A 55,752-nucleotide genomic window follows, 5' to 3' on the forward strand; every position below is an offset into this window, starting at 1 on the left:
TCGACGAGCTAAAGCGCTGATTCGAAGCTCGGCCAAATCCGAGACGACGGCAGCGATCAGCTATGCGCTCAATCGTTGGGCGCCACTCGTCTATTACTGCTCTGACGGCTGCGCGGAGATAGACAACCTGATCGCCGAGCAGGCGCTGTGTGGAGTCGCCGTGGGACGGCGCAACTATACGTTCGTTGGCGCCGACTCCGGCGGCGAGCGCGCCGCTGCGATGTACAGCCTCATCGGCTCGGCACGTCTTAACGGCATCGATCCAGAAGCGTATCTGCATTACGTCATCGAGCGCATTGTCGATCACCCCGTCAACCGTATCGACGAACTGCTGCCCTGGAACGTCGCGCCGCATCTGCCCGCAGCGGCAAAAGCCGCCCCCATTCGGTAAACACTTCCATCGCGTTCGTCAACAACCTCGGCTACGGCCTTGCTTGAGTGCTTACCCCGGGTCTGAACTTGTACGGATTCCGTAAGCGCGGAATCAAGCGCCATGGAAGCTAATGGCCGGCTACGCAGAATATGCCTGCGGGTTTTCACTGAGGCACCCCAACCGCATCCGGGGGGATCGCCTGCCACGCATTGCGAATCAGCGGCGACGCGGGCTCGAACTCGCGAGGCGCTAGGGCCAGCAGGCTGGCCACTGGAAGTCGCGGTGCGCGACTGTATGCCGACTGTCACGGATCATAGGATTCGCACCACCCGCCGGAAAGACTGCGCCTGGTTATACTGAAAACCCGCGATTGTCGCCCTACAGCAGGCCTTGCCGGAAAACATGAAACTGCATCACCTGGAGGCGCTGGTCTCTGTTGCTGACGCCGGAAGCATCCGCGCAGCGGCACGCCTGTTGCAGCTGTCCCAGGCAGCCGTCACCAAGGCGCTGCGCGAGCTGGAAAGCGAGCAACAGCTTGCGTTGCTCATGCGCACTGCCGGCGGCGTGAGCTTCACGGACGCCGGGCACAGGTTGCTGAGCCACGCGCGACTGGTCGTAGGGCAAATGGAGCGCGCCAGCGAAGAGCTGGCAAAACTGCGCGGGGATCAGGCCGGCAAGCTCGCCATTGCTGTCACCCCGCTGGTCATGGTCACCTTTCTTCCAGAGACCGTATCGCTGTTCCGCAAGCAGATGCCGGCGATTCAGCTGGAGATCTTCGAAGGACTGACAGCCGTGGCGTTACCGCGCCTGAGGGAAGGCGCGCTGGATTTCGGCATCCTCGCGCTGGCAGCGGCGATGACGGCCCAGGAATTCGACATCGAACCGCTGTTTGCATACGAGTCGCGCGCAATGGCCCGCCGCGGACATCCTAGCGCCGGGAAGCACTCGTTGCATGAATTGCTCGACCAGGACTGGGCAGTCAACTTTACACCAGCCAGCTACGAGAGCCTGATGCAAGACCTGTTCTGGCAACATGGGGCGATGATTGCCCCCGCCCGACTGCTCGGCACGCATTCATTTTCACTCATGCTTGAACTGGTGCGGTACAGCGATATGCTCACCGTTGCCCCAGAACCCTTGCTGCTCACCGAGTCCATGCGCAATTGGGCGCAGCCGCTAAGACTGGATGAGCAGTTTGGGACCCGCCGTGTCAGCGTGATCAGCTTGCGCAATACGATGCGCAGCCAGGCAGCGATGTGCTTTGTCGACTGCCTGCGCAAGGTCATCCGAACGCGGTCGCGATCTGCGAGTGAGGCGAACCGCATGCTGTTCGACCGGCTGGAGTTACTGTTCTGATGCGACATGCGCGCACGTTGCTGCGCAACGTGACGCGATGAACTGACGCGCCCCATCTGCGCGGCGCCATCCTTCGCGGAAAGGAACTTCATCTCTGACTCAGGGGAGCAAGACACGATACATCTGATTGCTCGCGGGGACCTGCGCAGTGAAATAAATCTCGCCTTGCTCCGAGTGTGCCCGGCCGCGTGTATCGGTTCACTCGCCGTAAATGTCGAATTCAAAGTACTTTTTGGCGATCCGCTCGTAAGTGCCGTCCTTGCGTATATTCCCGATCGCCTGGTTGATCTGCAACACGAGCGAACCGTCTCCCTTGCGGACGCCGATCGCCACGCCGTTGCCTGTGACACGCTTGTCCTTCACTGCGTCACCGGCGAACGCAAAGCCTTTGCCGCGAGGTGTCTTCAGAAAACCGATATCGGCCTGAACTTCAGGTTGAAACGCCGCATCGAGGCGACCCGTCACCAGATCCTCGTAAATCTGGTCCTGATTCTGATACGAGACGACCTCCACCCCCTTGCTGGCCCACTCCTGTCTGGCAAAGCTTTCCTGTGTCGAACCCTGATCGACACCGACACGCCTGCCTCGCAACGCCCCTGCGGTTGGCTGTAACTTTGAGCCGGCACGGGCAACAAGGCGCGAGGGACCGCCATACAGTCGGTCCGTAAAGTCGATCTGCCGTTTGCGTACTTCCGTCGCACTCATCGCAGACAGGATCGCATCGAATTTGCGCGCATTGAGTGCGGGAATGAGTCCGTCAAAGCTTTCCTCGACCCATTCGCACTTCGCGTGAAGGTTGACACAGATGGCATTGCCAAGATCGATATCGAAGCCGGCAAGCGACCCGTCTGGCGCTTTCGATTCGAAGGGTGGGTACGTGGGATCGACGCCGAAGCGGATGACCTGTGTATCTGCGGCCAACGCGGCAAGCGGTAACACAGCGAGTGCGACAAGGCCAGAAAAAAAGATCCTTTTCATGACGCCTCCAGACAAAGACAGGGAGTGCAAATCTGGTGGCGTCGTGCCGACTGGGACCGGGCACTGAAAACACGTTGCGCTTCATATTCGCCAGACATGAAGCGGGTGCGTGCCCCATCGTGCGCGTATCCCACGATTTCCCGGGCATCATACATCAGAGTTCTGCACAACGTTATGTTGTCCTCGCGTGCTGAGCGTTTCCTAGCGTCAGTGTAACCAATTGCCAAGCGCTCGAGGAAGACCTTATCCGGACGGTTTTTGCGCGCGCCCATTCGGTAAACACTCCCATCGCGTTCGTCAACGCCATTGGCTACGGCCTTGCTTGAGTGCTTACCTTGGTGGCACCGCCTCCCGTTCGATGCCGGAAGATGCACAGGTGAGTACCGGGAAGATTGCGGGCAGACAGGATCTCACGACCATCCCACCGCCGCTTCAGCGTCGCCGACGGCCGGCGTAGGTATCGGTGGTATTGGCGGTAGCGGCTTCGGCACCGGTGTGGGTCTAGGGGCGGGGCTGAGTTTCGATATTTCGCGCTTGTTTGGGATGCATCCCGACGAGCCAATACGCGTCTACCGGTACAGTGGGCTATGTCGCATTAAGGCGGTCAGGTAGAATCGGTCGGACCGTCACGCATGACGAGCATGATGGCAAAGAAGAACACACTAGGCAAGACTCTGCCTGCTGGCATTGGCAAGGTACTGAAGCGACTGCACTATCCGCTGGATGTGATCCTGGTGTGTGTGTGCGTGATACGTGGCGTATTCGCTGAGCCTGCGTAACCTCGAAGAGATGATGGCCGAGGTACGAGATCGACCTAGCCCAGTCTCATTTGTTGTGTGTGGCGCTAGTCTCATTATTTTTGTGGTTTTACGGCTCCGGCTATGCCTCCTTCACAACACGAGGTGCGCATATATACGTGCGAAGGTAAATGAAAAGCCCACGTTGGCGGACCTCCCTCTTCCTTGCGTTACTTGTTGCCGGCCTTCCTTCGCAGAACGAGGAACGATCCGAAGCCACGCTTCGCTACCGGCTTGTCTCTGCAACGAGACTGCCCGGTCGCGATAACGACGTCGCGGCCCCGACTGACCTTAAAGCCCCCAATGAAACGTGGATTCGCCTTGGTCGGCCCCGCCAGTACCACTATATGGTCTGGCAGTTCGGATTTGATGGCCTGCGAACCCCAGCCACACGTACGGTCGATGAACGCGTTTATCCGCGCTTCGACGGCCTCGGGCGAGTCGTCGATGCGTCGGCGATCGGGTCGTCGAACGGCGCGTTGGATAGCTTTCATGCTTGATTTCCGATAAGAAGCTGAACAAGGCGCCCGGACTGAGCCAAGCACTGCAAAAACTGCGTGCATTCTTTGCACGCTAATGAATCGCTGCCTGGAATACCTTCTCGACACCGGGATCCTGCATCAGCTGGCGGCTTGTCGAACGACCGAAGTTGGCCTGCACAGTGGAACGCGTGCAGGCCCCGACAAATGTAGTCTTCAACTCGCCTTGGAAGACTGATCAGTCTGCCGCACTTTAGCTCTCCCCACAAAAGTAGTCCTGGTCAAACAATCTTTGGCCATCTCCGATCACCTGGAACTAAAGCGGCCAAGACGATCGTCGGGTGCGCTCAGATATTTGGGACCAGCTTGAACAAGCGTCATGGTCGCCCCGTTAACCGCCGAGCGCGTGGAGTCCACCGCGCGCGATCTCGCGGTACGGGCCCTCATAGGCGACCTGCGCGACGTCACGCTTCGTCACGGTGCGTTCACCGCGTCCTTGAACGCCTTGCCCGCTGTGAACTTGACCGTCTTCGCTGCCGCAATCTGCATTTCGGCGCCCGTGGCCGGATTGCGGCCCGTACGTGCAACTCGCTGCCCCTGCGAAAACGAACCGAAGCCGACCAGTTGCACCGTGCCGCCTTCGGCCACCGCGCGGGTGATGACGTCGAGCACCGCCTGGATCGTTTCGCCGGTCGCTGCCTTGCTCTCGCCAATGTCCGCGGCGACCACGTCGATGAGTTCCTGTTTGTTCATGGATATTCGTGTTCGGTGAGGGAAACCCGCACCCTACCGCATCCCAACCCTGACAGGCAAACCCGGAGCAAACGCGCGAACACCGGTGCTAACACGGCGACCAGGCGGCCGATTCCCTCCATACCGCGCCCGACATGCCCGAAGGGCCACACAAGTTAATAACGCCATTCGCTATGTAAGACAGCCCTCGGTAGACTCTAACCGTCGCCAGGCAAGGCCCTCAGGCCGCGCCACCCGATTCACCAGCTGTCTAAGACTCGCCCTTCAGGTATCCATAGTTGACCGTCGGCACACGCGACCTCGACATGACGTCCAGGAGTACCAGGGCAGGCTTTTCTTGACGCCCCACCCCTCGAAGATCGACCTCGCCTGCTCGACCGAGATGCCGATGGCCTGTGTGCCCGTGACCACCGGCATCGCCTGCCGCGCCGAGTCGTAGCCGAGGCCCTTAAGCGACGAGATCACGCCGATCGCAACGGCGTCATTCGGCGTCCACAACGCGTCGAGGCGAGCGTTGCCGTGTTCCCTCCTTCGGCACAGGGCGCAACCGAAATGAGCCGTAGTACGCGGCAGCAACACCGACGCGCCCGTGCCCCATACGCTCCATCACCCCCTCCTGAACAAGCCTCAAATCATCCGCAGCCATCTGGTCAGCCCGCCCACCCAAAGTCGCTGGCAACATGCCGCCGAGCATCGCGATATTTTCGGCATACTCCGCGCGCATTCCGTGCGCTGTCACCCCGCACTCGGCCTTCGTAATACCGAGTTTCTGCATCAGTTTCTCGAAGCGGTCCGCGTTTGCATGCAGTCGGCCATGTTTGCCGCTCGGCGTCTGTTGCCAGCCGAGGAAGTGGCTCTTTGGGATGCGCTCCTTCACATACTCGAGGACCTCGCGCTGCCAGGGATGTTCGATTGGGATATCTCGTCCCCGGCCAGATTTCGGACCGTCACCGGGAAACACGCGAAGATAGCGCCCCTGATCCGCCTTGTGAATGCGTAAGCAAAGAAGCTCCGCGCGGCGTAAGCCAAACGCCAAACCAAGGCGGATCATCCATCCCAACCGTATGTCTAGCCGGTCGGCCTTCTCGATGGTCTCCAGGACATTCAAGCCCGCCTCGGACCAGGATTTTGACTCGCGAGTCGCTACCTTTACCTTCAGGCGTTCAGGTCCCACCTGCGGGAGATAGGTATGAAGTGGCTTCACCAAGCCCGGCTTGCCGATCCAGTCGGCCCAGTAGCCAAGCTCTGTCCATATCGACTTCATTGTCTTCGGCGCCAAGCCCATTTCAACAATTGCGGCGGCAAGGACCTGAACATGTCGCCCAGCCAGGTTCTCGGCACGCTCGAGCTTGTACCCCCGTTCATACAGTATGTCGACAATGCGAGCCATCACCTGGTGATGAACCTGAATTGTTCTGTAGCTCGCGACGTGTCCATCTCTCTTGCGAACCCCACCCTTTTCGTCGATCAACAGTCGAATTTGGCCCTTTAGCTCTGCACTCATACCTACTCCTTGATTGGTTACTCGATTTGGACCGTTTCTTTCTTCACGGTCGACGCATTTATCGTAGACGTCTCGGAGGCTCGCTCTCCTCGGAAAATCGCGATAAAACGAGTCACATTCGACCCAGAGACAACCTGATCAAGTCGAGCTCTAGCTCATCAAATCTGAACAGCAAATTTTTTGGCGTAGTCAGGCCCCATTGCCGTTCGGCAATGGGGCGACTCAGGAGGGCTGAGATCTTGAAAATGGAGATTCGCTGGGCGGACAGCCACTCCTACCCAACGCCCGGGACCTCACGGTCGCGGATTGCTTGCCCGCTGGCAAGCTCAGGTGCTAAAGGGCACCAGCCTATGCGCGCAATGGTGTGCCGGCTGGCGCAAATGCCGGAGTGCGGGTCATGTTCCCCCTGGAGGGACGCGGTATTCCAGGTACGGTGCGTGGCAGGCGACGCACGCGTGCTCCTGGTCTTCGAAAGGAAGCCGCTATTTTCGACGAACTGATCTTTTTTCGATCTGTAGAGCTTCTGTAGCCGCAGTTAGCGCTGAACCCTACGCGGGATGCGACTGTGCCATGCACTCTGTATTGATCTGTAGTGCGTACCAACCGAGAAAATCACATCCGATTTCCTCTACAACCAACGCATGCACCTTTCGGTTGCAGCGTTGTCCATGGTGAGTCATGCCGGAGTACGGCGATTGGGAAACTTAAAGCAACAGAACCAGAAGAATCCTAGCACCTAGCTAACGCGCTCGCCACGGTTAGTTGGACTTGTAACCCAGTTTCTCAGATAGACCTTGGATCCGGTGATGATCTCGCAAAGTCGAATGAGGCGCGTTTTTGCGCAGCACTCCGCGCTTGCCCCCCTCGAAGTCTAGGGCATCATAAATTCACTCGTCCCACCTGGTCGTAACTGCAGTGCGAATACCATGACTTGGACTGGGAAGTACGAGCTTAGTCGTACATATGTGCGAGATAAATTCCCGCGTCGCTCTTCTTGAGCGCCAAGTACGACATTTCTACAACGTTAGTGCGACATAGTCATACTTTTAAGGAAGAGAGAATGGAACTCGATGTGGTAGGTTTTGATGGGGGTCACGGTCGAATCAAGTGCTGCTATTGCGCGGCCGACGGCTCCATGCGTACTTTTTCATTTCCCTCGGTGGCTCAGCTGCACAGAGACAGTGCCCTTGAGCAGTCGGCGCGAGCATTTGCCGATTCGCCATCGATCAGACGGGTCAATGTGGGCAACAGTAAATTTAATGTCGACACCGACCCTGACGCGTTGCCGCCCGCTACCGTTGGGGAAAGAAATGAAGGCGACGATTTCGCAGAGCGCCGGGAATATACGGCACTGCTCTACGCAGCGCTTTTGAAAATAGGAGCTCGCCGAATCCGGCTGCTCGTCCTAGGACTGCCGGTCCATCTTCTTGGTAAATATGCGGAGAGTCTGAAGGAACGCTTCACAGGAAGCCTTCAATGCAGCGACAACTCTCCACGGATTCTTGTCGATAAAGTGGTCGTGCTGCCTCAACCCATCGGCAGCCTAATGTATCTCAAAGCTTTGCCGTCCCGTCGGATCACTTCTTACTCGACATTAGTGATGGACGCCGGTTGGGGAACGATGGATTGGGTAGTTTCGTCGACCGAGGGGTTCAAGCTCGACCACGAAAGAAGCGGTGGGAGTCCAGGCGCGGGAGCTTTGATTTATCGCCGAATCGCTGATTTGCTTGCTCTTGAGTATGGCGAACGATTTGATGCGCTCGACCACATCGATCGCGCGGTTAGGAGCAATTCGAAGCTTATGGTTCATGGCCTGTCAATTGATCTCAACCCGTTCGTACAGCAAGCTAAGGAGGAAACCACGGTCGAGCTCGTCCGCAAGATTCGCGCGCGTGTGCGATCCACAGAAGATCTCGGGGTGGTGCTAACGGGCGGCTCCTGCTCGCTCTTCGCCGACGCGGCTAGGGAGATTTTCACACGCATCCCTTTGACAACTTTGGATGAGCCCATGATGGCCAATGTCCGGGGCTTTGTTCTTGGTGGCCTGCAATCGTTGAGGTCGAGATGAAGAAAACGAAGTTGACCGTCGTCATTACAGAGGTCGAATTCCCGCACTTGTTTGCACGTCTTGATGGAGTGCCTTCGTGGCGCGGCCGCGCGGCTCTGCTCAAGAGGTTAGGCGAGGATGGGGCACGCATCGCAGGATACGGTGGCCAAGCAGATGGCTCCTTCGTGAAAGCATCAATTGCCAAACCGGGAGGGCCCACAAAATTTGACAACCTGGACATCGGCCAACTAGACGATGATGACGTCAAGGACTGGTTTAAATGAAAGGCAATGAGACAGATTACCAACCGTTGTCGTGTCTCATCGTGAGACGAGGGGGCATTGATTCCTAAGGGTTTTCCGTGCGGGGTGCGCACGATTTGTCGGATTTGCTGTGCGCGCCCGCTCGGACGAGCCACTCTGCGTACTGATTCGTTGTCGGCAATGCCACAGTCGGCAAGGCAACAGAAAGCTTAACCCGCGCCCTCGAGACGCCTTCAGCCAGCCCTTGCGGCGCTTCTGCGCCGCGATAGTCATGAATATCGAACCCGTTGGCGTTTGGCTTGCGGGTTTGCCACTTTCGCGACGGCATCGACTCGACCAGCGGGTGCTTCATCAGCTTACTGCTCTGCCCGTCCAGTTCCTCTAGGCATTACGTGCTCGAAACCGTCAAGGCGCAAAGCCTAGCCATCTAGTTGCGTTTGTACATAGACCTCCGCGATCGGTACAGCACACATCTTCACTGGCAAGCCGACTCACGACGTGCCCCCCTCCGCAAAGCCTGGCCAACGCACGAGTTGGGCCACCTGCGAAAAGTAACTCCAGCTACCGAGCACCCGGCTGCACCGCTGGCAAAAACGAAATCTCGTTGAATCCTGCTCAAAAATCGTCGCGTGATGCCGATCGGCACGAAAGTCGCGCCAAAAAGCGTGTTTATCGGGGCAGAAAGTCGCGCGCAAGCGGCCATACTTGCTTCACCCACAACTTCACAAGGACTTCAAATGATCGATCAGATCGAACTTCATCATTTTGACGACGGAAGCCTCGGTATTGGATTTCTGCTCCCAAGAACAATGATTGTTGTTGTGCCGAGCGTAGTGTCGGACCTTTTGGCTGCCGTGTTGCACAACGTATCCAGTACCTCAGTCTCTCTTGAGAAAATCAAAAATGGATCGCATAAAGGGCGCTGGGACTTGATCATTTTTGGCAACACTTTCCGTATGGACGAGTGTGATGTCTGCGCGTTGAGATCCAAGCTCATGAAACGATATTCACATTAACTGCGGCCTCATATGCCACGGCACCATGACCCCAATCAGCGATCTCTTTCCTGAGGCGAGTTAAATGTTTAGGTTATCTAATCACATTTTCCTTACCCGGGGACAAAGATGATCTTGCAACAGCGCACCAAGCAAAGAGAATTAGATGTCGACAACAACCTCAAACACACGGAAAGCAAATATCCAAAAGGAATATAAATGAACGAACCAACAATTCAGATCGCACCGGCGCCTTACGTGACTGTCAAAATGGCGGCGGCGACAATCGGCCTAAGCGAGAAGGCACTTCGGCGAAAAATCGAGGATGGCAAATTTGTCGAGGGGCGCGAGTATCGACGCTCTCCCGATGGAGGCATCTTCATTTCTCTGAAGGGCTTTGCTGCGTGGCTAGAAACCGCAGCACCTTCAAACACGGCCAGGAAAGGTAAAGCAAATGGCACGCAAGGGTGATGGGGTCGAGATTCGCGAAAAATCCATCCGCCTGAGCTTCATGCTGGATGGGATACCGCAGCGGCAAACGCTGATGGTCAATGGCAGGCCGATGCCGCCGACGCCGGCGAACATTCGCTATGCCTACCGGCTCGCCGGCGAAATTCGCGACCGGATCCGGCACGGCACGTTCAGTATGGCTGAGTATTTTCCGCGCTCGGGGGGCACAACCTCCTCTTCCGTCAAGGAGTGGCTCGACACGTGGCTCGCCGCATTGCGTGTGGAGGCCTCGACACGGGCCGGGTACTGCGCTGCGCTGCGGTTTTGGGAGACGGTCGCTTGCGACAGGCACCAAACGAAGCCGATGGGTGCGACCCCGCTGCGCAGCCTCAAGCATAGTCACATTCTCACCGCGATTGCGAATCGACCTGATCTGAGCGGTAAGACGATCAACAATTACCTGTCGGTGCTGCGTACGGCACTCGACCTCGCCGTGAAGGATAAGCTGATCTTCGAGAATCCGGCGAAAGACATTGCGCCGGCCAAGCATCAGAAAGCACCCCCAGACCCCTTTTCGCGCGTCGAGTCGGACGCGATCCTCGCCGAGCTCGCGCGCGCCTATCCTGACGAGGTCCTGAGTTTGTGCGAATTCTGGTTCTGGACCGGGCTGCGCACCTCGGAAATCTTGGGTTTGGAGTGGGCGAACGTCGATCTGGCGAGCGGCACCGCCTTGATCGCGCAGACCTTCGTCCGTGGACAGCACAAGGCGACGACCAAGACCGCCGTCGCACGCACGATCATTTTTAATAGCCGCGCGATGGCCGCGATCCAGCGTCAGCGTGCGCACACGCAGGTCCGGGGCGGGCGCGTGTTTCAGGACCCGCGATATGGCGAGGGATGGGCCGATGAGGACGCGTTTCGCCGCACCTATTGGGCGCCGACGCTTAAGCGGCTCGGCATCCGCTACCGGCGTCCGTACAACATGCGTCACAGCTACGCGACGGCGATGCTGATGGCCGGCATGACCCCCGCGTTTTGCGCGAAACAACTCGGACATAGCGTCGAGATGTTCCTGACGACGTATTCGAAATGGATCGACGGGGAGCAGAACGAGATGGAGATGGCGCGACTCGAAGCCGCGCTTTCTTCCCCGAATCCTCCCCAGACGGAGCGCAATGCGGGATAACGCGTTGATTTGGCAGGAATAAATTGGCCCGGTGGCAATCGAATAGCGGCGGCAATCCCTTGACAGGCAAGGCGAGGCTCCATTCATGCAAAAGAGTTGCCTCAGGAGTTGCCCCGAGAAAAATTCCCTGCATTTGCACGCGGTGCGATGGTCGAATTTCGTGGTCAGCCTTCCTATCGGACCATTGGACACCGCAAGCATCGATCATCTCAAACCCAAGCTCTTGACATATCCCACTCGATCGTCAATCAGCCGGCTGGAACCTTGTAGACACGGCGTTTTCGCCCTGCCGTCTATCGACGATACCATCATCGATACCGACATCCTGGCCCAGCAAGGTCCAGGCAAATCCCGTCCGTGCCGTGATTGCTGCTCCGAGCCGACTCTGAGAGAACCCGTTTGGAACTGCCGCGCAGACACAATCCCCCCTCGGCGGCGCGGACGACTGAACGCTCGCATCCAGATATCAAAGTCGGAGTGCTACCGCGCAAAACCACGGGCAACGGCGGAGTTAATCCCCACAACGCGTCATTTGGATTCGACGCAGAGCGATGTCGAGGCAAATGCCATGCATATCGCCAATCGCGATTCCAACGCCGCTAACGTCACGATTGCGCGGAAGCAGGCCCGTTTAAGTCCTGATCTCATGGCACCGTAGCGCGCTGCGCCTCGGCCGAAACCCGTCCTCTCCTCTTGCTCCTGGTATTATCCGAAAGGTCGTTTACCGGGGCGCAGCCGTCGTTCACCTCGATTCCCATCCGACAAGTCATCGGCCTTATGCGAAGCTTTCCATAAGGCCGATTACCCGCCAAATATTGTTGGCTGAGAAGAGTCCGCTGTCTGGCGTAGAGCCGCAACGGCATAACGACGTCCCACGGTACGAGGTGGCCGTCTCCACCGCTACGAGCCTCTCCAGCGCCGATCCGGTTAAGCCGGACAAACTTCCGGGCAGCAGCCCCCCGATGGCCCCCCGGGACCCGCATTCAGAGCAATGAAACACGGATTCGGCTTGGTCGGCCCGGCCAGTACCACCATATGATCAGGGAGTTTGGATTTGATGGCCTGCGAACCCCAGCCACGCGTACGGTCGATGAACGCGTTCATCCGCGCTTCGACGGCCTCGGGCGAGTCGTCAATGCTTCGGCGATCGGGCCGTCGAACCGCGCGTTGGATAGCTTTCATGCTTGATTTCCTATAAGAAGCTGAACAAGGCGCCCGAACTGAGCCGAGCACTGCGCAAACTGCGCGCATTCTTTGCAGGCTACGCGAACTCGTGAATTGCTGCCTGCAATACCTTCTCGACATCGGGATCCTGCATCAGTTGGCGGCTTGTCGAACGACCGAAGTTGGCCTGCACTACGGAACGCGTGCCGGCCCCGACAAATGTAGTTTTCAACTCGTCTTGGATGACTGATCGGTCTGCCGCACTTTGGCTCTCCCCACAAACGTAGTCCTGGTCAAGCCACTCGAAACTGTGTCGGGAGGAGAACATGGCACGCAAGGGTGATGGGGTCGAGGTTCGCGAAAAGTCCATCCGACTAAGCTTCATACTGGATGGAATACCGCAGCGGCAAACGCTGATGGTCAATGGCAGGCCGATGCCGCCGACGCCGGCGAACCTTCGCTATGCTCACCGGCTCGCCGGTGAAATTCGCGACCGGATTCGACACGGCACGTTCAGTATGGCTGACTATTTTCCGCGCTCGGGGGGCACAACCTCCTCTTCTGTCAAGGAGTGGCTCGACACGTGGCTCGCCGCATTGCGTGTGGCGGCCTCGACGCGGGCCGGGTACTGCGCCGCGCTGCGTTTTTGGGAGACGGTCGCTTGCGACAGGCACCAAACGAAGCCGATGGGTGCGACCCCGCTGCGCAGCCTCAAGCATAGTCACATTCTCACCGCGATTGCGAATCGACCTGATCTGAGCGGTAAGACGATCAACAATTACCTGTCGGTGCTGCGTACGGCACTCGACCTCGCCGTGAAGGACAAGCTGATCTTCGAGAACCCGGCTAAAGACATTGCGCCGGCCAAGCATCAGAAAGCCCCCCCAGACCCCTTTTCGCGCGTCGAGTCGGACGCCTTCCTCGCCGAGTTCGCACGCGCCTAAGCGGCTCGGCATCCGCTACCGGCGTCCGTACAACATGCGTCACAGCTACGCGACGGCGATGCTGATGGCCGGCATGACCCCCGCGTTTTGCGCGAAACAACTGGGACACAGCGTCGAGATGTTCCTGACGACGTATTCGAAATGGATCGACGGGGAGCAGAACGAGATGGAGATGGCGCGACTCGAATCCGCGCTTTCTTCCCCGAATCTTCCCCAGACGGAGCGCAATGCGGGATAACGCATTGATCTAGCGGGAAGATTTTGGTGGGCCCGGTGGGTTTCGAACCCACGACCAATCGATTATGAGTCGACTGCTCTAACCCCTGAGCTACAGGCCCTACATAAAAACGCACTGCGTTGCGTGAAACCCGAGTAATGCTCTGCATGGGGCCGGAGTAAGTGCTGAAGCACTAACTCCGGCCGACACGCTAAAGCGCCAACTCGGGCCCACACAAAAAAGACCCGGTGTATTAGGCCGGGTCCGGCACTACGATTGACTGCATGATTCGATCATCGGCGCGGATCGGACGCGAAGCTTCGCCTAAAACCGCTTCGCCGTGCGTCGAATCTTGCGCTTCATGCCGCCTTGGATCAATTGCCTTCGAGGAACGACTTGAGCTTGTCCGAGCGGCTCGGGTGACGCAGCTTGCGCAGCGCCTTCGCTTCGATCTGGCGAATCCGCTCACGCGTCACGTCGAACTGCTTGCCGACTTCCTCGAGCGTGTGATCGGTGCTCATCTCGATGCCGAAGCGCATGCGCAGCACCTTCGCTTCACGCGGCGTCAGCGAATCAAGCACGTCCTTCACGACATCGCGCATGCTCGCGTGCAACGCGGCATCCGACGGCGCAACCGTGTTCGTATCCTCGATGAAGTCGCCCAGATGGGAATCGTCGTCGTCGCCGATCGGCGTTTCCATCGAGATCGGCTCCTTCGCGATCTTCATGATCTTGCGGATCTTGTCTTCCGGCATCTCCATCTTTTCGGCGAGCGTTGCCGGATCCGGCTCGAGACCGGTTTCCTGCAGGATCTGACGCGAGATGCGGTTCATCTTGTTGATCGTTTCGATCATGTGAACCGGAATCCGGATCGTGCGCGCCTGGTCCGCGATCGAACGCGTGATGGCCTGACGGATCCACCACGTCGCATACGTCGAGAACTTGTAGCCGCGGCGATATTCGAACTTGTCCACCGCCTTCATCAGACCGATGTTGCCTTCCTGGATCAGATCGAGGAACTGCAGACCGCGGTTCGTGTACTTCTTCGCGATCGAGATCACGAGACGCAGGTTCGCCTCGGTCATCTCGCGCTTCGCCTGACGCGCCTTCAGCTCGCCGGCGGCCATCTGGCGATTGGTTTCCTTCAGGTCCTTGAGCGGCAGCACGACACGCGCCTGCAGATCGAGCAGGCGTTGCTGCTGTTCGCGGATCGCCGGAATGTTGCGCGACAGGATCGCGCTATACGAATGGCTCTCGCCGACGATCTTTTCCGACCAGTCGAGATCCGTTTCGTTGCCCGGGAAACGCGCGATGAATTCCGCACGCGGCATGCCGCACTTGTCGACCACCGTATGCAGGATCTGACGCTCGACCTGACGCACTTCGTCCACTTGCGCGCGCAGCGTATCGCACAGGCGCTCGACGGTACGCGCGGTGAAGCGGATCGACATCAGCTCTTCCTGAATCGTCTCTTGCGCCTTCAGGTAAGCCTTCGACTTGTAGCCTTCCTTCTCGAACGCGCGGCGCATCTTGTCGAACCACTCGCTGATGAGCGCGAACTTCTCGAGCGACGTCCGCTTCAAGGCTTCGAGTTGAGCGGCGTTGGCCGTCGCTTGCGCGGTGCCGTCGTCCTCCTCCTCTTCTTCCTCTTCCTCCTCTTCGGCGTCCTCTGCTTCGCTCTCGATCGCTTCGGCTTCCTGAGCCGAGAAGCCGTCGGTATCTTCGGCGTTCGGATCGATCAGGCCGTCGACGAGTTCATCGATGCGGATTTCCTCGTTCGCAACACGCTCGGCCATCGCAAGGATGTCGGCGATCGTGGTCGGGCACGCGGAGATGGCCATCACCATGTGCTTCAAGCCGTCTTCGATGCGCTTCGCGATTTCGATTTCGCCTTCGCGCGTGAGCAGCTCGACCGTGCCCATTTCACGCATGTACATGCGGACGGGATCGGTGGTGCGGCCGAATTCGGAATCGACCGTCGACAGCGCGACTTCGGCTTCCTCTTCGACTTCATCGTCCGACGACGCGGCGGGCGCGTTGTCGTTCAGGAGCAGCGTTTCGGCATCGGGGGCCTGTTCGTAGACCGCCACGCCCATGTCGTTGAACGTGCTGATGATGCCTTCGATCGCTTCGGTCTCCGCGAAGTTATCGGGGAGGTGGTCGTTGATTTCCGCGTACGTGAGGAACCCGCGCTCCTTGCCGAGCTTGATGAGCGCGCGCAGCTTCGAGCGGCGCTCTTCGAGTTCCTCGGCCGTGCCCGGCTGCGTCGACGCAAAAGCGTCCTTCAGGAGCGCTTTTTCCTTCGCGCGACGATCGCGTGCCTTGGCCTTTTCGCCTTTGCCCGGAGCGGCTTGCTGCTCTTCGCCCTGGGTTGCGTCGTCATCGACGGATACTTCGTTCAGCTTTTTCGTCATGGAGTTCGCCGTACCGGCAATAGTCTCGACTCGCGGCTGCTGGACTTCAGCCGTTTGAACCGTGGATACTGGAGTGTCGCTGGCTGCCGAATCGTCCGGCATGGCAGCCGCGCCCCTTACGCTTTTCAAACTCGCCCGCTTCGCAGAGGGTTTCACCTCCGGCTTCGGGGCCGTCCTCGTTGCTTTGGCGGCCTTGGCCACCGTTGCAGGGGCCGCTCGTGCTGCCGGCGCGGTCGAGGACTTTTTCGTCGCAGGGCTCGCTACGCTGGCAACGGGCGATCTCCTGGCGGAAGAAGTTGCGGACCTGGCCTTTGTGACCTTATTGGTCGGCTCCATTGAGCCCACTGTGCCTTTGTCCGCCGCTTTTTTCCCACCCGCAGTTACGCCTGTCGTCTTTGCCATCGCGAATCTCGCCTTTGCTTAGAAAACAAACCGCTGAAAACCTTTTATTATAGCACGTCGGTTCCAGCCCTTCCCGAGTCACAACCCGAGCTGACGCTTCATGTCAGCCCGCCTCTGGTTCAAATCTGCAAACTCCGCAATCTCTTCGGGGGTGAACTTCGACTGCCGAGACAAGCGCTCGAGCCGCTCGCAGCAGGCGTCGTAGCGCATCTTGAGAATCGCCGCCTGAAACTCTTCCCCCGCGATACGCTCGCGCTCGCGGTGCTGTTCGATGACGGTCTCGTCTTCCGGGTTCTGCAGCAACAGATCCCGTACGTTTTCATCATAGACCAGAATTTCCCGAAAAATTTCTTCGAAAGTGGGCGCATTTGCCGACTCTCGGAGGAGATCTGACAACAGCCGGAACTCGGCCGCATCGCCCAGTGCGCGGGCGTGCACGATCACTTCCTCGAACAATTCGGCATGGCGGGCGCTCGTCAGGAGCGCTTGTTCGCTTTCCTCATCGAGCCCGGCGACGATCCGCGGATGCATCACCAGATTGCGCAACGCGCGCTCCTCGCTGCCGGTCACGCGGCGCCGCTCGCTCTTGGCAGGCGCCTTGCGTGCGGGCGCGGCGATCCGCGTATCGACCTCGCACAACGCCGCCACTTCGTCGAACGGAATATCGAGGCGGTCCGCGAACATGTGCATGATCTGCGCGCGCAGCGCGTTCGGCGGCAGCGCCTGCAAGAGCGGCTTCGCATCGAACAGCGCTTTCGCGCGGCCTTCGGGCGTATCGAGCTCCTTTCCGACCAGCACCTCGTTCAACATGAACTGCGACAGCGGCATCGCGTGCTCGACCTGCTCCGAGAACGCGTCGGCGCCGAACTCGCGCACGTAGCTGTCCGGATCGTGCTCGGACGGCAGGAACAGGAACCGGATCGTGCGGTTATCGGCGGCGTGCGGCAGGCAGGCATCCATCGCGCGACGCGCGGCGCGCCGGCCCGCGGCGTCGCCGTCGAAGCTGAAAATGACCGTGTCCGTCTGGCGCAGCAGTTTCTGCACATGAATCGGCGTGCAAGCCGTGCCGAGCGTCGCCACCGCGTTCGGAAACCCCAGCTGCGCGAGCGCCACGACGTCCATGTAGCCTTCGACCACCAGCACGTAATGCGACTCGCGAATCGCCAGACGCGCTTCGAAAAGCCCGTACAACTCGCTGCCTTTGTTAAATAGTGGCGTTTCCGGCGAATTCAAATATTTCGGCTCGCCGCCGTCGAGCACCCGCCCGCCGAAGCCGATCACCTGCCCCTTTACATTGCGGATCGGGAACATGATCCGCTCGCGGAATCGGTCGTAGCGGCGCGCGACGCCCTGTGCGTCGGTCTTCTCGCTGACGATCACGAGCCCGGATTCGACGAGCGAATCGTCCCGATAGTCGGGAAAGACGGATTCGAGGTTCTGCCAGCCATCGGGCGCATAGCCCAGCCCGAAGCGCGCTGCGATCTCACCTGTGAGACCGCGTTTTTTCAGGTACTGGATCGCATTCGGCGCACCGCGCAACTGCTTGCGGTAGTAGTCGCAAGCCTGCTGCATCACGTCCGAGAGCGCGGTCGTCACGGCTTTCGAGACCGCGGGCACAAAGCCTTCGCCGCCCCCGCCGAACTTTCCGCCGCCACGCATCGGCGACGGCTCTTGCGGGACGGTCAACCCCACGGACTGCGCCAGCTCGTTCACCGCTTCCGGAAACGTGAGCCCGGCGTGCTCCATCAGAAAGCCGATCGCGGTGCCATGCGCGCCGCATCCGAAGCAGTGATAAAACTGCTTAGTCGGGCTAACCGTGAACGACGGGCTCTTCTCGTTGTGAAACGGGCAGAGCCCCATGAAATTCGCGCCACCCTTCTTCAACTGCACATACCGGCCGACCACGTCGACGATATCGACGCGGTTCAGCAGGTCCTGAAGGAATGAATGCGGAATCACGGTTGGCTGGCGAACTTTGAACGAACAGGCTTCGCGACCTCATCGGCAAGCAGGTCGCTTGGGCACGCCGCAAGGCGTGCTGCAAGACGTACCGCACAACGTGCCGGGGGAACGGAGCGATTCAACGTGTGACTGACGCGTGACGATGGCGCGACACCAATGCGTAAACGCGCGAATTACTTCGCGAGCGCCGCTTTGACGAGCGCGGACACCGCTGTCATATCGGCGCGGCCGGCGAGCTTGCCCTTGAGCACGCCCATTACCTTGCCCATGTCCTGCGGACCGGCGGCGCCCGTCTGAGCGACCGCCGCCTGCACTTCCGCCGCGATTTCGGCATCGGAAAGCTGCTCCGGCATATACGCAGCCAGCACGGCGAGCTCCGCGCTTTCCTGACCGACGAGATCGGCCCGGCCCGCCGCTTCGAACTGGGCGATCGAATCCTTGCGTTGCTTGATCATCTTGTCGATGACGGCGGTAACGGCGGCGTCGTCGAGCGTAATCCGCTCATCGACTTCGCGTTGCTTGATCGCCGCGAGCAGCAGCCGGATCGTGCCGAGACGCTCGGTCTCGCGCGCCCGCATGGCTGCTTTCATATCGTCGTTGATGCGATCCTTCAGACTCATCTTTCACCTGGATGCGTTGGTGTGGTTAAGGCCCCGGCGGCCTGGCAGGCATGAACACAAAAACCCGCTTGGGACGTTTCCTCAAGCGGGTTTGCGCGGCATGCCGCACGTGACATGTGGTCAAGGCATGGCGCGGGTTCGCCAGACGCACGCGCCGCCTGAAAATCGGCGGCGCGCAACAAAATCAATAGAACTTCTTCGGCAGCATCTGGCTGCGCAGGCGCTTGAAGTGGCGCTTCACTGCGGCAGCCTTCTTGCGCTTGCGCTCAGCCGTAGGCTTTTCGTAAAACTCGCGCGCACGAAGTTCGGTCAAGAGACCGTTCTTTTCGATCGTGCGCTTGAAGCGGCGCATCGCGACTTCAAAGGGCTCGTTTTCTTTTACGCGGATGATCGTCATTTTTCAATAACGGGAGCTTTCCAAAGGTGGTGGAGTATAGCAGACCTTTGACATAAGTATACGGGCGTTGTCAAGCGCTCCGGACATAATCGGCTGAGGCCTGCCCAGCCGCGACGCCAGACGCCCACGCCCACTGGAAGTTGTAGCCGCCGAGCCAGCCCGTCACGTCGACGGCCTCGCCGATGAAATACAACCCCGGCACGCGCTCGCTCATCATCGTCGCCGACGACAATTCGCGCGTATCGACGCCGCCCTTCGTCACCTCGGCCTTTTTGTAGCCCTCGGTGCCGTTCGGGGTGAGCGTCCAGCGCTTGAGCGCCTCACCGATCCGGCGCAGCGTCTTGTCCGGCAGATCGGCGATGCGCGCCTCGACGGGAACGCCGTGGGTTTCGAGCCAGACGTGCGCCAGGCGCGCCGGCACCCATTCGGCCAGCAAGCTGCCGACCTGGCGCTTGGTGCCTGTCTTCGCCTCGATCAGATCGGCGGTCGCGTCGCGCTCGGGCAGCAGGTCGACGCAAATCGGCTCACCCGGCTTCCAATAGCTCGAAATCTGCAGCACGCCAGGTCCCGACAAGCCGCGATGGGTGAGCAGAAGATCTTCGACGAACTCACCGCCAGTCTTTTTCTGCCCCGTCGCCAAGGCGACCTCGAGCGAGACGCCGGAAAGCGGCACGAACGGCGCCCATTCGTCAGTCGAAAAGGTCAGCGGGACGAGCGCGGGACGCGTGTCGACGAGCTTGTGGCCGAATTGCTTCGCGAGGCGGTAGGCGAAATCGGTGGCGCCGATCTTCGGGATCGACAAGCCGCCCGTGGCGACGACGAGCGCGCGGGCGCCGATCGGCCCCGCGTTGGTGTCGAGTGCGAAGCCGTCGGCGTCTTGGTGGCGCACGGCGTCGACCGCGACCGGCCGGCGCCACGCAATCCGCCCCGTGTCGCACTCGGCTTTGAGCATATCGATGACCGACTCGCTCGAATGGTCGCAGAAGAGCTGCCCGCGATGCTTTTCGTGCCACGTGACGCGATGTCGCTTCAACAAGGCCAGAAAATCGCGCGGCGTATAGCGCGCGAGCGCGGAGCGGCAGAAATGCGGATTGGCCGACAGGTAGTTCGCCGGGCCTGCCTGCAGGTTCGTGAAGTTGCAGCGCCCGCCGCCCGAAATGCGGATTTTCTCGGCGAGCCGCGGCGAATGGTCGATCAGCACGACGCGCCGCCCCAACTGTCCGGCGACCGCCGCGCACATCATGCCGGCCGCGCCGGCGCCAATCACCGCTATATCGAAAGATTCCATGGCGCGCATTGTACCCGCGCCGCCTGCGGGACCCGTGGCCGCACTGGTATACTTTCAGGCTTGCCTAATAGCCCTTCTACGGCTGGCCCAACGTCCCTTCTTGGCGTTTTTCCACGCCGCTCGCAATACAAACCATGCTTGTTCTCGGCATCGAAAGCTCCTGCGACGAAACCGGCCTCGCGCTCTACGACACCGAGCGCGGCCTGCTCGCCCACGCGCTGCACTCGCAGATCGCCATGCACCGCGAATACGGCGGCGTGGTGCCGGAGCTGGCTTCGCGCGACCATATCCGCCGCGCGCTGCCGCTGCTCGAAGAGGTGCTCGCGCGCGCCGATGCGACCCGCTCGGACATCGATGCAATCGCATTCACGCAAGGGCCCGGGCTCGCGGGCGCGCTGCTGGTCGGCGCGAGCATCGCGAACGCGCTCGCCATGGCTTGGGACAAACCCACCATCGGCATCCATCACCTCGAAGGTCACTTGCTGTCGCCGCTGCTCGTCGACGCGCCTCCGCCCTTTCCGTTCGTCGCGCTGCTCGTGTCCGGCGGCCATACGCAGTTGATGCGCGTGACCGACGTCGGTGTCTACGAAACGCTCGGCGAAACGCTCGACGATGCGGCCGGCGAAGCCTTCGACAAGACCGCGAAGCTGCTCGGGCTCGGCTATCCGGGCGGCCCGGAAGTGTCGCGCCTCGCGGAGTTCGGCACGCCGGGCGCGGTCGCGCTGCCGCGTCCGATGCTGCATTCGGGCGACCTCGATTTCAGCTTCAGCGGCCTGAAGACCGCCGTGCTCACGCACATGAAGAAGCTCGGATCGAACGTCTGCGAGCAGGCGAAAGCGGATCTTGCGCGCGGCTTCGTCGATGCGGCCGTCGACGTGCTTGCAGCCAAGTCGCTCGCCGCGCTCAAGAAGACGAAGCTCAAGCGCCTCGTCGTCGCGGGCGGCGTCGGGGCAAACCGGCAATTGCGCGAGGCGCTTTCGGCGGCGTCGAAACAGCGCGGCTTCGACGTGCACTACCCGGATCTCGCGCTTTGCACCGACAACGGCGCAATGATCGCGCTTGCAGGCGCGCTGCGGCTCGCACGCTGGCCCGCCCAGGCAAACCGCGAATATGCGTTCACGGTGAAGCCGCGCTGGGATCTGGCTTCGCTCGCGCGGTAACGCGCGTGAGCCAGTACACACGCGCTAACGGCTGAAACGCGGCGGCCATCCCGAACGCTCGCCGCCCGCCCCCTTAGAACCGATGTTGCACGCCAGCCGTCACGCCTAGCTGCGTGTCGGCGAAACCGGTCATGTCTCGCGACACGCTCACCGCCTGATCGTTGCCCGCTATCGCGTAACCGCCCGCGAGATACAGCGCCGTGCGCTTGGACAACGCATAGTGCGTGCGCAGCGAGAACAGAGTCGGATCGGTATCGTTCGCCCCGTGGATGTTCTGGTGATAGACCGCGCCGATCAACGTGAAGCTCGGCGTGAACGCATACGAACCACCAAGCCAGTACATGTCGCTCAATTGCTTCGGGGCGTTCGTCGTAAATGCGCGCCGATAGTTGCGATAGCCCGCCATCGCTTTGGCCGCGCCGAAGTCGTAGCTGAGGCCCGCGTGGATGCCCCGGATGGAGTCGGTCGTATCGGCGGGCGACAGGCTCTTGCCCGCGCCGCGTTGCAGGTCGAACGTCGCGACCGCCGCGAATGGCCCGCTGCCGTACCCGATGCCGACGTCGTACTTCGAATTCGCTCTGAAATCGCCGGCGACGTTGCCAAACCCGAACGTGCCGCCAAACTTGAAACCGCCGAACTCGCCGTCATACCGCACAGCGTTCGACGAGCGCGTGAACATCGCATCCTTACGGCCGCCCGTCGCCGTCGACGAGGTCGCCCACGAATAGTTTTGCGCGTAGCCCATCGGGTCGAACGGCAGCAGATAGTCGTAGGTCGTCGTGTACATCCGGCCTAGCGTCAGTTGGCCGAAGCGGCTTGCCAAACCTACCGTCGCACGGCGGCCGAAGATCGCGTCGGCGCCGTCGTCAAGCCTGCCGTCCCCGACATTGAACCCGTTTTCGAGCTGGAATATGGCTTTGAGCCCGCCCCCCAGATCCTCGACGCCGCGCAGCCCCCAACGCGACGTGTTCTTCGCGCCCGAAACGAAGCGCGTCAAGCCGCCGTCGACGCTCGCGTGGTTCACGTATTCGATGCCCGCATCGACGATGCCGTAAAGCGTCACACTCGATTGCGCACTGGCGAAGCCTGCGCATGAAAACCCGGCAATCGCCAGCGTCGTTTTATAAGCTTTCATATATGTACTCCTCATTAATATGGATACGACGCGCAGCGCTCGATGGCGCTGCGACAACCTCAACAGGCCATTTCCTCCACGGCAAACGCCCAGCAGTCCTCGGCGGGCAATTCGATCCAATGAGGCTCCAGCGCCTTCTGCCGGTTTCCGAACGCGCGGAAGCGCAGCTCCCCGCAATGAAACAGATACTCCCAGCGATCGCCGAGATAGACGGCTGCAACGAGGTCCGCCATCACGCGATTGGCTCCCGGGCCGTCGGCCAGCTTCACACGCTCGAGCCGGATAACCGCTTGCGCGGCCTGCCCCGTCTGCAGCGGCGTGTGTGCGCGCGCTTCCAACTGCCAGCCGTCGCCGACGAGCGTGACGCGCTTGCCCGCGATGGAAGCCACGACGCCGTCGATGCAGTTGTTGCTCCCCATGAATTCCGCCGCATAGAGCGAACGCGGCGCGCCGTACAGCTCAGCGGGTGTGCCCTCCTGCTCGATACGTCCGTTGCGCAAGAGCAGGATGCGGTCGGACATCGCCATCGCCTCGGTCTGATCATGTGTGACGCACAACGCCGCGAGCTCCAGCGACACGATCAGCTCGCGCAGCCACGCTCTCGCCTCTTCGCGCAGCTTCGCATCGAGATTCGAAAGCGGTTCGTCGAGCAGAATCACCGGCGGGTTGTAGACGAGTGCGCGCGCAATCGCCACGCGCTGCTGCTGCCCGCCCGAAAGCTGATACGGATACCGCTCGGCCAGATGCGCGAGACCGAGTTGTTCGAGCGCGCGCATGACGCGGCGCTCCTGCTCGTCGCGTGCGACATGGCGCAGCGCGAGACCGTAGCCGACGTTCGCCGCGACGGTGCGGTGGGGCCACAGCGCATACGACTGAAACACGAGCCCGAGCGAGCGCTGCTCGACTGGCAGATCGATGCCCGAAGCGCCGTCGAAAAACACGGTGTCGTCGAGCCGGATGCGCCCGCTCGACGGCTGTTCGAGCCCCGCGACCGAACGCAGCACCGTGGTCTTGCCGCTGCCGGATGCGCCGAGCAGCGATACCACCTCGCCCGCCTTCAATTCGAACGACACCCCGTTGAGGATCGGATTCGCGCCATAGGAGAGGCAGAGGTTTTCGACAGAGAGCTTATCCATTCAACTTGACTCCGAAACGCAAGGCGACGCCGAGGCCGGCTGCGACCATCGCGATATTGACAACGGAAAGGGCAGCGACCTGATCGACCGCGCCGGTCGCCCACAGCGACACGAGCAGCGAGCCGATCACCTCGGTGCCGGGCGAGAGCAGGTAGACGGCCGTCGAGTACTCGCGCTCGAAGATCATGAAGATCAAGAGCCACGCGGCGAGCAACCCGAAGCGCACGAGCGGCAGCGTGACATCGAGGCTCGTGCGGCTTCTCGACGCGCCGACGCTGCGCGCCGCTTCTTCAAGATCCGGGCCGACTTGCAGCAGCGCGCTTTGAATGAGCCGCATGCCGTAGGCGAGCCAGACGACCGAATACGCGATCCAGATGCTCCACATCGAGTTCTTGAGCTCCTTCAAAAACGGCACGAACAGAAAGAGCCACAGGAATGCAAGACCGGCGAGAAGGCCGGGCACGGCGCGCGGCAGCAGCACGATGTAGTCGATCAGCTTGGCGCCCCAATCGCCGCGGCGGTGCCCCGCGAACGCCACGAGCGCATAGAAACCGACCGCAAGCGCGCCGCCGATCACGCCGATGCCAAGCGTGTTCACGATGGCCCGCACGAGGTTGTCCTGCTCGAACAGCTCGACGAAGTTCGAGAGCGTCAGCGCTTCGGCAAGCGACACACCCATGCCCCAGTGCTTGACGACGGAACGCAAAACGATGCCCGAGATCGGCACGATCACGGTCAAGAACAGCCAGCACGCGACGATCGCGAGCGCAACCCAGCGCCAGACACCGAGCGGCAGCACCGTCTGCCGTCCGGCCTTGCCCTTGACGGTCACAAACTTGTTCGCGCTTTTGAGCAGATGCCGTTGCAGCAGCACGAGCGGGAACGTCACGGCGACGATGCACATCGCGACGGCCGCCATCAGGTGATACGACGGCACGCCGAGCTTGTTCGTGAGCTTGTACAAATAAGTCGCGAGCACGAAGTGCCCTTCCGGATCGCCAAGCACGAGCGGCAAGCCGAACACTTCGAAGCCGAGAAAGAACACGAGCACGCCGGAAAAGAGCAGCGACGGCATCGTCATCGGCAGGCTGACATCGAGCGCCACGCGGAACGGCCGCGCGCCGGCCACGCGCGCCGCTTCCTCGACGTCGGAGCCCAGATTGCGCAGCGCCGCCGCCGAATACAGGTAGACGTGCGGCACATGCGTGAGCCCGACGATGACCGTAATCGCGAACACCGAATACACCGTCCACGGCGCCTCTGGTACGCCGAACCACTCCTGCCACCAGACCGAAAAGAAGCCGACCGGGCCCGCAGCGATCACATATCCGAACGCAAGCACCATCGGCGACACGAAGACCGGCGTGAGCAGCAGCGGCTCGAGCCAGCGGCAGCCAGGCAGATCCGTGCGCGTCATCAGGAACGCGAGGACGCCGCCGAGCGGAATCGAAATGAGCAGCATGCCGCTCGCGATGATCAGCGAGTTCCTCGCGGCCTCCCAGAAGTCGGGATCGCTGAAGATGAAGCGATAGCCGTCGATGCCGAAGGTTTTGTTCGCGTCGAAGAACGGCGCGGACAGCACGCTCTGCAGCACGATGAACGACAGCGGCAACAGCACGGCCGTGGCCAACACGGCGATGACGAGCCAGCGAAACAGCACCGCGAGACCGCGCCACGCGGGATCGGGCAGGCGCTGCACGGAATGGCTGCGGACAGCCTGGCCCGCTTGCGCGAGCGAGCGCAAGAGCGGCGGTTTGCTGTCCGCCTTGGTTGAAAGCATGAGTGTCTCCCTACGTCCCGGCGGGGACGTTTGTCGATTGCTGAAAATGGGAAGCGAATGATCGGGCGGCGAGGGTTCAGCCGCCCGATGGAATTGGCCGCGCTTGACTCGGCGCTAAACCCGCAGGCCGTCACGTAGCACGTCAAACAGCGCCCGAGCGGCCCGCCTTCAACCGCGGATGGACTGCCGCCACTGCTTCAGAAACTCGAGACGCTTCTGCTGATCGAGGTAGACAAGCAAGCCCGTGCCGATCGGGATCGGCTTCAGCGAATCGCCGAGCTGTTTTTGCAGCGCGCTCATCGAGTTCTCGCCGCCGACGTCCTCGCGAATCGGAAACAGGTTGGCTTGTTCCGCAAGCAGCGTCTGCCCGCGCTTCGACAACAAGTAGTCGACCCACAGACGCGCCGCATTCGGGTTCGCCGACGACTTCGAAATCGTGACGAGACGGCTCGCGACCTGGGTGTAGTCCTTCGGATAGAGGTAGCCCATCGACGGATCTTTCTTGGCCTTGGCGGACGCATACGAGGCGAAGATGTTGTAGCCGATCAGGTTCTCGCCCGACGAAATCCGCTCCATCATCGCGCCCGCGCTCGACTGCAGCTTCGGGTGGCTTGCGCCCATGGCGCGCACCAGATCCCAGGTGACTTGCGGATTGATGCGGACATCCTGCGTCAGATAGTTGAAACCGGCCCCGGACTTTTCGATGTCGTACATCGTGACCTTGCCCTTGAACTTCTGCGGCTGCGACTGCAACAGCTTGATGAATTCGGCCCGCGTTTGCGGCACTTCGCCGGGCGGCAGCAGGCGCTTGTTGTAGACGATCGCCACAGGCTCGTAGTTCGTGCTGTAGACCTGCTTCTGGTATTGCGCCCACTGGGGCAGGGCGCCCGCTTCAGGTGACGCATAGCTCGCCATCAGGCCATCGTTGACGAGCTTCACCTGGAGATCCATCGCCGTGCTCCACAGCACGTCGCCGCTTTTACTTTTGGCGGCCGTCTCGCTGATGAAGCGGTTGTAGATCTCGGTGCTGTTCATGTTGCTGTACTCGACCTTGACGCCGTAGAGCGCTTCGAAGTCCTTGATAAGACCGCGCACAAGCACGGTATCCGTCGTCGAGTAGACGATCAGTTGACCTTCCTTTTTCGCAGCGTCGATGGTTTCCTGATAGGCGGCCGGATATCGGGCAGGCACTTGCGCCTGCACGGGGACGGCCAAAAGCAGCGCGCTCGCCGCCACGAGCGGCGCCAAGCGGGCGCGTGCGTTGAACGGCGCCTTCGAATTCATCTTGGCTTGCATCATCTCCCTCCAGAAATTGTTATCTCGTACAAGGGAAATCATGATACTTTCCGATAGCTTTCTATTCGCTTTCCAAATTATTTAGAGATCGAGGAAAGCCCTTGTTTTCGCTAAGTAATTTCCCTTAGGACGGGTCCATGCGCGTTTTGCTTGTCGAAGACAATCCCGTTCTTGCTCGCGCGCTTGACGACGCGCTCGCCAATGCGCGCTTCGCGGTCGACTGCATGTCCGACGGCGAGGCCGCCGATCACGTGCTCCGCACCCAGGACTACGCGCTCGTCATCCTCGACATCGGACTGCCGAAGCTGGACGGCCTCGAAGTGCTGAGACGGCTGCGGCAGCGGCGCAACCCCGTGCCGGTGCTGATCCTCACCGCGCACGATGCGGTCGAAGACCGCGTGCGCGGCCTCGATCTCGGCGCGGACGACTATCTCGGCAAGCCCGTCGAGCTCGTCGAACTCGAAGCGCGCGCCCGAGCGCTGATCCGGCGCAGCCACGGGCACGACAGCGCGCACATCCGCGTGGGGCCGCTCGAATTCGACAGCGTCGCGCGCACGTTCACGCTCGCGGGCGAGCCACTCGCGCTGACACCGCGCGAGCGCGCCGTGCTCGAAGTGCTGACCCTGCGCAACGGGCGTGCGATCAACAAAGAGGCGCTATCGGAAAAGATTTACGGGCTCGCCGAGTCGGTCAATCCCGACGTGATCGAGCTCTACGTCCACCGCCTGCGCAAGAAGCTCGAAGGCAGCCGCGCGGCGATCACGACGCTGCGCGGGCTCGGCTATCTGCTCGAAGCCAAGGAAGACGGCCCGCGCGGACGCGATTGCCGACGCGCCGAAGGAAATCCGCCCGGGCGATGAAGAAGCTCAATCTGCGCGCGCAGGTGACACTGTGGCTGCTGCTGCCGCTCCTCGCGCTGCTCGTGTTCGACGCGTGGCTCACCTATCAGCGGGCAATGAGCGCCGCCCATGCCGCGTTCGACCGCACGCTCGACGTCTCGCTGCGCGCGATCCGCGACGGCATCCGGCTGCGCGATGGCGAGATCGAGGTCGATCTGCCCTATCTCGCGCTCGAAATGTTCGAGTCGGATGCGGGCGGCAAGATCTACTACGTGATTCGCGACGAAACGGGGCTCGCGGTGACCGGCTATCAGGACTTGCCGCTGCCTGCCGAGCGCGACGCCACGGGACACGGCCCGCGCTTTTTCAACGCGACCTACCGCGAGCAGTCGTTGCGCATGGCCGTGCTGAGGGTGGCGGTGCACGACGTGCCGAGCGCGCAGACGCGTTTCGTCTGGGTGCTCGTCGGCGAAACGATCGAGCCGCGCGAGGCGCTCGCGCGCGACATCCTGATCGGCTCACTGGTGCAGGAAGTGCTCTTGACCGCGCTTGCCATCGCCATTGTGTGGCTCGGCGTGGGCCTCGGGCTGCGTCCGCTCAAGCGCTTCTCGGCCACGGTCTCGAGCCGCTCGGACGGCGACCCGGCACCGCTCGACAACACCGATTTGCCGAGCGAAGTCGCGCCGCTCGTCGAGTCGATCAATCAATACATCGGGCGCATGCAGCAGATGCAGACCGCGCGCCGCCGCTTCTTCGCCGATGCCGCCCATCAGCTGAAGACGCCGCTCGCCGTCATTCAGGCCGAATCCGAGCTGGCCATGTGCGAATCCGCGCCGCCCGGCGTCGAACGGCACTTGCGCCGCCTGAACGGCGCCGTGCGGCACGCGGGCAAGGCCGTGCAGCAATTGCTGTCGCTCTCGCGGCTCGATACCGATTGCGCCTACGTCGCGACGCTCGCCGGCGTGCCGCTGCACCAGGTCGCGCGCAGCGCGACGCTCGATTGGTCGCCGGTGGCGCGCGCCCGCGGCATCGATTTGGGTTTGGAACAGGAGGTGAAGGTCCACGTGCTCGGGCGCGCCGATCTGCTCGTCGAGTTGATCGGCAATCTGATCGACAACGCCATCCGCTACGCCGGCGACGGCTCGGTGATCACGGTACGTGTCGGCTGCGATATCGCCGGGCGGCCGTCGCTCGCGGTCATCGACGACGGTCCCGGCATCTCGCCCGCGGAGCGCGACGCGGTGTTCGAGCGTTTCTATCGCGGCACGGCTTCGCAAGCGGCGGACGGCAATGGGCTCGGGCTCTCGATCGTGCGTGAGATTGCACGCGTGCATCGCGCACAGGCCTCGATCGACACGACGCCAGGCGGCGGGGCCACGGTTATCGTGACGTTTCCTTCGATGACCGAAGGCGGCGAGCCGGCTTGACGCGCCGTCCAGACGCACGAAGGGGCGCCTTCCAGGCGCCCCTTCGTCACTGCTGCTGCCGAGCCGTCAAAGCAACGGCGATACAGGCCGTCGACTCACACTCCATCGACCGCATCGCGCTTGTCATGCTCGATGACCGCATACGCGCTGTGATTGTGGATCGATTCGAAGTTCTCGGCTTCGAGCACATACGCGACGACGCGCCCGTCCTGATTCAGACGCTGCGCCACATCGCGCACGAGATCTTCGACGAACTTAGGATTCTCGTAGGCGCGCTCCGTCACGAACTTCTCGTCTGGGCGCTTCAACAGCCCCCATAGCTCGCACGACGCCTCTTCCTCAGCGATCCGAATCAGTTCCTCGACCGGCAGATCGCCCGCCAGCTCAGCGTTGATCGTCACGTGCGAGCGCTGATTGTGCGCGCCGTATTGCGAGATCTTCTTCGAGCACGGGCACAGGCTCGTCACCGGCACGAGCACGCGCAAGAACAGGCGCGTCGCACCGTTGCGCGTGTCGCCCGTGAGCGTGACTTCGTAATCGAGCAGGCTCTTCACGCCCGACACCGGCGCGATCTTGTTCACGAAGTACGGAAACGTCACTTCGATGCGGCCGGCCTTCGCCTCGAGCTTCTCGAGCATCGACGCGAGCATCGCGCGGAACGTCGCCGGTTCGAGCGGCGCCTTGTTTTCCTCGAGCAGCGCGACGAAGCGCGACATGTGCGTGCCCTTTTGCTCGGCCGGCAGATGCACGTCGAGATTCCACGTGCCGACCGTCGGCTGGATCTCACCGTCGGCCGCCCTCACGGTGAGCGGATGGCGCACCGCCTTGACGCCGACCCGCTGAATCGCGATCTGGCGAGTGTCGACCGTGCTTTGCACATCGGGCATCACAAAGGCGGGGTTCATCTGATTCATCTTGTTCTGTCCTGTACTGTCATTCACGAACGCGCTTAAAAGGCCGCGCGCCGGCTGGCATCCGCGATGCCAGTAACGAAACATGGGCCCGCAGGCCCATGTCATTCAAACCAACCGGGAGAGGCACGGCCGCGACCGCAGCCGCACCGTCAAGCGACGCGCTTTGCGAGCTTGGTGGCCTCGCCTTCGGCCGCCTGCTTCAGAAAGCGCTCGCGGATCGATTTCGCGATGCCCGCACCGTCGAGCCCACAGCCCGCGAGCAGCTTGGCCGGCTCGCCGTGGTCGATGAAGGCATCGGGAAGGCCCAATTGTAGTACGGGTCGGATAACCCCATCGGCAAGGAGGGATTCGACGCAGGCTGAGCCCGCGCCGCCCATGATGCAACCTTCTTCGACCGTCACGAGCGCGTCGTGCGTCTCGGCGAGCTCGCGCAGAAGCGCGGCATCGACCGGCTTGACGAAGCGCATGTTGGCGACCGTCGCATCGAGTTCCTCGGCGGCGGCGAGCGCCGGCGCGACCATCGTGCCGAACGCGAGAATCGCGATGCGGCTGCCCTTCGGCGCAGACGACTGACGGCGGACTTCGCCCTTGCCAAGCGGAATCGCGGTCATCTGCTTGACGGTCGCCACCCCCGTGCCCGCGCCGCGCGGATAGCGCACCGCAGTCGGGTTCGGCTGCTGCAGCGCCGTGTAGAGCATCTGGCGGCATTCGTTTTCGTCCGACGCGGCCATCACGGTCATGTTCGGGATGCAGCGCAGGAACGCGAGGTCATACGCGCCCGCGTGCGTCGCGCCGTCCGCGCCGACGAGGCCCGCGCGATCGATCGCGAAAACCACCGGCAGGTTTTGCAGCGCGACGTCGTGGATCAGCTGGTCGTACGCACGTTGCAGGAACGTCGAATAGATCGCGACGACCGGCTTCAACCCTTCGGTCGCGAGACCGCCCGCGAACGTCACCGCATGCTGCTCCGCGATGCCCACGTCGTAGTAACGGTCCTTGAAGCGCTTTTCGAACTCGACCATGCCCGAGCCTTCGCGCATCGCGGGCGTGATGCCGACCACGCGCGAATCGAGCTCGGCCGCATCGCACAGCCATTCGCCGAACACTTGCGTGTAGGTCTTCTTGGAAGGCGCCGTCGACGGCTTGATGCCCTCGACCGGATTGAACTTGCCCGGACCGTGATAGAGCACCGGATCGGCCTCGGCGAGCTTGTAGCCTTGGCCCTTCTTCGTCACGACGTGCAGGAATTGCGGGCCGCGCAATTCGCGGATGTTCTCGAGCGTCGGGATCAGCGAATCGAGATCGTGGCCGTCGATCGGCCCGATGTAGTTGAAGCCGAACTCTTCGAAGAGCGTGGCCGGCACGACCATGCCCTTCGCGTGCTCTTCGAGCTTGCGGGCCAGCTCGAGCATCGGCGGCGCCACGCGCAGCACGCGCTCGACGCCGGCGCGCGCCGCTGCGTAGAAGCGGCCCGACATCAGGCGCGCGAGATGGCGATTCAGCGCGCCCACCGGCGGCGAAATCGACATGTCGTTGTCGTTCAGGATCACCAGCAGCGGGACATCGTCGCAGACGCCCGCGTTGTTCATCGCTTCGAACGCCATGCCGGCCGTCATCGCGCCGTCGCCGATCACCGCGATCGAGAAGCGGTCTTCGCCCTTCAGCTTGCTCCCGATCGCCATGCCGAGCGCAGCCGAAATCGACGTGCTCGAGTGCGCAGTGCCGAACGTGTCGTACTCGGATTCCGCGCGGCGCGGGAAGCCCGAGATGCCGCCGAACTGGCGCAACGAGTGCATCTGGTCGCGGCGGCCCGTCAGAATCTTGTGCGGATACGTTTGGTGTCCGACGTCCCAGACGATGCGATCGTTCGGTGTGTTGAACACATAGTGCAGCGCGATCGTCAGTTCGACCGTACCGAGATTGGACGACAAATGGCCGCCCGTCTGCGACACGCTGTCGAGCACGTAGGCACGCAACTCGTCGGCGAGCGGCTGCAGTTGGCGGCGATCGAGGCGGCGCAGGTCCGCTGGGTCGTCGATAGTTTTCAGCAAGTCGTACATCGTCGTTCCATTGTAGGAAAACTTACGCGCCCGCACTTGTCTCGCGCACACCCGGAATGTTTCGTGCGCGGCGGCGGGCTTATAGCGTTAACTTCTTCCGCGTTCAACTCACCCGGTTCACAACCAGGTCAGCCAATTCGGCCAGGCGCTGCGCGCGCGCGCCGAACGGCACGAGCGCCTCGTGCGCCTCGCTGCGCAGCTGCGCAGCCAGTGCACGCGACGCATCGAGCCCAATGATCGACACGTAGGTCGGCTTACCGTCCTTCGCATCTTTGCCGGCGGTCTTGCCGAGCGTCGCGGAATCGGTCGTGACGTCGAGGATGTCGTCGACGACCTGGAACGCGAGGCCGACCGCGGCCGAATACGCGTCGAGCGAGCGCAGGGCCTCGTCGCCCGGCGCCTCGCCTGCCAGCGCACCCATGCGCACGGCTGCACGCAAGAGCGCACCGGTTTTCATCCGATGCATCGTTTCGAGCTGAGGCCGCGTCAGCGCGAGGCCCACGCTCGCCAGATCGATCGCCTGGCCGCCGGCCATGCCGATCGAGCCGCTCGCGAGCGCCAGCTCGCGCACGAGCGCGGCTTGCGCCGCGGGCGCGAGCGCCGCACTGTCGGTCAGCGCGACGAACGCCTGCGATTGCAGCGCATCGCCGACGAGCAAGGCCGTCGGCTCGTCATACTTGACGTGCACCGTGGGCTTGCCGCGGCGCAGTTCGTCGTCGTCCATGCACGGCATGTCGTCGTGCACGAGCGAATAGACGTGAATCATTTCCAGTGCCGCCGACGCCGCTTCGAGCGCCTTCGCGCCAGCGCCGGTCAACTCGCCGGCCGCATGGCACAGCAACGGCCGCACCCGCTTGCCGCCGCCCAGCGCGGCATAGCGCATCGCTTCGTGCAGTTGGGCAGGCGCAGTGTCCGGCCCCGGCAAATAGTGTTCGAGTGCAGTCTCGACACGTGCGAGCACCGAACGCATCCATTCTTCAAATGTCATAGATCATCTCCGCTATCCGCGGGAGCTGCGTTGGAGGGAAGCGGCTTCAGCATCTCGCCGTCGAGAACGCGGACCTGCTGCTCCACCTTTTCCAATTGTTGTTGACAGAACGCCACAAGTGCGGCGCCGCGCCGGTACGCGGCAAGCGATTCCTCAAGGCTCAGCGTGCCGCCTTCCATTCGCGCGACCAGCTCCTCGAGTTCCGCCACGGCTGCTTCATAGTTCTCCGGCAATGGCGCGCCATCGCCGCCTGGCGCGGCACGAGCGGGGTCCTGAGCTGCGGTCTTCGCCATGAGCAGAGTCGGAATTTAAAAACAAGTCGGACATTCTACGGCAAAAGAGACAAACCCGACCTGTCCGACACAATCCTCAGACCGAAGGCATCCACCATTTCCCTGACGGATTCGAGTGAAAAACTGTGAACTCTGGGGGCAATTTTGACCCAAATCAGACACTTATGCACCCCAAGGAGGGGGAAAAGGGTATAATCGCGGGCTCCCCAAATCGAAACTTATCGATGGTTGGGTTGTTCACTGCTTTCACGTCTTCATCGGGAGTGGGAATGTCCAATCTGAGCAATGCTTTGCAGCTGAAGGCTATCTCCAGCCAGCTGCCAGTCACAGCTTATTTTGACCCAGCGCTTCTTACGCGCGAAATCGAAACACTTTTCAAGCAAGGTCCTCGTTACGTCGGGCACGAGTTGATGGCCCCCGAAGCGGGGAGTTATTTTGCGCTGCCGAGCGAAAGCGAAGGGCGCGTGCTCGTGCGCAACCAGCAGTCGCAAGTCGAGCTGCTGTCCAACGTGTGCCGCCACCGGCAAGCCATCATGCTCAACGGCCGCGGCCAGACGGAGAACATCGTCTGTCCGCTCCATCGCTGGACGTACGACCTGAACGGCAACCTGCTCGGCGCGCCGCACTTCGCCGACAACCCGTGCCTGAACCTCGGCGCCACGCCGTTGCAGAACTGGCAGGGCCTGTTGTTCGAAGCCCAGGGCCGCAACGTCGCGGAAGATCTCGCACGCCTCGGCACGAAGCATCACTTCGACTTTTCGGGCTTCCTGTTCGATCACGTCGAAGTGCACGAGTGCAACTACAACTGGAAGACCTTCATCGAGGTCTATCTGGAGGACTACCACGTCGTGCCGTTCCACCCGGGCCTCGGCAGCTTCGTGTCGTGCGACGACCTCAAGTGGGAATTCGGCGACTGGTACAGCGTCCAGACGGTCGGCGTACACAACAAGCTCGCGAAACCGGGCAGCCCCACGTACCGCAAGTGGCACGACGAAGTGTTGCGCTTCCGCGGCGGCGAGCCGCCTGAATTCGGCGCGATCTGGATGGTGTACTACCCCGGTCTCATGATCGAGTGGTATCCGCACGTGCTGGTCGTGTCGTGGCTGATTCCGCGCAGCCCGACTCAGACGACGAACGTCGTCGAGTTCTACTACCCCGAGGAAATCGCGTTGTTCGAGCGCGAGTTCGTCGAAGCCGAGCGTGCCGCCTACATGGAAACCGCCCGCGAAGACGACGAAATCGGCGAACGCATGGACGCCGGACGTCTCGCCCTGATGAACCGCGGCGAGTCGCAGGTCGGGCCGTACCAGAGCCCGATGGAAGACGGCATGCAGCACTTCCACGAGTTCCTGCGGCGCGAACTCGGGCCGATCTGAGCGCGATTCGAGCGGTTAGGCCACAGCGATCTGCTAGATGAAAAGACGGGCAAGTCGGGTTTGAAACCCTTCTTGCCCGTCTTTTTGTTTAGACTAACAACAGCCTTCCAGCAAGAGCCGGACGCGTGTCTATCAGGAGCTGTCATGCCGCATACCCACTACACCACTCTCATTTCAGCCGCCAATCTCGCAGAACGCATCGCCAACGCACCGGGCAGCGTGCTTGTCTTCGATTGCAGCTTCAGTCTCGCGGATACCGGCGCAGGCGAGCAAGCCTATGCGGCAGGCCATATCCCCGGCGCGCACTACCTGCATCTCGATCGCGACCTGTCGGGCGCGAAGACCGGCACGAACGGACGGCACCCCCTGCCGGACCGCGCCGCGCTGGTCGCGGCGCTGGCCGCGCAGGGCCTGAACCAGAATCAGCAGATCGTCGCGTACGACGCACAGGGCGGCGGTTATGCGGCGCGCCTTTGGTGGCTGCTGCGCTGGCTCGGCCACGACTCGGCAGCGGTGCTCGATGGCGGTTTGCAGGCATGGCAGGCCGCCGGGTTCGCGCTCGATACGCAGACGCCCGCCAAGGCGGCAGGCAATTTCAAGGCAGCCGCCCCGCTCGTCGCAACCGTCGATGCCCAAGCCGTGCTGCGCAACCTGTCGGCACCCGATCGCGTCGTGGTCGACGCGCGCTCGCCGGATCGCTATCGCGGCGAGAACGAGACGATCGACCCTGTCGGCGGCCACATTCCGGGGGCCCGGAACCGCTATTACATGGACAACCTCACGGGGGACGGGCGCTTCAAGTCCGCACACTCGCTGCGCGAAGACTTCAGCGCCGTATTGAGCGGAAAGTTGCCCGAGCAGGTGATGCTGCAATGCGGGTCGGGCGTGACGGCGTGCCACAACGCGCTGGCGATGGAGATCGCCGGATTGCACGGCGCCGCGCTGTATCCAGGATCGTGGAGCGAATGGTGCGCGGACCCGTCGCGTCCTGTTGCGACGGGCGCGAATCCGTAGGCAACGCATGCGCGTTCGTACGGCAGGCCCGCGCGGCGCCTGCTGGCACGACATCGCGTCAGGCGACCCCGTGCTCCTTGAGCCACGCTAGGGCACGGCGCCAGCTATCTTCGGCGTCCGCCTTGCGGTAGCTCGGCCGATAGTCCGCAAAGAACGCGTGCCCCGCGTCGCCGTAGACGACGAACTGCGAGCCGCGCGCCACCATCGGGCCTTGCGCGATCAGCGCCTTCATTTGCTCGAGCGTGTCCTGCGGGATGCTCTTGTCCTGCTCGCCATAGAAGCCGAGCACCGGCGCATGCAGGTCCGCCACCCGATCGATCGGGTTCACCGGAGTCATCGGGCCATGCTCGCCGGCCACGCGCCCGTACCATGCGACCACCGCCTTCAGGCGCGGGTTGTGTTCCGCGAAGAGCCACGCCTGGCGACCGCCCCAGCAGTAACCGACCGCGCCCAGCCGATGCAAATCTCCGCCGTGCTCGCCGGCCCATTGAACGGCCGCATCGAGATCGGCCATGACCGTTGCATCGGAGACCTTGCTGACCACCTCTTCGTCGAGTTGCTGGATCGTCGGATAAGCAGACGGATCGCCTTCGCGCGAATAAAGGTTCGGCGCGATCGCGAGATAGCCGAGCTTGGCAAAGCGCCGGCAGACGTCGGCGATATGCTCGTGCACGGCGAAAATCTCGTGGATCACGATGATCACCGGCAGATGCGTCTTGCCCGCCGGCTGCGCGCGATACGCGGGAATGAGATCGCCGCCCGAATGGAAGCCGATCTCGTCCGCTTCGAGCCCGACGCTATCGGTATGGATGGTCTGCGCGGAGACCGGCAGCACGCACGCTGCAAAGCCGCTGCCGAGCGCGGCTTTGATGAACGTGCGGCGGTCGAACGGAACATGCGGGATCAGGCTGTCGATTTCGGGCTTCAGCATACGGCGCTCCTTGTTTTGGCCGCTGCCTGAGCTGAGCACAACGGCGGGCGGAATTCGACCGGAACGGCACGGGCCGCACGATGGCGGCCCCGCCGGGACACGCAGCCGTTGCTGCGTTCGATCGATTCTAGCGACGCATGGCTTCATCTACCTTGCTGCGCCCTTTGCAGGAGCCTTTCCCGCCTTTCGAGCCTTCGGTCAGGTCAATGCAGCTTCACGCGCGGCAGCGTGGTACGCCGCAGCCAATGCGCGAACGTATCGAGCATCATTCGCGGATAGCCGTGCAGCGCCGCAATATGCAGCCGGTACAGGGACATGTACATGAAGCGCGCAAAGAGACCTTCGATCAGCATGTTTCCGCCGATCAGCCCGCCCATCAAATTGCCGACCGCGCTCCAATGCCCGAGCGACACGAGCGAGCCGAAGTCGCGATACGTGAACTCCGCAAGCGGCCGGCCCTCCATCCGGTTCACAAGCGACTTCAACAGAAAGCTCGCCTGCTGATGCGCCGCTTGCGCGCGCGGCGGCACGTTGCGCTCATTGCCGGGCCATTGGCAGGCGGCGCAATCGCCGAGCGCGAAGATGTCGTCGTCGTTGACGGTCTGCAGCGTACGGCGGACTTCGAGCTGCCCCAGCCGGTTCACCGTGAGCCCGTCGAGCTTTGACAGCACCGGCGGCGCCTTGATGCCCGCCGCCCAGACCGTCAGGTCGGCGCGCACCGTCTTGCCGCTCGCGGTCCGCACCAGACCGGGCGCGACTTCGGCGACCGTCTCGCCGAGCATGAGCTTCACGCCGAGCTTGGTCAGCAGCTCGGCCGTCGCGCCGGAGACGCGCTCCGTCAGCGCGGGAAGAATGCGCTGCCCCGCCTCGATCAGCACGATGCCGACGTCGTGCCGCGGATCGAGCTTGTGCAGCCCATAGGCCGACAGCACCTGCGCGGTGTTGCGCAATTCCGCAGACAATTCGACCCCCGTCGCGCCGCCGCCGACGATCGCCACCTGAATGCGCGCTTCGTTATCGGGCGACATGCCGTCGCCGCACTCGACGCGCGCGTACTCCTGATGTTCGGCGCGCATGCAGGCCGCGATCAGACGCTTGCGGAAACGCTCGGCCTGATGGACCGTATCGAGCGCGATCGAATGTTCCGGCGCGCCTTGCACGCCGAAGAAATGCGTCGTACTGCCGATCGCGATCACGAGCGTGTCGTAGGCGAGTTCGCGCTCGGGCAGCAATTCGGCGCCGTCGTCGTCGAGGACCGGCGCGAGCCTGATCTTTTTAGCCTTGCGATCGAGCCCGGCCAGCCCGCCCTGCTGAAACTCGAAGCCGTGCCAGCGCGCCTGCGCCGCGTATTCGAGCTCCTGCGTGAAGGGGTCCATGCTGCCGGCCGCGACCTCGTGCAGCAAGGGCTTCCAGATATGCGTCGGATAGCGGTCGACGAGCGTCACCAAGGCGCGGGCCTCGCCATTCTTCTTTTTGCCGTAGCGATCGCCAAGCCGCGTCGCCAGCTCAAGTCCCCCAGCGCCTCCCCCAACGACGATGAAACGATGCATTGACACTCTCCGTGGTTGCCATTCGGTTGTGCGAATTTAACAGGCCGAAAAAACGTACGGCCCGGATAGGCCATTGTCAGGGTGGGATCGTTTCCAGAACAAGTCGCCGCGCCACATGTGTGTCATGCGCGCGACGCTATAGACTTGTTCGAGCGTGAACACCGCGTCGAAACACTAACATTCATTTCTGTCCAGATTTCCTGCAGCAGATCACGGCACCGCAGGGCTCGGCGCGCCAGTCGTCGAGCGTGTCGGCCGCGCGCATTGCATGCCGCCGGCGGCCGTTCGCCGAATCGGTTGCTGAAAACGCGCAATTCGACGGAATCGGCTGTGCTCGACGCCGAAATCGACGTCAACGGCCATTTTGACTTCCGATAATGGTTTGGAACGCAACGGCGACCGCATGGCCTGTCATGCCGGTCGCGACCCAACACCATGGAGGAGTCCAGATGCAATTCACGCAAGCGATCGTTCGCCGTCCTAGCGCATCGTGCGCCGCGGGCCTGACCACCGCACAGCTCGGCGCGCCGGAATACGACAAGACGCTGACGCAGTTTCACACGTACTGCGAGACGCTCTGCAAGCTCGGTGTCGAGCTGACCGAGCTGCCGCCGCTCGATGCTTTCCCGGATTCGCACTTCGTCGAGGATGTCGCGGTCGTGACGCCGGAATTCGCGGTTATCACGCGTCCCGGCGCGCCCGCACGGCGCGGTGAAACCGCGGCGATCGAAGCGCCGCTCGCCGCGCATCGCGAGCTGCTGCCGATGCGCGACGGCCGTCTCGACGGCGGCGACGTGATGCAGGTCGGCAAACGCTTCTTCATCGGCGTGACTAGCCGCACCGACGTCGACGGCATCGCGGCATTCGAAGCGCTCGTGTCGCCGTACGGGTACTCGGTGGTCGCCGTACCGGTCGGCGAGGGCCTGCACCTGAAATCGGTCGTCAACTATCTCGGCGACGACACGCTGCTCGTGAACGAAGCGCTGGCCGCGCATGCCGCATTCGCCGCGTTTCGCCGGATCGCAATCGAGCCGGCCGACGAATATGCGGGCAACACGCTGCGCGTCAACGATGCGTTCATCACGCCCGCCGGCTATCCGCGCGTGCACGAACGCGTCGACATGCTCGGCCTGCCGCTGCACGTGATCGATACCAGCGAGTTCCGCAAAATGGACGGCGGGCTGACCTGTCTATCGCTGCGCTTCTAGACGGCTGACACGCGGTTCGCATCGATCGGATAATGTGGCGCGCACGGCGGAATCGACGGCATTTCGCGCGCACTGGCGATGACCCGACGGGAGCGAACGCGGATGGCGGACAAGAAGATGCAACTCGACAAGATCGATCTCAAGATTCTCGACGTCTTGCGCAACGACGGACGGATTTCGTACCGGCAGCTGTCGGAACGCGTGAACCTGACGCCGCGGCCGTGTCAGGCGCGCGTCGAGCGGCTCGAGGCGCTGGGTGTCATCGCCGGCTATCGGGCGGTGATCCGGCCGCCGCGCGAGAAACAATCGATCGTCGTGCTTGCGCAGATCGTGCTTGCCGACCACGGCCGCTCGCAGGCGCCGTTCGAGGAGGAGATGCGCGCGAGCCCCGCGGTGCTCGATTGCTGGCTCGTCAGCGGCACGTTCGATTTTCTCGTGCGGCTCGCGTGCGAGGATCTCGACGAGTATCGCCGCATCGCGAACGCATGGCTCGAGAGTCCGCGTTTCAAGATCGAGAAGATCGTGACGACGGCCGAATTGCAGACAATCAAGCGCAGCGTCGTATGACGCCGGCGGTGCGTCTGCCGTCCTGATTGGCGGAATGCGGCCGCGCGCGAAGCGTCGGCTCGACGGGCCGCGCAATGTATCGCGCCGTCCGTTGACGTGCCTGTTTCGACGAGAGAGATCGCCTCGATAGATTTGCATAACGAATTAAATTGACGGGATCGAAAATCCCTGCGCCAAGGTAAAAAACATGGATGCTTTGCAAACGATGAAGCAGTCTGAGCCGTCAACCACGACGACGCTGAAGCGTCGCCTCCAGAGCCGGCACATCGCGATGATTGCGATCGGCGGATCGATCGGCACCGGCCTCTTCGTGGCATCCGGCGCGTCGGTCGCGCAGGCGGGGCCAGGCGGTGCGATCGCCGCGTACATCGTGATCGGCCTGATGGTCTATTTCGTCGTGACGGGGCTGGGCGAAATGGCGGCGTTGATGCCGGTGTCGGGATCGTTTGCGATCTACGGCGAGAAATACGTTGACGAAGGATTCGGCGTCGCGCTCGGCTGGACGTACTGGTATAGCTGGGCGGTGACGATCGCGGTTGAGCTCGTCGCCGCGCAGCTTGTGATGCATTACTGGTTTCCCGGCGTGCCGGGTGTCTGGTGGGGTGCGGCGTTTCTCGTCCTGATCTTCCTGCTGAATACGCTGTCCGTGCGCGGGTTCGGCGAATCGGAGTACTGGTTCTCGCTGATCAAGGTCGTCACCGTGATCGCGTTCGTCGTAACGGGATTGCTGATCGCGGCCGGCGCACTGAGGGGCGCGACGGCGGTCGGGTGGCGGAACTTCACGATCGGCGATGCGCCGTTCGTCGGCGGTCTGCATGCCATGATGAGCGTCGCGTTGATCGCCGGCTTCTCGTTCCTGGGCACCGAACTGGTCGGAATCACCGCGGGCGAGTCCGAACATCCGCGCACAACGATTCCGAAGGCCGTCCGGCAGATCTTCTGGCGCATCATGCTTTTCTACGTGCTGGCGATTTTCGTGATCGGCCTGCTGATTCCGTACACCGATCCGAACCTGCTGAAGAGCGACGTGACGGACATCGGCATGAGCCCGTTCACGCTCGTGTTCCGTCACGCCGGACTGTCGCTCGCCGCAGACGCGATGAACATCGTGATCCTGACGGCCGTTCTGTCGGCGGGCAACTCCGGTACATACGCGGCGACGCGGATGCTGTACAACCTGGCGACGGAAGGGCGCGCGCCGCGCATGTTCGCAACGCTGTCGCCGGGCGGTGTGCCGCGTAACGCGCTGTACGTGACGATGGCGGTCGGCGGGTTGTGTTTCCTGACATCGCTGACCAACAATCAGGGGATCTATCTCTGGCTGCTGAACACGGTGGGGATCACGGGCTTCATTGCGTGGCTCGGTATCGCCGTCTGTCATTACCGGTTTCGCAGGGGCTTCCTAAAGCAGGGATACCGGCTCGAACAACTGCCGTACCGCGCGAAATGGTTTCCGTTCGGCCCGATCTTCGCGTTCGTGCTGTGTCTTGTGATCTCGCTCGGGCAGGACTATCAGGCATTCTTTGCGAGCCGGATCGACTGGATGGAGGTGCTGTCGATCTATGTGTGGATTCCGCTGTTCGTCGCGATCTGGTGGGGCTATCGGCGTCGCCGCAAGAGCCGTCTGGTGCGCTATGAGGACATGGAGATCAATGTGTGGCTGGACCGGTCGGACAAAGGCGCGCGATCGCCCGCGGACATGCACGGGTGATCGCGTGGAACGTGACGTGAGCGTTCGACGGATGCGCAAACGGCGACGCTCAGTGCGCCCTCAGTGCGCTTCCTCCCAGCTCGCGCCCGCCCCGACCTCCGCGACGAGCGGCACCTTCAGCGCGGCGACGCCGCACATCAGCTCGGGCAGCCGCTTGCGAACGAGCGGCAGCTCCTCCTCCGGCACTTCGAGGATCAATTCGTCGTGGACCTGCATGATCATGCGCGTGCCGCCCTTCTGCTCGTCGAGCCAGTTCTGCACGGCGATCATCGACAGCTTGATGAGATCGGCCGCGGTGCCCTGCATCGGCGCGTTGATCGCCGCGCGCTCGGCCGCCTGACGGCGCGGACCGTTGCCGCCGTTGATCTCGGGCAGCCAGAGGCGCCGCCCGAACACCGTCTCGACGTAGCCCTTCTCTTTCGCGCTCGCGCGCGTCTCGTCCATGTAGCGCGCGACGCCCGGATAGCGTGCGAAATAGCGGTCGATATAGAGCTTCGCGGCATCGCGCGTGATGCCGAGGTTCGATGCGAGTCCGAACGAACTCATCCCGTAGATCAAGCCGAAGTTGATGACCTTCGCGATGCGCCGCTGGTCGCTCGAGACCTCGAGCGGCGTCACGCTGAAGACTTCGGCGGCCGTGGCGCGATGGATGTCCTCGCCGTTGGCGAACGCGCGCAGGAGCGACTCGTCGCCGGAGATGTGCGCCATGATGCGCAACTCGATCTGCGAGTAATCCGCCGACACCAGCTTGCAGCCGGGCGGCGCGATGAATGCCTCGCGGATGCGGCGGCCTTCGGCGGTGCGCACGGGGATGTTCTGCAGGTTCGGATCGTTCGAGGCGAGCCGCCCCGTCACGGCGACGGCTTGCGCATAGTTCGTATGGACGCGCCCGGTCTGCGCGTTGACCATGAGCGGAAGCTTGTCCGTGTAAGTGGACTTGAGCTTCGACAAGCCGCGGTGCTCGAGCAACAGCTTCGGCAGCGGGTAATCCTCGGCGAGCTTCTGCAACACCTCTTCGTCGGTCGACGGCGCGCCGCTCGGCGTCTTCTTCACCACGGGCAACTGCATGCGCTCGAAGAAGATCTGCCCGATCTGCTTCGGCGACCCCATGTTGAACTCGCCGCCGGCCAGCGCGTAAGCCTCCCCTTCGAGCTCGATGAGCCGCGTCGCGATTTCGCTGCTTTGCTTGCGCAGCCGTTCGGTATCGATCAGCACACCGTTGCGCTCCATGCGCCGCAAGACGCGCGACGTCGGAATCTCGATGTCGCGATAGACGCGCAGCAAGCCCGCTTCGGGTTCGATCTGCGGATAGAGCGCTTGATGGAGCTGCAGCGTGATGTCGGCATCTTCGGCGGCGTACTCCGCCGCCTTCTCCAGCGGCACCTCATCGAAGCCGATCTGCTGCGCGCCTTTGCCCGCTACGTCTTCGTACTTGATCGTCTTGATGCCGAGGTGGCGCAGCGCGAGGCTGTCCATGTCGTGGGAGCGGTGCGATTCGAGCACGTACGATTGCAAGAGCGTGTCGTGCTCGATGCCGTTCAGCTCGATGCCGTAGTTCGCGAGCACCTGCTCGTCGTACTTCAAATGCTGGCCGACTTTCTTCTTCCCGGCGTTTTCGAGCCACGGCTTGAGCTTGGTCAGCACCGCGTCGCGCGGCAACTGCTCCGGCGCATCGGGACCGCGATGCGCGAGCGGCACGTAAGCGGCGTACCCCGGCTCCACCGAAAGCGACAAGCCGACGATCTGCGCGACCATCGGATCGAGCGAGGTCGTCTCGGTATCGAAAGAGGTCAACGCGGCCGCATCGATCTTCGCGAACCACGCGTCGAACTGCTCCCAGGTCTGCACGGTGTCGTAGTGGCGCGGCGCTTCGAGCGCCAAAGCGGGTTGAGCCTCGGCGGCTTCGGCCACGCCTGCCGCGCCATTCTCCGCCCCGACCCTTGCCTGAACCTGTGTCTGCGCCGTCTCGACTTCGCGCAGCCAGGTCTTGAAGCCATGCCGCAGGAAGATGTCGCGCAACTCTCCGAGCGCCTCGGGACGCGTCGCAAGCGTCGCGTCGATCGACTCGACGTGCCCATCCAGATTGCACGCGCGCTCGACCGTGACGAGCTTTTGCGCCATCGGCAGAAAATCGAGCGCGCGGCGCAGATTGTCCCCTACCGCACCTTTGATCTCGTCCGAATGTGCGACGATGCCTTCGAGCGTCTCGTATTGCGTGAGCCATTTGACGGCGGTCTTCGGGCCGCACTTGTCGACGCCCGGCACGTTGTCGACGGTATCGCCGATCAGCGAGAGGTAATCGATGATGCGCTCGGGCGGCACGCCGAACTTCGCGATGACCGCGTCACGATCGAGCGTCTCGTTCGTCATCGTATTGATGAGGGTGACATGATCGCTAACCAGTTGCGCCAAGTCCTTGTCGCCGGTCGAGACGATCACGTTCATGCCGTGCGCCTCGGCCTGCGTGGCGAGCGTGCCGATCACGTCGTCGGCCTCGACGCCGTCGACCATCAAGAGCGGCCACCCCAATGCACGCACCGCGACGTGGATCGGCTCGATCTGCCGCGCGAGGTCCTCGGGCATCGACGGACGATTCGCCTTGTACTCGGGATACCAGTCGTCGCGAAACGTCTTGCCCTTCGCATCGAACACGCACGCGCTATACTCTGCCGTGACTTCCTTGCGCATGCGCCGCAACATGTTGATGATTCCATACAGCGCACCCGTCGGTCCGCCATCCGGGCCACGCAAATCAGGCATCGCATGGTAGGCCCGATAGAGATAGCTCGAACCGTCGACCAATAGCAGGGTCTTACCTTTCAGGTTTCGTTCTTCAGGCATTATGAACAAGAGAAAATTGATTCCGAGTCTGCGATCGCTCGCAGATCAAGAGCGCGCGACGGCCAAGAAGGCCCGCGCATCGTGGCAGATGTTCACGATTATGGCAGAGTTTATCGAGGCGACCGAGTACCTCTCGGAGATCCGCCCGGCCGTCAGCATCTATGGTTCGGCGCGTCTGAAACCGACCTCGCCGCACTACAAGCTCGCCACCGTCATCGCGCGAAAACTCTCCGATGCCGGCTTCGCCGTGATCTCCGGCGGCGGCCCCGGCATCATGGAAGCGGCCAACAAGGGCGCCCATGCGGGCAAGGCGCCGTCGGTCGGCTTGAACATCGAACTGCCGCACGAGCAATCGGGCAATCAATGGCAGGACATCTCGCTGCGCTTCCGGCATTTCTTCACGCGCAAGGTCACGTTCGTCAAGAACTCGGATGCCGTGATCGTGATGCCCGGCGGCTTCGGCACGCTCGATGAACTCGCCGAAGTGCTCACGCTCATTCAGACGAAGAAGTCGCGCCACGTGCCGATCATTCTCGTGGGCGCGGAGTTCTGGAAGGGCTTGCTCAGCTGGTTCGAATCGGCGCTCGTGCCGATGGGCCTCATCAATCCCGAAGACATGAAGCTGATGCAAGTGATCGACGATCCCGACCAGGTGCTCGAAGCGGTGCTCGCGTTCTATGAAGACCGCGAGGAAGCCGAGCCGCACGCGGCGAAGTCGGACGAAGACCGGATGTTCTATCTGTAATCAAGCGGCGCGCTCACCCTCGAGCGCACCGCGCTTCTTACCGGCCCTTACCAGCCCTTCCTACTGGAACGCAACTTCCGCGAAGCTGCGCAGCTTGCGGCTGTGCAAGCGGTCGAGCCCGTTCATCCGCAGCAATTCCATCGCCTTGACGCCGATCTGCAAGTGCTGGTCGACTTGCGCGCGATAGAACTGATCGGCCATGCCGGGCAGCTTCAGTTCGCCGTGCAGCGGCTTGTCGGACACGCACAGCAACGTGCCGTACGGCACGCGGAAGCGAAAGCCGTTTGCGGCGATCGTCGCGCTCTCCATGTCGAGCGCGATCGCGCGGCTTTGCGACAGCCGCTGCACCGGCTCGCGATAGTCGCGCAATTCCCAGTTGCGGTTGTCGACGCTTGCCACCGTCCCCGTGCGCATCACGCGCTTCAACTCCGCGCCTTCGAGCAGCGTCACTTGCGCGACTGCGCGCTCCAGCGCCAACTGCACTTCCGCGAGCGCGGGAATCGGCACCCATAGCGGCAGGTCCGCGTCGAGCACGTGGTCTTCGCGCACGTAGCCGTGCGCAAGCACGTAGTCGCCGAGACGCTGCGTATTGCGCAGCCCCGCGCAGTGGCCGAGCATGACCCACGCATGCGGACGCAGCACGGCGATGTGATCGGTGATCGTCTTCGCGTTCGACGGCCCCACGCCGATGTTGACCATCGTGATGCCGCTGCCGTCGGCGCGTTTCAAGTGATACGCGGGCATCTGCGGCAGGCGCGCCGGCGCCGTGCCCGTTCCCGCTTCCGGCTGCTCGTCGAGATTGGCGTTGTACATGATCACGTCGCCCGGCTCGACGAACGACGTGTATTCGCCGCGATACGCGCGCAGCTCGTCATCGTCGGTATGGGCCATCAGCTCGCGGCCGAGCTTCACGAATTCGTCGATGTAGAACTGATAGTTCGTGTAGAGCACGTAGTTCTGGAAGTGCGTCGGCGAGGTGGCCGTGTAGTGCTTCAGCCGATGCAGCGAGAAGTCGACCCGCGGCGCCGTGAAAAGCGCGAGCGGATGCGGCTCGCCGGGACCCGGCTCGTAGGTGCCGTTCACGATGCGGTCATCGAGCTGCGCCAGGTCCGGCGTATCGAACACGTCGCGCATCATCGTGAGCTTCTCGCGGCCGAGATCGCCCTCGAGGTGGATGCCTTCCGCAAACGCGAAGTGAATCGGAATCGGCTTGTCGGACACGCCGACTTCGATCAGCACATGATGGTTCTTCGCGAGCAGGCGCAACTGCTCGCGATAGTAGTTGCCGAAGAGGTCCGGACGCGTCACCGTCGTCTCGAAGACGCCCGGGCCGGCAACGAAGCCGTACGAGCGGCGCGAATCGATGTTCGTATTGACCTCGGTGCGAATGCGCACGAACGGATAGCACGCGCGCACATGATGATTGAACGCTTCGTTGCGCCGATAGCGCGCGAACGCATCGCGCAGATAAGCCGTGTTCGATTCGTAGATGGCGGACAAGCGAGCGACGGCGTCCGCTGGATCAGTAAAGGCTTCAGTGGGAAAGGCGGCGGGCAGCCCGGCCCGCCCGTTGTGCGTTAGATCGTTCTTCATCTTCATTCGCCTCGCTTAATTGAGACGACATTACCACGGAACCGTCACGTCCTGACGACGCGCCGTGCGCCAGCGCACCCGCGCCGCGCAAGGCCGCGAGCGTGTGCAGCGGAGCACGCAAGCGCGCAAAATAACTGCATGGTCCACACCGGGGACGGATACGTATTTGCTAGAATTCGCCTACCCTCTTGGAGAATCACCATGAAGCCGTACCTCCCTGTCGCCGTAGCCGCGATGCTTGCCTTCGGCGGGGTCGCCATGGCGGCTCAGCCTGCCGACGACGCGCAAGCCCACGCCCAGGCGCGCGCCGCCAACGAAGCGGCGGGCCTGCCCGATTTGGACGCGATCAATCGCCCGGCAGCGGAAGTCTCGTCGAAAGTCGACATCAACGTGCCGCGCACGCCGAGCTACTACGAGAAGACGCCGAACGGCACCGTCATCACCGAATACCGCGATAAAGGCAAGCCCGTCGAGATCGACGTGCGGTCGAACTTCGGCACGCACTATCAAATGAGCGCACCCGCCGATACGTCGCCGCAAGTGCGTGACAACGGGCAGCCCAGCACGCGCCTGCCCTCGATCAACTTGCATTATTGACGCAAGGCGCGTGCCGCCTCGTCACGGGCGGCACCACGGCTGGCTCTGAGCGGGGCCGGCAACCCACTCCCGCACCGGCCGCAAGCGCCGGTCCGACCAACCTGAATCCGAAGTTTCCTGCATGGCCGTATTCACCGCTGTCACCGAACACGAACTCGCGCAATGGATGCGCCATTACGATCTCGGCGATGTCGTCGATTTTCGCGGCATTGCGTCCGGTATCGAAAACAGCAATTTCTTTCTGACCACGACGCGCGGCGAATACGTTCTCACGATCTTCGAAAAGCTGACCTCCGCGCAACTGCCGTTCTATCTGGACCTGATGCGCCACCTCGCGTCGCATCGCGTGCCCGTGCCCGACCCGATTCCGCGCGACGACGGCGCCCTCTTCGGCATGCTGCACGGCAAGCCCACCGCGATCGTCACGAAGCTCGAAGGCGCGGCGCAGCTCGCGCCGACCACCGAGCACTGCGCCGAAGTCGGCCACATGCTCGCGCGCATGCACCTCGCCGGACGCGATTTCCCGCATCATCAGCCGAACCTGCGCAGCCTGCCGTGGTGGCAGGAGACGGTGCCGTCCGTGCTGCCGTTCTTGAGCGAGGCCGAGCGCGAATTGCTGTCGAGCGAGCTTGCGCATCAGCACGCGTTTTTCGGCTCGAGCGATTACGCGGCACTGCCCGAAGGTCCGTGCCACTGCGACCTGTTCCGTGACAACGTGCTGTTCGCGCACGCCGATCCGGCCACTGGCCACGAAGTGCGTCTCGGCGGTTTCTTCGATTTCTACTTCGCCGGCTGCGACAAGTGGCTGTTCGATGTCGCCGTCACGGTCAACGACTGGTGCAGCGACCTCGCGACCGGCCACCTCGATGCCGCGCGTGTCGAAGCGCTATTGCGTGCGTACCAGACCGTGCGTCCGTTCACCCAAGAGGAGCGCCGCCACTGGAGCGACATGCTGCGCGCCGGCGCGTATCGCTTCTGGGTTTCGCGCCTGTATGATTTCCATATGCCGCGCGCGGCCGAAATGCTCAAGCCGCACGACCCCACCCATTTCGAGCGCATCTTGCGCGAACGCCTGAACGGCAGCGCACTCCCTGGCGTCCCAACATGCAACTGATCGAAGTCCCCGCAAAAACCGGCTATGTGTGGTTCCGGCAAGGCATCTGGCTGTTCCGCAAAAACCCGCTGGCGTTCCTGACGCTTTTCTTCACCTATCTCGTCGCGATGACGTTGGTCTCCCGGATTCCGGTCGTCGGCACGGTGCTGCCGCTCGCCTTCATTCCGGGGATCGCGGTCGGCTTCATGGCCGCGTGTCGTGACACCGTCGCCGGCAAGCCCGTGTTTCCGACGATTCTCGTCGACGGGTTCCGCTCGTATGGCGGTGTGGTCGCGCGACGGCTGGTCGTGCTCGGCGTGTTGTACGTCGTGGCAATGGCGCTCGTGTTCGCGGGCTCCGCGCTCGCTGACGGCGGCGTGCTGTTCAAGGTGATGATGGGCAGCGCCGAAGTCGAACAGGCAGAGTTCGCCAACAGCGCGATTCCGCTCGCCGTGCTGGTCGCGCTGGGGTGCTATGTCCCCGTCTCGATGCTGTTCTGGTTCGCGCCGGTTCTGGCCGCATGGCACGACGTGCCGCCGGCGAAAGCCATGTTCTTCAGCGTCGTGAGCTGCTGGCGCAATCGCGGCGCGTTCATCGTCTATGCGGCGCTGTGGTTCGCGTCGGCCATCACGGTGTCGCTCGGGCTGTCGGCGTTGCTCCAGGCGCTCGGCGCGGCCGACTACGCGCTCGCCGTGTTGATGCCCGCATCGGTCATCCTGACGACGATGCTCTACTGCTCGTTCTACGCGACCTATCGCGGCTGCTTCGGCGTGCAAACGCCCGAGAAGCCGGAGGCACCCAGCACGCCGGCGCTCTGATGCACGCGGCCGATCGGTAAGGAAGGGGTCAGGAAGGTCTTGGCCTTGCGTCGAAAAGCAAAATGCCGGCCCGTGGGGCCGGCATTTTGACGTGCAACTTCTGCCGCTAGTCGGCGCTGCTTAGCGCTGCACCATCCACGACGGATAGGCAACGGCCGCTTCGCGGTCGAGTTTGCGCATGCGGAATTCGAGATCGTACAGATCGCTCGCTTCGGCCAGATAGGCGTCGCTGCGCTCTTTCAGGCGTTGCTCGGTGGACTGCGTCAGGAACAGGAACAGGCGGCTCAGCAGGTACATGGTGGACTCCAGAATTTGGCTAAGCGTTAACGCCTAGGTGATAACCCGTATTATAGGGATAACCCTAGTGGAACGCCAGTCTCAAATTTAGAGCTGTCGCTCAGCGGACACGGCCTGTGTCGAATGAGTTCAGGCCCCTGCGGCGGGGCTTGCGGCGGCCCGTTCGGCTTGCGGGCGGCGCTGCTTTTGAAAAAAGTCCCAGATCAGCTCGCTCGCGTCCGGTCCCTTCGAAGAATGGAAAGGTACGGCGTCGTCGCCGCCGGCCCATTCATGACCGAGCCCCGCGACGCGGCAGAGCCTCACCACGCGCCGGCCGCCCTTCATATAGTCGCGCGTGAGCACCCCGTCTTTGCGTTTCTCGCGAACGTCCCCGGCCACGCTGGCGCCCTCCGCATCGACGAGCCCATTGAGCCGCGCAAACTCCACGGCGAGTTGGTCGGCGTTTTTCGGCGCGACGACCCGGTCCGCGTCGCCGTGGATGACGACGGCGGGCATCCCCGGGTACGCGGCGACATCGGTCGCCTGGTCGACGAGCGCCGCCGGATCCTGATGGCTGCCGCGCCGCATTACGTCCATGGCGGCCATGCCGGAGTGGGCGTCGCCGAACACTGGCCCGGAATGCAGCGCGACCGCGGCAAACCGCTCGGGATAATGGAGCGCGAGCAGCGACGTCAGGCCCGCTCCCGCGGACAACCCCGCGACATAAACGCTTTCGGCGTCGAATCCATATTCGGCGACAAGCGCATCGACGAGCGACGCCACCGCCCTGGCCTCGCCGAGTCCCGCGTGCTCGCGGTCGTCGTACCAATGCCAGCAGCGGTGCGCGTGACTATGCTTCGACTGCTCGGGATAGACGACCGCGAAGCCGAACTTGTCGGCGAGCAAATTCATCCGCGTGCCTTCGGCGAACTCGTCGATGGTTTGCTTGCAGCCGTGGAGCATCACGACCAGCGGTAGCGATTCGGCCTGCGAGGCGCCCGCCGGAAGATAGAGCCCGTAAGACAAGTGATTGACAAGACGTCCGGGTGCAGGCGGCGCTGAGTGGAACGAGCGCGTCCAACTGCCGCCGGCCCAGGCCGCCGCCCGCGGTCGCACGCGCGATTCGCGTGCCGCCGGCGGCGGCACCACTGCTTCGGCGGCGCTCCTGCGGGCTTTTTTGCTCGGCTTCCCGACGGGACGTTTCGCCTTGAGTCCCGCGCGCTTGGCGCGCTTTTGCGCATGTTCCGCTTGAATCGCCAGGAGGCGCTTCAAGCCTCCCAGCCAGATTTTCGTCAGACTTTTGGTCATCGAGTCGGCTCGCTAAAAATAGGGGCAGTTCTAATCGAGCGAACTACAACTATGGTGCAATGCACCATAACACTATTTTTGAGAGACTGCTGACCGCTTTGGCGGTTCGTTGCCGCGCTGCCGGCCCAAGCGTGGCGTAGGCATCACTGATGCGCTCCGGCACCCCAGCCGTCACCGCTATACTTATATTTGTGCGCTGCTATTCGTTGTAGTCGCTTTGATCGCATGGCGCGTTAAGAATTTATCCCTCCGACTGGCCCGTGCGCTGTGCACCCCTGGTTTCATGCCTGACTTGCCCACTCACCTCTGGCTTTCGATCACGCGTTTTGGCGGCGCGGGTCTGACGCTGCCCCTCGCCATCGCGATCGCGCTCTGGCTTGCGCTCGGCTACACGTGGCGGCTCGCGGCCGCGTGGCTCGGGCTCTTGGGCGTGGCGGTCGGCGTTGTCGCGTTGACCAAGATCGCGTTTCTGGGCTGGGGCGTCGGCGTGCGCGAGGTCGATTTCACCGGCGTGAGCGGCCACGCGATGCTCTCGACCGCCGTCTATCCCGTCGCGCTCTTTCTGATGCTGCTGCCCACGCGGCGGCCGGTTCGCCTCGCGGGCGTCGTCATCGGTCTCGCGGCGGGGCTTGCGGTCGGGCTCTCGCGCGTCGTGCTCGACGCGCATTCGCCGTCCGAAGCGGTGGCGGGGTGCGTGGTCGGTGCGTTGGCCGCCGTGGTGTTCGTCTGGTGGTCGTGGGATGCGAAGCCGGGGCAACTGCACGCGGTGCCGGTCGCGTTGAGTCTGCTGATGCTGACGGTGGCGCTGCACGATGTGCGGGTGCCGACCCAGCGCTGGATCACCCACATCGCGCTTCACTTATCGGGCCATGAGCGCCCGTTCATCCGGGCCCGCTGGAAAGCGGGCCGCGATAATCCGCGTCCGGCCGCGATCGAGCAGAATACGCGGCCGATTGCGCAACCCCCTTCCGATACCTGACGCCGCCGACGCTTAGCCGCTCATTTAGCCGCTCATTTAGCCGTTCACGCCCAAAATCACGCTGGACGCCTTGAACGCGGCCACCGCCTCCCCGCCGGCGGCAAGCGCGAGCGTGTCGACGCTTTCGTTCGTGATGATCGCGGTCACCACGGTGCCGCCGCCGAGCTCCAGCGAGACCTCGGAATTGACCGCCCCGCGGGTGACCTTCGAGACGGTGCCGCGCAGCTGATTGCGTGCGGAGATCTTGATCGGCGCGCCGCCCGCGTCGTCGACCAGGATCAGCACCGACGACGCCTTGATCAACGCAAACGCCGCCCCGCCTTCGGCGAGCCCGAGCGACTCGGTGCTCTCGTGCGTGACGACCGCCACGATGGTCTGGCCGCCCGGCAAGCCGAGCGAGATTTCGTCGTTGACGGCACCGTACTTGATCGACGTGATCGTGCCGGACAGTTGATTGCGCGCGCTCATTTTCATGCCGATTCTCCCAATCAGATCCCAGTCGCCGGCGAAGCCTTCAATGGCCGCGCTGGCGCGTTCAATGAACTTGCGATGTTCGTGCTCGACCGCGCGAAACGTCTCGATCAGCCGGATCGCGCGCGGCGTCAGCTTAGTGCCGCCACCGCCCTTGCCGCCTGCCGCGCGCGTGACGAGCGGCTCGCCGGCGAGGTTGTTCATGGTATCGATGGCGTCCCAGGCGGCCTTGTAGCTCATCTCGACGGCTTTCGCGGCGCCGGTGATCGAGCCGGTTGCGCCGATCGCCTCGAGCAGCGCAATGCGCGCCGCCCCGCCGAGCGTTTCGTGACCCGCGCGCAGCCAGACGGAGCCGCCGAGTTCGAGCGCTTCGCTGCTCGATCCGGACGATGGCGATGACGAGGCAGAGGGACGGGTCATGAGTCTAAAAAGATCGAATGATCAATCAATTATATCGACGCGGCCGCTACGCGCCGTGCTTGATGCGCGGCGCGTCGAGCGCGTGCAGCAAACGCTCGCCCTCCTGCGCCGCGCAGTGATTGACGGCTTGGCTCCAGCCGCGCGCGAAGCCTTGCTGATACGGCGTGATGTCGAGCTGTTCGAGAAAGCCCAACGCGACCACGGCGTCGTTGCCGTCGCCGAGCACGCTCTGAATCCGCTGCAACGTCCGCGCGACGTCGCGGCGCGTGCGCCCCGATGCGATCGATTCGAAGAACTCCAGCATGTAGCGCAGACGCTTCGCCTCGATACGATGGCGATGGCGCGCTTCGGCGTCGAGTTCCGAGAGCTTGGACGTGTCCGTGAGCCGCTTGTAATGCTTGCGCACGCGCTTGCCCACGAACTCGCGCAACGTGAAATCGGCGGCCGCTTCCGGTGCGCTGCGCAAGGGCAATTCGGCAAGCCATGCGAGCCACGCCAGCGACAGTTGCGCATACCGGCGCGATCGCATCGCCGCCTGCAGGCGCGCACGTGCTTCGAACCGTCGCGCATCGGCTTCGGCCAGCACCGCGGACCACGTGGACGCGTCGACATCCGCGGCCGCCAGCGCGGGCAGCGTCGAATCGGTGAACACATCGAGATCGCGCGCTTCGCCGAGCCGCTCGCCGAGCCAGCGCAACTCGGGCTCGACGCGCGTCGTCCAGTCCTCATCGGCCCAACCTGAGAAGATCCTGAGCGCGGTGCGCAGACGCCGCTGCGCGATACGCATCTGATGCACGAACTCGATGGTCGCGGTTTCGCGCACGCCGCGTTCATTGCCGAACCATTGCTGCGCAATGTTGGCTCCGATGGCGATCAGCGCGGCATGCGGCGTTTGAATGTCGATGAGATCGACCGGTATCGCGCGCGCCGGCTCTTCATCGGCTGGATCGTGCGGCGGGCGTTCGAGGAAGCCGTGCAGGACCGGGAAAACGGGCAGCCCGGCGACGAGCGCCTGCGCCGCCGCGTAAAGCGTGCGGATCGCGCGCGTCAGCGAGTCCGGGTGTTCGTCTTTGAGATCGGGCTGTTCGCCTTTCGGGTCCGGCTGTTCGCTTTCGGGGGCTGGCTGCTCGCCATCGGAGCCTTCGGATGGGGTATCCGCTTCGCCAGCGTCGCATTGCGTCGACACCAGCAATTCGCAAAAGCGCGGCTGCGCTTGCGGCATCGCGTTCGGGGGCACATCCAATGCGTCATTCATGACGACGTCAACGGGACGGCCGTCTTGCGGAGTCCAGCGCCATACCGTGCGCTGCAATTGAAGCACCGAATCCAGCGACGCCAGCGCGCCGGCCGCGTCCAGCGCCTGCCGCAGTTCGGACGGCAAGCCGCTCACCTGTTCTGCGAGCGGGACGCCGGATTCGAGCCGCGCGTCGTAGACGACCTCGCGAACCGTCACGGCCGGTGAATGGAAATCGCGGCGCGAGACAACGAGCCGCCGCCCCTCGGCCGACGCCTCCACCAAAGCGCGCCATCCGGCCTCGGCCAGCTTGCGGCTCAGCGCCAGCGGATAGATCGTCAGCGGCGTGCGGGCGGAAACCGGCGATAACTGCGGAGAAAACTCGGCGACATGATTCAGCGCTTCGGCCATCGCTTCGCCGACCCCGCCTACGCTCGCATGTCGCTTCGCCCGCGCAGAGGCGGTTTTCCTTGCAGCCGGTTCCTCGACGGTCTGCTGCATCCACTCGCGCGCGACCAGCGCGGGCGCATCCAGCGACATTTCGACGACACGAGACATGTGCGCTCCCCCGAGCAGTTCGAGTCGATGCCGCCCGCGTCCATCGATACCAAAGCTCAAAAAAAGGGCCGACAGCGTTTCGTCATGTTACACGGCGCGCCATGCCAAACAAGCCCGGAGGCACATCGCTTGCGACGAATGAGATGGAAAAGTGACAACAAGGAGAGCTCAAATGACCATCGGAACCCTCTTGCTGATTCTATTGATCCTGATGCTCATCGGCGCGTTCCCGACCTGGCCGCATAGCCGCACGTGGGGCTACTACCCTTCCGGCATCGTTGGGATCGTCGTGGTGCTCGTGATCGTGCTGCTGCTGTTCGGCGCGGTATGACGGGGGTGCATATCGCGCCGGGCCTGACCCGCGTGGAGGTCAGGCGTCCCGGTGTTCGTGTCCGGCGCGGATCTCTCCGCCATTGCCGACACGAACCCGAAGTCGTCAAGCGTACTGGGCAACTCCCAGGCCAAAAGACCAGTTTTCCCTAGCCACTTCGACGATGTTCACAAATACATCCTCGCCCCGTACACCGGGGCTTTCCGCCAGATTAGCGGCGATCGCCGCATAGAGTTTCTTCTTCTCCGTCACGCCTCTCGTGGCATTCGCCGCGATTTGGATGATCACGAGATCGTCGCTGCGCGCGATGTTCAGGTAGCTCCGGTTGAACACGAAGTTGTCGGCGTCGTATTCGTTGATGACCATGAAGTAATCGTCTTCGGGCACGTTGAAGGTTTCGATCAGCGCACGCTGAATACCGTTGATCAGCGCCTTCTTGTACTCGGCGGACTTGCCCGGGCGGACTGCAATGCGAGTGAACGGCATGTGACTCTCCTGTTCGTGATGGGGTGCT

General features: G+C 62.6%; 51 protein-coding genes, 1 tRNA gene and 1 pseudogene (1 of these 53 cut by a window edge). 25 read left to right on the forward strand and 28 right to left on the reverse strand.

All coding sequences use genetic code 11. The features are described 5' to 3' along the window. From FAZ95_RS40985 to FAZ95_RS37280, 3 genes are all read left to right on the forward strand, one after another. On the forward strand, positions 1–20 hold the 3' portion of the coding sequence (locus tag FAZ95_RS40985) for an IS66 family transposase (protein WP_437437769.1). It extends 289 nt beyond the left edge of the window; 20 of the gene's 309 nt are visible here — the last part of the coding sequence; its start codon lies beyond the left edge, outside the window; its stop codon occupies positions 18–20. Next, positions 17–391, forward strand: a complete 375-nt coding sequence (locus FAZ95_RS40990) for a transposase domain-containing protein (protein ID WP_437437804.1) — start codon at positions 17–19, stop codon at positions 389–391. The genes FAZ95_RS40985 and FAZ95_RS40990 overlap by 4 nt, the downstream gene beginning before the upstream one ends. A 384-nt stretch (positions 392–775) precedes the next feature. After that, positions 776–1,729 carry a LysR substrate-binding domain-containing protein gene (locus FAZ95_RS37280; RefSeq protein ID WP_137337296.1) on the forward strand — a complete coding sequence of 318 codons (954 nt, stop codon included), beginning with the start codon at positions 776–778 and terminating at the stop codon, positions 1,727–1,729. Between the two features lie 198 nt (positions 1,730–1,927). Here the strand turns inward: FAZ95_RS37280 and FAZ95_RS37285 are convergent, their stop codons facing one another. Next, complete coding sequence (locus FAZ95_RS37285; RefSeq protein ID WP_137337297.1) at positions 1,928–2,707, reverse strand: ABC transporter substrate-binding protein; 780 nt, start codon at positions 2,705–2,707, stop codon at positions 1,928–1,930. 632 nt (positions 2,708–3,339) lie between these two features. Here FAZ95_RS37285 and FAZ95_RS37290 point away from each other — a divergent pair. After that, positions 3,340–3,508 (forward strand): annotated as a pseudogene (locus tag FAZ95_RS37290) (IS6 family transposase); the annotation flags it as partial. 166 nt (positions 3,509–3,674) lie between these two features. On the opposite strand, the gene FAZ95_RS37295 reads toward FAZ95_RS37290, so the two are convergent. The 3 genes from FAZ95_RS37295 to FAZ95_RS37305 all read right to left on the reverse strand — a co-directional run bounded on the left by FAZ95_RS37295 (position 3,675) and on the right by FAZ95_RS37305 (position 6,240). After that, the gene (locus tag FAZ95_RS37295) at positions 3,675–3,998 is read right to left on the reverse strand and encodes a hypothetical protein (protein ID WP_137337298.1); all 324 of its coding nucleotides are present in this window, start codon (positions 3,996–3,998) and stop codon (positions 3,675–3,677) included. Between the two features lie 459 nt (positions 3,999–4,457). Continuing rightward, entirely contained in the window at positions 4,458–4,736 is a 279-nt protein-coding gene (locus FAZ95_RS37300; protein ID WP_137337299.1) for an HU family DNA-binding protein, read from the reverse strand. 481 nt (positions 4,737–5,217) lie between these two features. Further along, positions 5,218–6,240, reverse strand: coding sequence for a site-specific integrase (locus FAZ95_RS37305; RefSeq protein WP_137337300.1), 1,023 nt, complete (start codon positions 6,238–6,240; stop codon positions 5,218–5,220). A 1,060-nt stretch (positions 6,241–7,300) separates the two neighbouring features. On the opposite strand from FAZ95_RS37305, the gene FAZ95_RS37310 reads away from it, so the two are divergent. Continuing rightward, positions 7,301–8,308 (forward strand): ParM/StbA family protein, encoded by a 1,008-nt coding sequence (locus tag FAZ95_RS37310; RefSeq protein WP_137337301.1) that lies wholly within the window; start codon positions 7,301–7,303, stop codon positions 8,306–8,308. Further along, a complete protein-coding gene (locus tag FAZ95_RS37315) occupies positions 8,305–8,571 on the forward strand; it encodes a hypothetical protein (RefSeq protein ID WP_137337302.1) in 267 nt (88 codons plus the stop codon). Before FAZ95_RS37310 ends, FAZ95_RS37315 begins: the two co-directional genes overlap by 4 nt. Positions 8,572–8,635: 64 nt before the next feature. Here FAZ95_RS37315 and FAZ95_RS37320 read toward each other — a convergent pair whose 3' ends face one another. Next, the gene (locus tag FAZ95_RS37320; RefSeq protein WP_137337303.1) at positions 8,636–8,902 is read right to left on the reverse strand and encodes a hypothetical protein; all 267 of its coding nucleotides are present in this window, start codon (positions 8,900–8,902) and stop codon (positions 8,636–8,638) included. Between the two features lie 277 nt (positions 8,903–9,179). On the opposite strand from FAZ95_RS37320, the gene FAZ95_RS37325 reads away from it, so the two are divergent. The 5 genes from FAZ95_RS37325 (at position 9,180) to FAZ95_RS40830 (ending at position 13,527) form a co-directional block, all read left to right on the forward strand. Next, positions 9,180–9,566, forward strand: a complete 387-nt coding sequence (locus FAZ95_RS37325) for a hypothetical protein (RefSeq protein ID WP_137337304.1) — start codon at positions 9,180–9,182, stop codon at positions 9,564–9,566. Positions 9,567–9,764: 198 nt separating this feature from the next. Then, entirely contained in the window at positions 9,765–10,016 is a 252-nt protein-coding gene (gene xisR, locus FAZ95_RS37330; RefSeq protein WP_137337305.1) for an excisionase family protein, read from the forward strand. Next, positions 10,000–11,181: an Arm DNA-binding domain-containing protein gene (locus FAZ95_RS37335; RefSeq protein WP_137337306.1), complete on the forward strand. Its 1,182-nt coding sequence runs from the start codon at positions 10,000–10,002 to the stop codon at positions 11,179–11,181. Before xisR ends, FAZ95_RS37335 begins: the two co-directional genes overlap by 17 nt. Before the next feature lie 1,490 nt (positions 11,182–12,671). Next, complete coding sequence (locus tag FAZ95_RS37340) at positions 12,672–13,289, forward strand: Arm DNA-binding domain-containing protein (RefSeq protein ID WP_137337307.1); 618 nt, start codon at positions 12,672–12,674, stop codon at positions 13,287–13,289. Positions 13,290–13,323: 34 nt separating this feature from the next. Continuing rightward, positions 13,324–13,527, forward strand: a complete 204-nt coding sequence (locus tag FAZ95_RS40830; RefSeq protein WP_367873062.1) for a site-specific integrase — start codon at positions 13,324–13,326, stop codon at positions 13,525–13,527. 24 nt (positions 13,528–13,551) lie between these two features. On the opposite strand, the gene FAZ95_RS37350 is transcribed toward FAZ95_RS40830, so the two are convergent. From FAZ95_RS37350 to FAZ95_RS37375, 6 genes are all read right to left on the reverse strand, one after another. Then, positions 13,552–13,627: transfer RNA gene (locus FAZ95_RS37350), tRNA-Ile, on the reverse strand. 253 nt (positions 13,628–13,880) lie between these two features. Next, a complete protein-coding gene (rpoD, locus tag FAZ95_RS37355) occupies positions 13,881–16,322 on the reverse strand; it encodes an RNA polymerase sigma factor RpoD (RefSeq protein WP_137337309.1) in 2,442 nt (813 codons plus the stop codon). Positions 16,323–16,400: 78 nt separating this feature from the next. Next, entirely contained in the window at positions 16,401–18,281 is a 1,881-nt protein-coding gene (dnaG, locus tag FAZ95_RS37360; protein WP_137337310.1) for a DNA primase, read from the reverse strand. 176 nt (positions 18,282–18,457) lie between these two features. After that, entirely contained in the window at positions 18,458–18,904 is a 447-nt protein-coding gene (locus FAZ95_RS37365) for a GatB/YqeY domain-containing protein (protein ID WP_137337311.1), read from the reverse strand. Between the two features lie 184 nt (positions 18,905–19,088). Continuing rightward, on the reverse strand, positions 19,089–19,301 hold the full coding sequence (gene rpsU, locus FAZ95_RS37370; protein ID WP_018439737.1) for a 30S ribosomal protein S21: 213 nt from the start codon (positions 19,299–19,301) through the stop codon (positions 19,089–19,091). 70 nt (positions 19,302–19,371) lie between these two features. Next, the gene (locus FAZ95_RS37375) at positions 19,372–20,589 is read right to left on the reverse strand and encodes a BaiN/RdsA family NAD(P)/FAD-dependent oxidoreductase (RefSeq protein ID WP_254700197.1); all 1,218 of its coding nucleotides are present in this window, start codon (positions 20,587–20,589) and stop codon (positions 19,372–19,374) included. 134 nt (positions 20,590–20,723) lie between these two features. On the opposite strand from FAZ95_RS37375, the gene tsaD reads away from it, so the two are divergent. Next, on the forward strand, positions 20,724–21,749 hold the full coding sequence (gene tsaD, locus FAZ95_RS37380; RefSeq protein WP_137337313.1) for a tRNA (adenosine(37)-N6)-threonylcarbamoyltransferase complex transferase subunit TsaD: 1,026 nt from the start codon (positions 20,724–20,726) through the stop codon (positions 21,747–21,749). A 73-nt stretch (positions 21,750–21,822) separates the two neighbouring features. Here tsaD and FAZ95_RS37385 read toward each other — a convergent pair whose 3' ends face one another. The 4 genes from FAZ95_RS37385 to FAZ95_RS37400 all read right to left on the reverse strand — a co-directional run bounded on the left by FAZ95_RS37385 (position 21,823) and on the right by FAZ95_RS37400 (position 27,084). Then, positions 21,823–22,884, reverse strand: a complete 1,062-nt coding sequence (locus FAZ95_RS37385; RefSeq protein WP_437437770.1) for a porin — start codon at positions 22,882–22,884, stop codon at positions 21,823–21,825. 59 nt (positions 22,885–22,943) lie between these two features. Next, a complete protein-coding gene (locus tag FAZ95_RS37390; RefSeq protein WP_137337315.1) occupies positions 22,944–24,020 on the reverse strand; it encodes an ABC transporter ATP-binding protein in 1,077 nt (358 codons plus the stop codon). Continuing rightward, entirely contained in the window at positions 24,013–25,800 is a 1,788-nt protein-coding gene (locus tag FAZ95_RS37395; RefSeq protein ID WP_137337316.1) for an ABC transporter permease, read from the reverse strand. Before FAZ95_RS37395 ends, FAZ95_RS37390 begins: the two co-directional genes overlap by 8 nt. A gap of 168 nt (positions 25,801–25,968) precedes the next feature. Next, positions 25,969–27,084, reverse strand: a complete 1,116-nt coding sequence (locus FAZ95_RS37400) for an ABC transporter substrate-binding protein (protein WP_137337798.1) — start codon at positions 27,082–27,084, stop codon at positions 25,969–25,971. A 149-nt stretch (positions 27,085–27,233) separates the two neighbouring features. On the opposite strand from FAZ95_RS37400, the gene FAZ95_RS37405 reads away from it, so the two are divergent. Beyond that, positions 27,234–27,956 (forward strand): response regulator, encoded by a 723-nt coding sequence (locus tag FAZ95_RS37405; RefSeq protein WP_137337317.1) that lies wholly within the window; start codon positions 27,234–27,236, stop codon positions 27,954–27,956. Next, on the forward strand, positions 27,953–29,362 hold the full coding sequence (locus FAZ95_RS37410; protein ID WP_137337318.1) for a sensor histidine kinase: 1,410 nt from the start codon (positions 27,953–27,955) through the stop codon (positions 29,360–29,362). Before FAZ95_RS37405 ends, FAZ95_RS37410 begins: the two co-directional genes overlap by 4 nt. 95 nt (positions 29,363–29,457) lie before the next feature. Here FAZ95_RS37410 and folE2 read toward each other — a convergent pair whose 3' ends face one another. The 4 genes from folE2 to FAZ95_RS37430 all read right to left on the reverse strand — a co-directional run bounded on the left by folE2 (position 29,458) and on the right by FAZ95_RS37430 (position 33,617). Beyond that, the gene (gene folE2, locus FAZ95_RS37415; RefSeq protein ID WP_137337319.1) at positions 29,458–30,276 is read right to left on the reverse strand and encodes a GTP cyclohydrolase FolE2; all 819 of its coding nucleotides are present in this window, start codon (positions 30,274–30,276) and stop codon (positions 29,458–29,460) included. A gap of 149 nt (positions 30,277–30,425) precedes the next feature. Further along, positions 30,426–32,336, reverse strand: a complete 1,911-nt coding sequence (gene dxs / locus FAZ95_RS37420) for a 1-deoxy-D-xylulose-5-phosphate synthase (RefSeq protein ID WP_137337320.1) — start codon at positions 32,334–32,336, stop codon at positions 30,426–30,428. A gap of 103 nt (positions 32,337–32,439) precedes the next feature. Further along, positions 32,440–33,324, reverse strand: a complete 885-nt coding sequence (locus FAZ95_RS37425; RefSeq protein ID WP_137337321.1) for a polyprenyl synthetase family protein — start codon at positions 33,322–33,324, stop codon at positions 32,440–32,442. After that, the gene (locus FAZ95_RS37430) at positions 33,321–33,617 is read right to left on the reverse strand and encodes an exodeoxyribonuclease VII small subunit (protein WP_137337322.1); all 297 of its coding nucleotides are present in this window, start codon (positions 33,615–33,617) and stop codon (positions 33,321–33,323) included. The genes FAZ95_RS37425 and FAZ95_RS37430 overlap by 4 nt, the downstream gene beginning before the upstream one ends. A 269-nt stretch (positions 33,618–33,886) precedes the next feature. Here FAZ95_RS37430 and FAZ95_RS37435 point away from each other — a divergent pair, with 269 nt between their 5' ends. Then, a complete protein-coding gene (locus FAZ95_RS37435; RefSeq protein ID WP_137337323.1) occupies positions 33,887–34,993 on the forward strand; it encodes an aromatic ring-hydroxylating oxygenase subunit alpha in 1,107 nt (368 codons plus the stop codon). 144 nt (positions 34,994–35,137) lie between these two features. After that, positions 35,138–36,007: a sulfurtransferase gene (locus tag FAZ95_RS37440; protein WP_137337324.1), complete on the forward strand. Its 870-nt coding sequence runs from the start codon at positions 35,138–35,140 to the stop codon at positions 36,005–36,007. A gap of 58 nt (positions 36,008–36,065) precedes the next feature. Here FAZ95_RS37440 and FAZ95_RS37445 read toward each other — a convergent pair whose 3' ends face one another. Both FAZ95_RS37445 and FAZ95_RS37450 read right to left on the reverse strand, forming a co-directional pair. Then, entirely contained in the window at positions 36,066–36,938 is an 873-nt protein-coding gene (locus FAZ95_RS37445; protein ID WP_137337325.1) for a dienelactone hydrolase family protein, read from the reverse strand. A 203-nt stretch (positions 36,939–37,141) separates the two neighbouring features. Further along, on the reverse strand, positions 37,142–38,488 hold the full coding sequence (locus FAZ95_RS37450) for an NAD(P)/FAD-dependent oxidoreductase (protein ID WP_137337326.1): 1,347 nt from the start codon (positions 38,486–38,488) through the stop codon (positions 37,142–37,144). 449 nt (positions 38,489–38,937) lie between these two features. Between FAZ95_RS37450 and FAZ95_RS37455 the strand changes: the two genes are divergently transcribed. The 3 genes from FAZ95_RS37455 (at position 38,938) to FAZ95_RS37465 (ending at position 41,974) form a co-directional block, all read left to right on the forward strand. Further along, on the forward strand, positions 38,938–39,696 hold the full coding sequence (locus FAZ95_RS37455) for an amidinotransferase (RefSeq protein ID WP_137337327.1): 759 nt from the start codon (positions 38,938–38,940) through the stop codon (positions 39,694–39,696). A gap of 102 nt (positions 39,697–39,798) precedes the next feature. After that, positions 39,799–40,263, forward strand: a complete 465-nt coding sequence (locus FAZ95_RS37460; protein ID WP_137337328.1) for an Lrp/AsnC family transcriptional regulator — start codon at positions 39,799–39,801, stop codon at positions 40,261–40,263. Between the two features lie 187 nt (positions 40,264–40,450). Beyond that, entirely contained in the window at positions 40,451–41,974 is a 1,524-nt protein-coding gene (locus FAZ95_RS37465; protein WP_137337329.1) for an amino acid permease, read from the forward strand. 60 nt (positions 41,975–42,034) lie between these two features. On the opposite strand, the gene polA is transcribed toward FAZ95_RS37465, so the two are convergent. Then, positions 42,035–44,815, reverse strand: a complete 2,781-nt coding sequence (polA, locus tag FAZ95_RS37470) for a DNA polymerase I (protein ID WP_137337330.1) — start codon at positions 44,813–44,815, stop codon at positions 42,035–42,037. Position 44,816: 1 nt separating this feature from the next. Between polA and FAZ95_RS37475 the strand changes: the two genes are divergently transcribed. Beyond that, the gene (locus tag FAZ95_RS37475; RefSeq protein WP_137337331.1) at positions 44,817–45,560 is read left to right on the forward strand and encodes an LOG family protein; all 744 of its coding nucleotides are present in this window, start codon (positions 44,817–44,819) and stop codon (positions 45,558–45,560) included. A 60-nt stretch (positions 45,561–45,620) separates the two neighbouring features. Here FAZ95_RS37475 and FAZ95_RS37480 read toward each other — a convergent pair whose 3' ends face one another. Continuing rightward, positions 45,621–47,153 (reverse strand): AMP nucleosidase, encoded by a 1,533-nt coding sequence (locus tag FAZ95_RS37480; protein WP_137337332.1) that lies wholly within the window; start codon positions 47,151–47,153, stop codon positions 45,621–45,623. Between the two features lie 201 nt (positions 47,154–47,354). Between FAZ95_RS37480 and FAZ95_RS37485 the strand changes: the two genes are divergently transcribed. The 3 genes from FAZ95_RS37485 (at position 47,355) to FAZ95_RS37495 (ending at position 49,661) form a co-directional block, all read left to right on the forward strand. Beyond that, positions 47,355–47,750 carry a hypothetical protein gene (locus tag FAZ95_RS37485; RefSeq protein ID WP_137337333.1) on the forward strand — a complete coding sequence of 132 codons (396 nt, stop codon included), beginning with the start codon at positions 47,355–47,357 and terminating at the stop codon, positions 47,748–47,750. A 121-nt stretch (positions 47,751–47,871) separates the two neighbouring features. Further along, a complete protein-coding gene (locus FAZ95_RS37490; protein WP_137337334.1) occupies positions 47,872–48,864 on the forward strand; it encodes a homoserine kinase in 993 nt (330 codons plus the stop codon). Further along, positions 48,855–49,661, forward strand: a complete 807-nt coding sequence (locus tag FAZ95_RS37495) for a BPSS1780 family membrane protein (protein WP_137337335.1) — start codon at positions 48,855–48,857, stop codon at positions 49,659–49,661. The genes FAZ95_RS37490 and FAZ95_RS37495 overlap by 10 nt, the downstream gene beginning before the upstream one ends. A 120-nt stretch (positions 49,662–49,781) precedes the next feature. Here FAZ95_RS37495 and FAZ95_RS37500 read toward each other — a convergent pair whose 3' ends face one another. Then, the gene (locus FAZ95_RS37500; protein ID WP_137337336.1) at positions 49,782–49,958 is read right to left on the reverse strand and encodes a DUF3563 family protein; all 177 of its coding nucleotides are present in this window, start codon (positions 49,956–49,958) and stop codon (positions 49,782–49,784) included. Between the two features lie 129 nt (positions 49,959–50,087). Further along, positions 50,088–51,245 (reverse strand): extracellular catalytic domain type 1 short-chain-length polyhydroxyalkanoate depolymerase, encoded by a 1,158-nt coding sequence (locus tag FAZ95_RS37505; protein ID WP_137337337.1) that lies wholly within the window; start codon positions 51,243–51,245, stop codon positions 50,088–50,090. A gap of 283 nt (positions 51,246–51,528) precedes the next feature. Between FAZ95_RS37505 and FAZ95_RS37510 the strand changes: the two genes are divergently transcribed. Further along, on the forward strand, positions 51,529–52,224 hold the full coding sequence (locus FAZ95_RS37510; RefSeq protein WP_137337338.1) for a phosphatase PAP2 family protein: 696 nt from the start codon (positions 51,529–51,531) through the stop codon (positions 52,222–52,224). A 36-nt stretch (positions 52,225–52,260) separates the two neighbouring features. Here FAZ95_RS37510 and FAZ95_RS37515 read toward each other — a convergent pair whose 3' ends face one another. Both FAZ95_RS37515 and FAZ95_RS37520 read right to left on the reverse strand, forming a co-directional pair. Continuing rightward, complete coding sequence (locus FAZ95_RS37515; RefSeq protein WP_137337339.1) at positions 52,261–53,115, reverse strand: TOBE domain-containing protein; 855 nt, start codon at positions 53,113–53,115, stop codon at positions 52,261–52,263. A gap of 46 nt (positions 53,116–53,161) precedes the next feature. Then, entirely contained in the window at positions 53,162–54,907 is a 1,746-nt protein-coding gene (locus tag FAZ95_RS37520; RefSeq protein ID WP_137337340.1) for a CHAD domain-containing protein, read from the reverse strand. A 172-nt stretch (positions 54,908–55,079) separates the two neighbouring features. Between FAZ95_RS37520 and FAZ95_RS37525 the strand changes: the two genes are divergently transcribed. Then, complete coding sequence (locus FAZ95_RS37525; RefSeq protein WP_137337341.1) at positions 55,080–55,238, forward strand: DUF3309 family protein; 159 nt, start codon at positions 55,080–55,082, stop codon at positions 55,236–55,238. A 105-nt stretch (positions 55,239–55,343) separates the two neighbouring features. Here FAZ95_RS37525 and FAZ95_RS37530 read toward each other — a convergent pair whose 3' ends face one another. Then, complete coding sequence (locus FAZ95_RS37530) at positions 55,344–55,724, reverse strand: tautomerase family protein (RefSeq protein ID WP_137337342.1); 381 nt, start codon at positions 55,722–55,724, stop codon at positions 55,344–55,346. Positions 55,725–55,752: the final 28 nt, after the last annotated feature.

Origin of the sequence: Trinickia violacea, from assembly GCF_005280735.1 — a bacterium.
Lineage (GTDB): Bacteria > Pseudomonadota > Gammaproteobacteria > Burkholderiales > Burkholderiaceae > Trinickia_A > Trinickia_A violacea.

Excerpts from the sequence above, each read along its gene's own strand:
- FAZ95_RS37480 (WP_137337332.1), bottom strand. The coding sequence starts at position 47,153 with ATGAAGAACGATCTAACGCACAACGGGCGGGCCGGGCTGCCCGCCGCC.
- FAZ95_RS37430 (WP_137337322.1), bottom strand. The coding sequence starts at position 33,617 with ATGGCGAAGACCGCAGCTCAGGACCCCGCTCGTGCCGCGCCAGGCGGC.
- FAZ95_RS37505 (WP_137337337.1), bottom strand. The coding sequence starts at position 51,245 with ATGACCAAAAGTCTGACGAAAATCTGGCTGGGAGGCTTGAAGCGCCTC.
- FAZ95_RS37450 (WP_137337326.1), bottom strand. The coding sequence starts at position 38,488 with ATGCATCGTTTCATCGTCGTTGGGGGAGGCGCTGGGGGACTTGAGCTG.
- FAZ95_RS37485 (WP_137337333.1), top strand. The coding sequence starts at position 47,355 with ATGAAGCCGTACCTCCCTGTCGCCGTAGCCGCGATGCTTGCCTTCGGC.
- FAZ95_RS37375 (WP_254700197.1), bottom strand. The coding sequence starts at position 20,589 with ATGGAATCTTTCGATATAGCGGTGATTGGCGCCGGCGCGGCCGGCATG.
- FAZ95_RS37515 (WP_137337339.1), bottom strand. The coding sequence starts at position 53,115 with ATGACCCGTCCCTCTGCCTCGTCATCGCCATCGTCCGGATCGAGCAGC.
- FAZ95_RS37440 (WP_137337324.1), top strand. The coding sequence starts at position 35,138 with ATGCCGCATACCCACTACACCACTCTCATTTCAGCCGCCAATCTCGCA.
- FAZ95_RS37525 (WP_137337341.1), top strand. The coding sequence starts at position 55,080 with ATGACCATCGGAACCCTCTTGCTGATTCTATTGATCCTGATGCTCATC.
- FAZ95_RS37305 (WP_137337300.1), bottom strand. The coding sequence starts at position 6,240 with ATGAGTGCAGAGCTAAAGGGCCAAATTCGACTGTTGATCGACGAAAAG.
- FAZ95_RS37495 (WP_137337335.1), top strand. The coding sequence starts at position 48,855 with ATGCAACTGATCGAAGTCCCCGCAAAAACCGGCTATGTGTGGTTCCGG.
- FAZ95_RS37300 (WP_137337299.1), bottom strand. The coding sequence starts at position 4,736 with ATGAACAAACAGGAACTCATCGACGTGGTCGCCGCGGACATTGGCGAG.
- FAZ95_RS37425 (WP_137337321.1), bottom strand. The coding sequence starts at position 33,324 with ATGACATTTGAAGAATGGATGCGTTCGGTGCTCGCACGTGTCGAGACT.
- dxs (WP_137337320.1), bottom strand. The coding sequence starts at position 32,336 with ATGTACGACTTGCTGAAAACTATCGACGACCCAGCGGACCTGCGCCGC.
- FAZ95_RS37455 (WP_137337327.1), top strand. The coding sequence starts at position 38,938 with ATGCAATTCACGCAAGCGATCGTTCGCCGTCCTAGCGCATCGTGCGCC.
- FAZ95_RS37490 (WP_137337334.1), top strand. The coding sequence starts at position 47,872 with ATGGCCGTATTCACCGCTGTCACCGAACACGAACTCGCGCAATGGATG.
- FAZ95_RS37385 (WP_437437770.1), bottom strand. The coding sequence starts at position 22,884 with ATGAAAGCTTATAAAACGACGCTGGCGATTGCCGGGTTTTCATGCGCA.
- polA (WP_137337330.1), bottom strand. The coding sequence starts at position 44,815 with ATGCCTGAAGAACGAAACCTGAAAGGTAAGACCCTGCTATTGGTCGAC.
- FAZ95_RS40830 (WP_367873062.1), top strand. The coding sequence starts at position 13,324 with ATGCGTCACAGCTACGCGACGGCGATGCTGATGGCCGGCATGACCCCC.
- FAZ95_RS37285 (WP_137337297.1), bottom strand. The coding sequence starts at position 2,707 with ATGAAAAGGATCTTTTTTTCTGGCCTTGTCGCACTCGCTGTGTTACCG.
- xisR (WP_137337305.1), top strand. The coding sequence starts at position 9,765 with ATGAACGAACCAACAATTCAGATCGCACCGGCGCCTTACGTGACTGTC.
- FAZ95_RS37510 (WP_137337338.1), top strand. The coding sequence starts at position 51,529 with ATGCCTGACTTGCCCACTCACCTCTGGCTTTCGATCACGCGTTTTGGC.
- rpoD (WP_137337309.1), bottom strand. The coding sequence starts at position 16,322 with ATGGCAAAGACGACAGGCGTAACTGCGGGTGGGAAAAAAGCGGCGGAC.
- FAZ95_RS37410 (WP_137337318.1), top strand. The coding sequence starts at position 27,953 with ATGAAGAAGCTCAATCTGCGCGCGCAGGTGACACTGTGGCTGCTGCTG.
- FAZ95_RS37295 (WP_137337298.1), bottom strand. The coding sequence starts at position 3,998 with ATGAAAGCTATCCAACGCGCCGTTCGACGACCCGATCGCCGACGCATC.
- FAZ95_RS37465 (WP_137337329.1), top strand. The coding sequence starts at position 40,451 with ATGGATGCTTTGCAAACGATGAAGCAGTCTGAGCCGTCAACCACGACG.
- tsaD (WP_137337313.1), top strand. The coding sequence starts at position 20,724 with ATGCTTGTTCTCGGCATCGAAAGCTCCTGCGACGAAACCGGCCTCGCG.
- FAZ95_RS37530 (WP_137337342.1), bottom strand. The coding sequence starts at position 55,724 with ATGCCGTTCACTCGCATTGCAGTCCGCCCGGGCAAGTCCGCCGAGTAC.
- FAZ95_RS37335 (WP_137337306.1), top strand. The coding sequence starts at position 10,000 with ATGGCACGCAAGGGTGATGGGGTCGAGATTCGCGAAAAATCCATCCGC.
- FAZ95_RS37320 (WP_137337303.1), bottom strand. The coding sequence starts at position 8,902 with ATGAAGCACCCGCTGGTCGAGTCGATGCCGTCGCGAAAGTGGCAAACC.
- FAZ95_RS37280 (WP_137337296.1), top strand. The coding sequence starts at position 776 with ATGAAACTGCATCACCTGGAGGCGCTGGTCTCTGTTGCTGACGCCGGA.
- FAZ95_RS37460 (WP_137337328.1), top strand. The coding sequence starts at position 39,799 with ATGGCGGACAAGAAGATGCAACTCGACAAGATCGATCTCAAGATTCTC.
- FAZ95_RS37435 (WP_137337323.1), top strand. The coding sequence starts at position 33,887 with ATGTCCAATCTGAGCAATGCTTTGCAGCTGAAGGCTATCTCCAGCCAG.
- FAZ95_RS37520 (WP_137337340.1), bottom strand. The coding sequence starts at position 54,907 with ATGTCTCGTGTCGTCGAAATGTCGCTGGATGCGCCCGCGCTGGTCGCG.
- FAZ95_RS37400 (WP_137337798.1), bottom strand. The coding sequence starts at position 27,084 with ATGAATTCGAAGGCGCCGTTCAACGCACGCGCCCGCTTGGCGCCGCTC.
- FAZ95_RS37395 (WP_137337316.1), bottom strand. The coding sequence starts at position 25,800 with ATGCTTTCAACCAAGGCGGACAGCAAACCGCCGCTCTTGCGCTCGCTC.
- FAZ95_RS37340 (WP_137337307.1), top strand. The coding sequence starts at position 12,672 with ATGGCACGCAAGGGTGATGGGGTCGAGGTTCGCGAAAAGTCCATCCGA.
- FAZ95_RS37500 (WP_137337336.1), bottom strand. The coding sequence starts at position 49,958 with ATGTACCTGCTGAGCCGCCTGTTCCTGTTCCTGACGCAGTCCACCGAG.
- FAZ95_RS37445 (WP_137337325.1), bottom strand. The coding sequence starts at position 36,938 with ATGCTGAAGCCCGAAATCGACAGCCTGATCCCGCATGTTCCGTTCGAC.
- FAZ95_RS37475 (WP_137337331.1), top strand. The coding sequence starts at position 44,817 with ATGAACAAGAGAAAATTGATTCCGAGTCTGCGATCGCTCGCAGATCAA.
- FAZ95_RS37315 (WP_137337302.1), top strand. The coding sequence starts at position 8,305 with ATGAAGAAAACGAAGTTGACCGTCGTCATTACAGAGGTCGAATTCCCG.
- FAZ95_RS37310 (WP_137337301.1), top strand. The coding sequence starts at position 7,301 with ATGGAACTCGATGTGGTAGGTTTTGATGGGGGTCACGGTCGAATCAAG.
- rpsU (WP_018439737.1), bottom strand. The coding sequence starts at position 19,301 with ATGACGATCATCCGCGTAAAAGAAAACGAGCCCTTTGAAGTCGCGATG.
- FAZ95_RS37365 (WP_137337311.1), bottom strand. The coding sequence starts at position 18,904 with ATGAGTCTGAAGGATCGCATCAACGACGATATGAAAGCAGCCATGCGG.
- FAZ95_RS37405 (WP_137337317.1), top strand. The coding sequence starts at position 27,234 with ATGCGCGTTTTGCTTGTCGAAGACAATCCCGTTCTTGCTCGCGCGCTT.
- FAZ95_RS37390 (WP_137337315.1), bottom strand. The coding sequence starts at position 24,020 with ATGGATAAGCTCTCTGTCGAAAACCTCTGCCTCTCCTATGGCGCGAAT.
- folE2 (WP_137337319.1), bottom strand. The coding sequence starts at position 30,276 with ATGAATCAGATGAACCCCGCCTTTGTGATGCCCGATGTGCAAAGCACG.